The 54362-nt window shown below is 66.5% G+C and carries 54 protein-coding genes (2 of these 54 only partly in view); 30 read left to right on the forward strand and 24 right to left on the reverse strand.

Annotated features, from left to right (window positions below; genetic code table 11):
- The 4 genes from ACOAPY_RS03990 to ACOAPY_RS04005 form a co-directional block, all read right to left on the reverse strand.
- A protein-coding gene (locus tag ACOAPY_RS03990) for a PepSY domain-containing protein (protein ID WP_465155098.1) crosses the window boundary here: on the reverse strand, positions 1-366 show its 5' end (the start). It extends 1815 nt beyond the left edge of the window; the window shows 366 of its 2181 coding nt (coding positions 1-366); the start codon lies at positions 364-366; its stop codon lies off the left edge, out of view.
- A 15-nt stretch (positions 367-381) separates the two neighbouring features.
- Complete coding sequence (locus ACOAPY_RS03995; RefSeq protein ID WP_465155100.1) at positions 382-852, reverse strand: DUF2271 domain-containing protein; 471 nt, start codon at positions 850-852, stop codon at positions 382-384.
- Positions 853-941: 89 nt separating this feature from the next.
- The gene (locus ACOAPY_RS04000) at positions 942-2195 is read right to left on the reverse strand and encodes a TIGR03862 family flavoprotein (protein WP_465155102.1); all 1254 of its coding nucleotides are present in this window, start codon (positions 2193-2195) and stop codon (positions 942-944) included.
- Between the two features lie 34 nt (positions 2196-2229).
- Positions 2230-3144, reverse strand: a complete 915-nt coding sequence (locus ACOAPY_RS04005; protein ID WP_465156704.1) for a histone deacetylase family protein — start codon at positions 3142-3144, stop codon at positions 2230-2232.
- Between the two features lie 44 nt (positions 3145-3188).
- On the opposite strand from ACOAPY_RS04005, the gene ACOAPY_RS04010 reads away from it, so the two are divergent.
- The 5 genes from ACOAPY_RS04010 to ACOAPY_RS04030 all read left to right on the forward strand — a co-directional run bounded on the left by ACOAPY_RS04010 (position 3189) and on the right by ACOAPY_RS04030 (position 7386).
- Complete coding sequence (locus tag ACOAPY_RS04010; protein ID WP_465155104.1) at positions 3189-3743, forward strand: GNAT family N-acetyltransferase; 555 nt, start codon at positions 3189-3191, stop codon at positions 3741-3743.
- Positions 3733-5346: a SagB/ThcOx family dehydrogenase gene (locus ACOAPY_RS04015; protein ID WP_465155106.1), complete on the forward strand. Its 1614-nt coding sequence runs from the start codon at positions 3733-3735 to the stop codon at positions 5344-5346. Before ACOAPY_RS04010 ends, ACOAPY_RS04015 begins: the two co-directional genes overlap by 11 nt.
- Positions 5343-6212 (forward strand): acyl-CoA thioesterase II, encoded by an 870-nt coding sequence (gene tesB / locus ACOAPY_RS04020; protein WP_021701065.1) that lies wholly within the window; start codon positions 5343-5345, stop codon positions 6210-6212. Before ACOAPY_RS04015 ends, tesB begins: the two co-directional genes overlap by 4 nt.
- Positions 6209-6817, forward strand: coding sequence for an HAD family hydrolase (locus ACOAPY_RS04025; RefSeq protein WP_465155108.1), 609 nt, complete (start codon positions 6209-6211; stop codon positions 6815-6817). The genes tesB and ACOAPY_RS04025 overlap by 4 nt, the downstream gene beginning before the upstream one ends.
- Positions 6818-6984: 167 nt before the next feature.
- Positions 6985-7386: an endonuclease domain-containing protein gene (locus ACOAPY_RS04030; protein ID WP_465155111.1), complete on the forward strand. Its 402-nt coding sequence runs from the start codon at positions 6985-6987 to the stop codon at positions 7384-7386.
- Between the two features lie 72 nt (positions 7387-7458).
- On the opposite strand, the gene ACOAPY_RS04035 is transcribed toward ACOAPY_RS04030, so the two are convergent.
- The gene (locus tag ACOAPY_RS04035; protein WP_465155113.1) at positions 7459-9288 is read right to left on the reverse strand and encodes a long-chain-acyl-CoA synthetase; all 1830 of its coding nucleotides are present in this window, start codon (positions 9286-9288) and stop codon (positions 7459-7461) included.
- Between the two features lie 146 nt (positions 9289-9434).
- Here ACOAPY_RS04035 and ACOAPY_RS04040 point away from each other — a divergent pair, with 146 nt between their 5' ends.
- Entirely contained in the window at positions 9435-10448 is a 1014-nt protein-coding gene (locus tag ACOAPY_RS04040) for an AraC family transcriptional regulator (RefSeq protein WP_465155115.1), read from the forward strand.
- Between the two features lie 34 nt (positions 10449-10482).
- Here ACOAPY_RS04040 and ypfJ read toward each other — a convergent pair whose 3' ends face one another.
- Positions 10483-11346 carry a KPN_02809 family neutral zinc metallopeptidase gene (gene ypfJ / locus ACOAPY_RS04045; RefSeq protein WP_465155118.1) on the reverse strand — a complete coding sequence of 288 codons (864 nt, stop codon included), beginning with the start codon at positions 11344-11346 and terminating at the stop codon, positions 10483-10485.
- A 69-nt stretch (positions 11347-11415) separates the two neighbouring features.
- Positions 11416-11847, reverse strand: coding sequence for a DUF411 domain-containing protein (locus tag ACOAPY_RS04050; protein WP_465155120.1), 432 nt, complete (start codon positions 11845-11847; stop codon positions 11416-11418).
- A gap of 127 nt (positions 11848-11974) precedes the next feature.
- Here ACOAPY_RS04050 and ACOAPY_RS04055 point away from each other — a divergent pair, with 127 nt between their 5' ends.
- On the forward strand, positions 11975-12361 hold the full coding sequence (locus tag ACOAPY_RS04055) for a DUF4345 domain-containing protein (RefSeq protein WP_465155122.1): 387 nt from the start codon (positions 11975-11977) through the stop codon (positions 12359-12361).
- A gap of 16 nt (positions 12362-12377) precedes the next feature.
- Here the strand turns inward: ACOAPY_RS04055 and trmA are convergent, their stop codons facing one another.
- Both trmA and ACOAPY_RS04065 read right to left on the reverse strand, forming a co-directional pair.
- Positions 12378-13463 (reverse strand): tRNA (uridine(54)-C5)-methyltransferase TrmA, encoded by a 1086-nt coding sequence (trmA, locus tag ACOAPY_RS04060; RefSeq protein WP_465155125.1) that lies wholly within the window; start codon positions 13461-13463, stop codon positions 12378-12380.
- Entirely contained in the window at positions 13460-14758 is a 1299-nt protein-coding gene (locus ACOAPY_RS04065) for an NCS2 family permease (RefSeq protein ID WP_465155127.1), read from the reverse strand. The genes trmA and ACOAPY_RS04065 overlap by 4 nt, the downstream gene beginning before the upstream one ends.
- A 199-nt stretch (positions 14759-14957) precedes the next feature.
- On the opposite strand from ACOAPY_RS04065, the gene ACOAPY_RS04070 reads away from it, so the two are divergent.
- Entirely contained in the window at positions 14958-15515 is a 558-nt protein-coding gene (locus ACOAPY_RS04070) for a DJ-1 family glyoxalase III (protein ID WP_465155129.1), read from the forward strand.
- Positions 15512-15961, forward strand: coding sequence for a SecDF P1 head subdomain-containing protein (locus tag ACOAPY_RS04075; protein WP_286947693.1), 450 nt, complete (start codon positions 15512-15514; stop codon positions 15959-15961). The genes ACOAPY_RS04070 and ACOAPY_RS04075 overlap by 4 nt, the downstream gene beginning before the upstream one ends.
- A gap of 61 nt (positions 15962-16022) precedes the next feature.
- Here ACOAPY_RS04075 and ACOAPY_RS04080 read toward each other — a convergent pair whose 3' ends face one another.
- Positions 16023-16433 carry a MerR family DNA-binding protein gene (locus ACOAPY_RS04080; protein WP_286947691.1) on the reverse strand — a complete coding sequence of 137 codons (411 nt, stop codon included), beginning with the start codon at positions 16431-16433 and terminating at the stop codon, positions 16023-16025.
- Positions 16434-16494: 61 nt separating this feature from the next.
- Between ACOAPY_RS04080 and ACOAPY_RS04085 the strand changes: the two genes are divergently transcribed.
- Positions 16495-17124: a cation efflux transmembrane domain-containing protein gene (locus ACOAPY_RS04085; protein ID WP_465155131.1), complete on the forward strand. Its 630-nt coding sequence runs from the start codon at positions 16495-16497 to the stop codon at positions 17122-17124.
- The gene (locus tag ACOAPY_RS04090; protein WP_465155133.1) at positions 17114-17449 is read left to right on the forward strand and encodes a DUF3703 domain-containing protein; all 336 of its coding nucleotides are present in this window, start codon (positions 17114-17116) and stop codon (positions 17447-17449) included. Before ACOAPY_RS04085 ends, ACOAPY_RS04090 begins: the two co-directional genes overlap by 11 nt.
- A 94-nt stretch (positions 17450-17543) precedes the next feature.
- Here the strand turns inward: ACOAPY_RS04090 and ACOAPY_RS04095 are convergent, their stop codons facing one another.
- The 4 genes from ACOAPY_RS04095 to ACOAPY_RS04110 form a co-directional block, all read right to left on the reverse strand.
- Positions 17544-17666, reverse strand: a complete 123-nt coding sequence (locus ACOAPY_RS04095) for a membrane protein (RefSeq protein ID WP_043216580.1) — start codon at positions 17664-17666, stop codon at positions 17544-17546.
- Positions 17666-18670, reverse strand: coding sequence for a cytochrome d ubiquinol oxidase subunit II (gene cydB, locus ACOAPY_RS04100; RefSeq protein WP_237046388.1), 1005 nt, complete (start codon positions 18668-18670; stop codon positions 17666-17668). The genes ACOAPY_RS04095 and cydB overlap by 1 nt, the downstream gene beginning before the upstream one ends.
- Positions 18667-20097 (reverse strand): cytochrome ubiquinol oxidase subunit I, encoded by a 1431-nt coding sequence (locus ACOAPY_RS04105; RefSeq protein ID WP_465155135.1) that lies wholly within the window; start codon positions 20095-20097, stop codon positions 18667-18669. Before ACOAPY_RS04105 ends, cydB begins: the two co-directional genes overlap by 4 nt.
- A gap of 228 nt (positions 20098-20325) precedes the next feature.
- On the reverse strand, positions 20326-21450 hold the full coding sequence (locus ACOAPY_RS04110) for a methyltransferase (protein WP_465155137.1): 1125 nt from the start codon (positions 21448-21450) through the stop codon (positions 20326-20328).
- 284 nt (positions 21451-21734) lie between these two features.
- Here ACOAPY_RS04110 and ACOAPY_RS04115 point away from each other — a divergent pair, with 284 nt between their 5' ends.
- The 3 genes from ACOAPY_RS04115 to ACOAPY_RS04125 all read left to right on the forward strand — a co-directional run bounded on the left by ACOAPY_RS04115 (position 21735) and on the right by ACOAPY_RS04125 (position 25356).
- A complete protein-coding gene (locus ACOAPY_RS04115; RefSeq protein ID WP_465155139.1) occupies positions 21735-22718 on the forward strand; it encodes a DctP family TRAP transporter solute-binding subunit in 984 nt (327 codons plus the stop codon).
- A 70-nt stretch (positions 22719-22788) separates the two neighbouring features.
- Positions 22789-23565, forward strand: a complete 777-nt coding sequence (locus ACOAPY_RS04120; protein WP_465155141.1) for a ferredoxin--NADP reductase — start codon at positions 22789-22791, stop codon at positions 23563-23565.
- A gap of 240 nt (positions 23566-23805) precedes the next feature.
- Positions 23806-25356, forward strand: coding sequence for a TerC family protein (locus ACOAPY_RS04125; protein ID WP_465156706.1), 1551 nt, complete (start codon positions 23806-23808; stop codon positions 25354-25356).
- A 53-nt stretch (positions 25357-25409) separates the two neighbouring features.
- Here ACOAPY_RS04125 and mscL read toward each other — a convergent pair whose 3' ends face one another.
- A complete protein-coding gene (gene mscL, locus ACOAPY_RS04130) occupies positions 25410-25820 on the reverse strand; it encodes a large-conductance mechanosensitive channel protein MscL (protein ID WP_465155143.1) in 411 nt (136 codons plus the stop codon).
- A 42-nt stretch (positions 25821-25862) separates the two neighbouring features.
- A complete protein-coding gene (locus tag ACOAPY_RS04135; protein WP_465155145.1) occupies positions 25863-26609 on the reverse strand; it encodes an EAL domain-containing protein in 747 nt (248 codons plus the stop codon).
- A gap of 263 nt (positions 26610-26872) precedes the next feature.
- Here ACOAPY_RS04135 and ACOAPY_RS04140 point away from each other — a divergent pair, with 263 nt between their 5' ends.
- Positions 26873-27151 (forward strand): YdcH family protein, encoded by a 279-nt coding sequence (locus ACOAPY_RS04140; RefSeq protein WP_076580249.1) that lies wholly within the window; start codon positions 26873-26875, stop codon positions 27149-27151.
- A 114-nt stretch (positions 27152-27265) separates the two neighbouring features.
- Here the strand turns inward: ACOAPY_RS04140 and ACOAPY_RS04145 are convergent, their stop codons facing one another.
- Positions 27266-27757 (reverse strand): GNAT family N-acetyltransferase, encoded by a 492-nt coding sequence (locus ACOAPY_RS04145; RefSeq protein WP_465155147.1) that lies wholly within the window; start codon positions 27755-27757, stop codon positions 27266-27268.
- A gap of 63 nt (positions 27758-27820) precedes the next feature.
- Here ACOAPY_RS04145 and ACOAPY_RS04150 point away from each other — a divergent pair, with 63 nt between their 5' ends.
- From ACOAPY_RS04150 to ACOAPY_RS04160, 3 genes are all read left to right on the forward strand, one after another.
- The gene (locus ACOAPY_RS04150) at positions 27821-29302 is read left to right on the forward strand and encodes an MltF family protein (protein ID WP_465155149.1); all 1482 of its coding nucleotides are present in this window, start codon (positions 27821-27823) and stop codon (positions 29300-29302) included.
- Positions 29303-29348: 46 nt separating this feature from the next.
- Positions 29349-30713 (forward strand): DNA repair protein RadA, encoded by a 1365-nt coding sequence (gene radA / locus ACOAPY_RS04155; protein WP_169921665.1) that lies wholly within the window; start codon positions 29349-29351, stop codon positions 30711-30713.
- A gap of 111 nt (positions 30714-30824) precedes the next feature.
- The gene (locus tag ACOAPY_RS04160) at positions 30825-30974 is read left to right on the forward strand and encodes a hypothetical protein (protein ID WP_175613955.1); all 150 of its coding nucleotides are present in this window, start codon (positions 30825-30827) and stop codon (positions 30972-30974) included.
- A 65-nt stretch (positions 30975-31039) separates the two neighbouring features.
- On the opposite strand, the gene ACOAPY_RS04165 is transcribed toward ACOAPY_RS04160, so the two are convergent.
- Genes ACOAPY_RS04165 through ACOAPY_RS04175 form a run of 3 tightly spaced genes read right to left on the reverse strand, consistent with a single transcriptional unit; the run spans position 31040 to position 34758 of the window.
- Complete coding sequence (locus ACOAPY_RS04165; RefSeq protein WP_076580256.1) at positions 31040-31414, reverse strand: PilZ domain-containing protein; 375 nt, start codon at positions 31412-31414, stop codon at positions 31040-31042.
- Complete coding sequence (locus tag ACOAPY_RS04170; RefSeq protein ID WP_465155151.1) at positions 31407-33590, reverse strand: hypothetical protein; 2184 nt, start codon at positions 33588-33590, stop codon at positions 31407-31409. Before ACOAPY_RS04170 ends, ACOAPY_RS04165 begins: the two co-directional genes overlap by 8 nt.
- Positions 33577-34758, reverse strand: coding sequence for a DUF3142 domain-containing protein (locus tag ACOAPY_RS04175; protein ID WP_465155153.1), 1182 nt, complete (start codon positions 34756-34758; stop codon positions 33577-33579). Before ACOAPY_RS04175 ends, ACOAPY_RS04170 begins: the two co-directional genes overlap by 14 nt.
- A 153-nt stretch (positions 34759-34911) precedes the next feature.
- On the opposite strand from ACOAPY_RS04175, the gene ACOAPY_RS04180 reads away from it, so the two are divergent.
- The 3 genes from ACOAPY_RS04180 to yjiA all read left to right on the forward strand — a co-directional run bounded on the left by ACOAPY_RS04180 (position 34912) and on the right by yjiA (position 38247).
- Positions 34912-36978 (forward strand): carbon starvation CstA family protein, encoded by a 2067-nt coding sequence (locus ACOAPY_RS04180; RefSeq protein WP_465155155.1) that lies wholly within the window; start codon positions 34912-34914, stop codon positions 36976-36978.
- A gap of 1 nt (position 36979) precedes the next feature.
- Positions 36980-37183: a YbdD/YjiX family protein gene (locus tag ACOAPY_RS04185; RefSeq protein ID WP_021701100.1), complete on the forward strand. Its 204-nt coding sequence runs from the start codon at positions 36980-36982 to the stop codon at positions 37181-37183.
- Positions 37184-37245: 62 nt separating this feature from the next.
- Positions 37246-38247: a GTPase gene (gene yjiA, locus ACOAPY_RS04190; RefSeq protein ID WP_465155157.1), complete on the forward strand. Its 1002-nt coding sequence runs from the start codon at positions 37246-37248 to the stop codon at positions 38245-38247.
- Positions 38248-38380: 133 nt separating this feature from the next.
- On the opposite strand, the gene glyA is transcribed toward yjiA, so the two are convergent.
- Together glyA and ACOAPY_RS04200 are read right to left on the reverse strand one after the other, a co-directional pair.
- Positions 38381-39634, reverse strand: coding sequence for a serine hydroxymethyltransferase (glyA, locus tag ACOAPY_RS04195; protein ID WP_061905412.1), 1254 nt, complete (start codon positions 39632-39634; stop codon positions 38381-38383).
- 181 nt (positions 39635-39815) lie between these two features.
- A complete protein-coding gene (locus ACOAPY_RS04200; RefSeq protein WP_465156708.1) occupies positions 39816-43892 on the reverse strand; it encodes a sensor domain-containing protein in 4077 nt (1358 codons plus the stop codon).
- A 356-nt stretch (positions 43893-44248) separates the two neighbouring features.
- Between ACOAPY_RS04200 and ettA the strand changes: the two genes are divergently transcribed.
- From ettA to ACOAPY_RS04245, 9 genes are all read left to right on the forward strand, one after another.
- Complete coding sequence (gene ettA, locus ACOAPY_RS04205) at positions 44249-45916, forward strand: energy-dependent translational throttle protein EttA (RefSeq protein WP_465155159.1); 1668 nt, start codon at positions 44249-44251, stop codon at positions 45914-45916.
- A 157-nt stretch (positions 45917-46073) separates the two neighbouring features.
- Positions 46074-46400: a TraR/DksA family transcriptional regulator gene (locus ACOAPY_RS04210; protein ID WP_465155161.1), complete on the forward strand. Its 327-nt coding sequence runs from the start codon at positions 46074-46076 to the stop codon at positions 46398-46400.
- A gap of 79 nt (positions 46401-46479) precedes the next feature.
- Positions 46480-48939: a Lon protease family protein gene (locus ACOAPY_RS04215; RefSeq protein ID WP_021701108.1), complete on the forward strand. Its 2460-nt coding sequence runs from the start codon at positions 46480-46482 to the stop codon at positions 48937-48939.
- 177 nt (positions 48940-49116) lie between these two features.
- Positions 49117-49458, forward strand: coding sequence for a PA4575 family protein (locus ACOAPY_RS04220; protein WP_076580268.1), 342 nt, complete (start codon positions 49117-49119; stop codon positions 49456-49458).
- 183 nt (positions 49459-49641) lie between these two features.
- Positions 49642-50136, forward strand: a complete 495-nt coding sequence (locus ACOAPY_RS04225; RefSeq protein ID WP_076426881.1) for a TIGR00645 family protein — start codon at positions 49642-49644, stop codon at positions 50134-50136.
- A gap of 136 nt (positions 50137-50272) precedes the next feature.
- Positions 50273-50578 (forward strand): DUF6482 family protein, encoded by a 306-nt coding sequence (locus tag ACOAPY_RS04230; RefSeq protein ID WP_076580269.1) that lies wholly within the window; start codon positions 50273-50275, stop codon positions 50576-50578.
- Positions 50575-52110 (forward strand): cryptochrome/photolyase family protein, encoded by a 1536-nt coding sequence (locus ACOAPY_RS04235; RefSeq protein WP_465155163.1) that lies wholly within the window; start codon positions 50575-50577, stop codon positions 52108-52110. The genes ACOAPY_RS04230 and ACOAPY_RS04235 overlap by 4 nt, the downstream gene beginning before the upstream one ends.
- Complete coding sequence (locus tag ACOAPY_RS04240) at positions 52107-52256, forward strand: DUF2256 domain-containing protein (protein ID WP_374324771.1); 150 nt, start codon at positions 52107-52109, stop codon at positions 52254-52256. Before ACOAPY_RS04235 ends, ACOAPY_RS04240 begins: the two co-directional genes overlap by 4 nt.
- A gap of 52 nt (positions 52257-52308) precedes the next feature.
- The gene (locus ACOAPY_RS04245) at positions 52309-52926 is read left to right on the forward strand and encodes an FKBP-type peptidyl-prolyl cis-trans isomerase (protein WP_465155165.1); all 618 of its coding nucleotides are present in this window, start codon (positions 52309-52311) and stop codon (positions 52924-52926) included.
- A 151-nt stretch (positions 52927-53077) separates the two neighbouring features.
- Here the strand turns inward: ACOAPY_RS04245 and ACOAPY_RS04250 are convergent, their stop codons facing one another.
- Both ACOAPY_RS04250 and ACOAPY_RS04255 read right to left on the reverse strand, forming a co-directional pair.
- On the reverse strand, positions 53078-53320 hold the full coding sequence (locus ACOAPY_RS04250; protein ID WP_021702940.1) for a PA4570 family protein: 243 nt from the start codon (positions 53318-53320) through the stop codon (positions 53078-53080).
- A 136-nt stretch (positions 53321-53456) separates the two neighbouring features.
- Positions 53457-54362, reverse strand: partial view of a polyprenyl synthetase family protein gene (locus ACOAPY_RS04255; RefSeq protein WP_465155167.1) — the 3' portion only. 63 nt of this gene lie beyond the right edge of the window; only the last 906 of its 969 coding nucleotides appear in the window; its start codon lies off the right edge, out of view; its stop codon occupies positions 53457-53459.

Raw genomic sequence — 54362 nt, forward strand, 5'->3', positions numbered from 1 at the left:
TAGCCAGCGCCCGGCGGAACCCAGCAACAGCTCGCGATGCAGGTCACGGACCCAGCTCAGGGTTGCCGAAGGCTGGTACGGGCCGATGACCGCTGCCGTGAGCGGGTCGACCCTTACCTGATCGCTGCCCTCTGCCGTAGCGAGGGTGGCCCGCAGTTCACCGTCGGGCGCCCGTTCCAGGCGCTCGATGTTCGGCAACTGTTGCACCAGGCGCTCGGCGACCTGACCGACCGACTGCATCTCGCTCGCGGGAGCCTGCAGGTGCCCGTTCAGCACGCTGGCGGACAGCACCAGGCCGCTGGCCGCCGAGAGCATGAGGAGGAGACCGAGGGCCAGGCTGAGATACAGATGGATGCGCTGCGACATGGGGGGGCTCCGGGGTCAGAACGTATAGCCGAAGCTGTCGATGTAGCCCTGCCCGCCACCCTTGACGCTGGTCGCCTGGCTGGACAGCGGTACCTGGATTTCGCCACGGTTGTCGCGCTTGTCTTCCACGGCGGTGTCGATGCGGATCTGGTAGCCGGCATCGATCAGGGCGTCTTCCAGTTCGACGGCGACCTCCAGGGTTTCGCCGCTGCCGACGCTGGCGCCGGTCAGGCCGTCGAACTCCGCCGGCCGGTTGCCGCCGCCCTGGGCCCAGTCACGCAGATGCCGGTAGTACTTGGCCTTCTTGCCGGCTACCCACAGCGTGCGCTGGTAGACGCCCTGGGCATCGGTGACATAGATCGCCAGGTAGGCTTCGTTGCCGCGGTATTCCTGCAGGGTGGTGGTCAGGTTGATTTCGCGGGCCTGGCTGATGGCCGGCAATGCCGAGATGCCCGCCAGGGCGAAAGAGAGTGCGGTCTTGTTCATTTCAAGGTCCTCCAGAAGTGCTGGAGACAACCTTATCGGGCTTCACTTAAGCGAAGCTGAACCCCTCTAGGACGGGCCTTAAGGAGATCTTAAGACTGTTCTGATCCTGCGCCCCGCAGCCACGCCAGCGCGCCCAGCCCGGCCGCGCGGCCACTGGCGAAACAGGCGGTGAGCAGGTAGCCGCCGGTCGGTGCCTCCCAGTCGAGCATCTCGCCGGCGCAGAAGGTGCCGGGCAGGGCGCGCAGCATCAGGTTCTGCTCCAGCGCCTCGAAGGTCACGCCACCGGCGCTGGAGATGGCTTCGTCCAGCGGGCGGGTGCGCAGCAGCTCGATCGGCAGCGCCTTGATCGCGCGGGCCAGGCGGTTCATATCGGCGAAATCCGCAGGCGGGGTCAGCTCGCGCAGCAGGGCGGCCTTGGCACCGTCCAGGCCGAGCTGGCGGTGCAGGTGCTTGGCCATGGACGCGGAGCCGCGCGGCTTGCTCAGCAGCGCAGTGACCTTCTCCAGCGAGCGCTCCGGCTGCAGATCCAGATACACCTGTGCGCTGCCGTGCTGCTCGAGGCACTGGCGGATGGCAGCGGACAGCGCGTAGACCAGGCTGCCCTCGATGCCGTGCTCGGTGAGGACGAACTCGCCACGCCGTGGCGCCTCGCCGTCCAGCGCCAGGGTGACGTTCTTCAGCGGCGCGCCGGCGAACTTGCCGCGCAGGTGCTCGCTCCAGCCGGCCACCTCGAAGCCGCTGTTGGCCGGACGCAGCGGCGACACCTCGACTCCGCGCTGCTCCAGCAACTGCACCCAGGCGCCGTCCGAACCGAGGCGCGCCCAGCTGCCGCCGCCCAGGGCCAGCACGCAGGCATCGGCTGTAACCAGGCGCTCACCCTCGGGCGTGGCGATGCGCAGCGCGCCGGCCTCGTCCCAGCCCAGCCAGCGGCTGCGCGTGTGGATGGCCACACCGGACTCGCGCAGGCGCTTGAGCCAGGCGCGCAGCAGCGGCGCAGCCTTCATGTCGGTGGGGAACACCCGACCGGAGGTGCCGACGAAGGTGTCGATGCCGAGATCATGAATCCAGGCGCGCAGGGCTTCGGCATCGAAGTCCGCCAGCAGCGCGGCGATTTCGCCCTCGCGCTCGCGGTAGCGGGCGAGGAAGGGCGCCTTGGCTTCGGAGTGGGTGATGTTCATGCCGCCGACCCCGGCCAGGAGGAACTTGCGCCCGACCGAAGGCATGGCGTCGAACAGCTCGACCCGCACGCCGGCGTTGGCCAGCACTTCGGCGGCCATCAGCCCGGCAGGGCCGCCGCCGATGATGGCAACCAGGGGAGCGGAGGACGGGCTGTCGGTGGGCATGGCGATTCGCGGCTAAGGGGAGCGGGCCGGCATTCTAGCGCAGCTGCGCCAACACCCGCGCCGCACTGTGATGAAGGATGCCGTGGCGGCGGGCGAGGACGGCACGATCCTTGTCGTAGCCGCCGCCGATCAGGCCGACCACCGGGATGTCGCGCTCCAGGCAGTGGCGGAACACCGCCTCGTCGCGGGCGGCGATGCCGGCATCGCTCAGTTGCAGATAGCCGAGGGCGTCGTCCTTGTGCACGTCGACGCCGCCGTCGTAGAGCACGATGTCCGGCTGGTACAGGGCCAGCAGGTAGCCGAGGCTGTCATGCACCACCTTGAGGTAGTCGGCGTCGCCCATGCCGATCGGCAGGCCGATGTCCCAGTCACTTCTGGCCTTGCGCGTCGGGAAGTTCTTCTCGCAGTGCAGGGATACGGTGATGGCGTCCGGTATGTTTTCCAGCAGGCGCGCGGTGCCATCGCCCTGGTGCACGTCGCAGTCGTAGATCAGCACCCGGCCGGCGCGCCCGCTCTCCAGCAGGTAGCGGGCGACCACCGCCAGGTCGTTGAAGATGCAGAAGCCGGAGGCCTCGTCGAAATGCGCGTGGTGGGTGCCGCCGGCCAGGTGGCAGGCCACTCCATGCTTGAGCGCCAGCTCGGCGGCCAGCAGCGAGCCGCCGACCGCACGCACGGTACGCCGGGCCAGCGGCTCGCTCCAGGGCAGGCCGAGACGGCGCTGTTCCTGATGGGTCAGCTCGCCGCTGGCGAAGCGCTCGATATAGGCCGGGCAATGGGCCAGGGCGAGCACGTCCGGCGGGCAGATCTCGGGGCGATGCAGCTCGCCGTCGCGCACCAGGCCGCTGTCCACCAGGTGGTCGCGCAGCAGGCGGAACTTCTCCATGGGGAAACGATGGTTGGCCGGGAAGGGCGGGCTGTAGTCGTCGTGGTAGACCAGCGGCAGCATAATGAACAACTCTCGCAGCCATTTGAAAAACGAGGCGAGCCCAGTATATGAGCACAACCCTGAGCAGCGAACGCCTGATCCTGCGGCCCTGGCGCGAGGACGATCTCGATGCCCTGGCGCCGCTGTGCGCTGACCCCGAGGTAATGGCGCATTTCCCCGCGCCCCTGGACCGCGCCGGCAGCGCCGCGCTGCTCGGCAAGCTGATGGCGCACCAGGCCGAGCATGGCTTCACCTTCTGGGCGCTGCAGCGGCGCGAGGACGCGGCCTTTGTCGGCTTTACCGGCCTGGCGCGGGTCGGCTTCGAAGTGCCCTTCGTGCCGGCGGTGGAAATTGGCTGGCGCCTGGCCCCGCCCTACTGGGGCCAAGGCTATGCGCTGGAGGCGGCGCGGCGTGCGCTGCAGTTCGCCTTCGAGGATTTACAGCTGGATGAAGTGGTGGCCTTTACCGTACCCGCCAACCAGCGTTCCTGGGGCCTGATGCAGCGTCTGGGCATGCGCCGCGATGCGGCCGGCGACTTCGAGCATCCTCACCTGCCGGTCGGCCACCCGTTGCGTCCGCACTGGCTCTATCGCATCAGCCGGGAGGCCTGGCATGGACGCTGAACGACAGGTGCGCGCCTATCACGCGCTGAGCAAGCATGCGCCCAACGCCTATGCGCCGGGGCCCGGTTACCTGGACTGGGCGACCCAGCCTGCGCCGTTCCGCCGCTATGCCGGGGCTCGCCTGATCGAACTGTGGCAGCGCCCGCTGGAGGAGACGCCGGGCTATGACGCGCCCTTCGCCGGCCCCATCGGCACGCCGCAGCCGCTCAACCGCGCCAGCCTTTCGCAGCTGCTGTACGACAGCCTGGCCTTGTCGGCCTGGAAGGAAGCCGACGGCAATCGCTGGGCGCTGCGGGTCAATCCATCGTCCGGCAACCTGCACCCGACCGAGGCGTATCTGCTGTTGCCGCCGGGCAGCCTCGAGGAGACAGGGTTGCTGGCGCACTACGCAGCGGATGCGCACGGCCTGGAGGTGCGCGCCGAGCTGCCGGCGGCACTGGGCGAGCAGTTGGCGGCGGCGCTGCCGGCCGGCGGCTTCCTGCTCGGCCTGGCCAGCATTCCCTGGCGCGAGGCCTGGAAGTACGGCGAGCGTGCCTATCGCTATTGCCAGCATGACCTCGGTCACGCCCTGGCCTGTGTGGGCATCGCCGCGGCGATTCAGGGCTGGCAGGTGCGCCTGCTGCGCGGCGTCGCCGAGGTGCGCCTGGATGGCCTGCTGGGGCTGGAGCGCGATGGGTTCCATGAAGCCGAGCATGGCGACTGCCTGCTGTGGGTTGGCCCTGCACAGACGGACGAGTTTGTTCTATCCGAGGGGCTGCTGCGCGGGCTGGTGGCGCTGGCGCTGGATGGCAGGCCCAATCGCCTGTCGCGGCATTACCGCAAGTGGCCGGAACTAATGCGGGTGCATGCGCTATGCCGGGCACCGGCTTTGCCGGCGCCGAACTGGCAGGCGCCGAGGGGGCACAGTAGCAGCGATAATCCCGGCCTGCCGTTGCGGCCGATCCTGCATCGGCGGCGCAGCGCTCAGGCCTTCGATGGCCGCTCTGGCATCCAGGCCGAGCTGCTGTTCGCCTGGCTGCGACGTTTGCTGCCCGCCAACTCGCCGGTGCCATTCGCGTTGAGCGGCGAGCCGGCGCAGGTCGATCTGCTGCTGTTCGTCCATCGCGTGCAGGGTCTGGCCCCCGGGCTTTACTGGCTGGCCCGTTGCGACGGTCAGCCGCAGCCGCAAGGGTTGCGTGGCGACTTCAGCTGGCAACGCGTCCATGAGTCGCTGCCGCTGTACCGCCTGCTCGAAGGCGACGCGCGTGGCCTGGCCGGCTTCCTCTCCTGCGGGCAGGACATCGCCAGCGACGGCTGCCTGGCCCTGGCCATGCTGGCGCGGTTTGACGCCGCACTGGCTGCGGGGCCGTGGAGCTACCCGCGGCTGTACTGGGAGTGCGGGCAGATCGGTCAGCTGCTCTATCTGGAGGCCGAGGCGGCGGGGTTGTCTGGCACCGGCATCGGCTGTTTCTTCGACGATCAGGTACACGAATTGCTGGAACTGGCCGACAGCCGCTGGCAAAGCCTTTACCATTTCACTATCGGCCGCGCGGTGTGGGACGCACGCCTCACCAGCGCGCCGGCCTATGACGAATTGCGTGTGCCGCCGAGGAGCGATGTATGAGCCAAGTGCTGGATGATCTGGTGTCCCTGCTGAGCATGGAGCAGATCGAGGAGAACCTGTTCCGTGGGCGCAGCCAGGACCTGGGCTTCCGCCAGCTGTTCGGCGGCCAGGTGCTCGGCCAGTGCGTCTCCGCCGCCAACCAGACGGTCGAGCCGGCGCGCCACGTGCACTCGCTGCACGGCTACTTCCTGCGCCCCGGCGACGCCGGCCTGCCGGTGGTGTACAGCGTTGACCGCGTGCGCGACGGCGGCAGCTTCAGCACCCGGCGCGTCACGGCGATCCAGAAGGGCCAGCCGATCTTCACCTGCGCCGCCTCCTTCCAGGCCGACGAGGAGGGCTTCCACCACCAACTGGCGATGCCCGAGGTGCCCGGCCCCGAGGGCCTGCCCTCGGAAACCGAGCTGGCGCGCCAGGTGGCGCACCTGATTCCCGAGCGCATGCGCGAGCGCATGACCAGCGACAAGCCGATCGAGATTCGTCCGGTCACGCGTATCAACCCTTTCGCCCCGCAGCCCTGCGAGCCGGTCAAGTACGTGTGGTTCCGCGCCGCCGGCGAGCTGCCCGCCGAGCCGCAGCTGCACAAGCTGCTGCTGGCTTACGCCAGCGACTTCAACCTGCTCACCACCTCGATGCAACCGCACGGTGTGTCGGTGTTCCAGAAGTTCATGCAGGTGGCCAGCCTCGACCACTCGCTGTGGTTCCACGGCGACCTGCGCATGGACGACTGGCTGCTGTACGCCATGGACAGCCCCTGGTCGGGCAATGCCCGCGGCTTCTCCCGCGCCAGCATCTTCGACCGCAGCGGCCGCCTGGTGGCCTCGTCGGCGCAGGAGGGGCTCACTCGTCTGCGCGAGGACTGGAAATGACGACGAGGGTTTCCCCGGCCCTGCAGAGCTGCCGCCACTGGGTGTTCGACATGGACGGCACCCTAACGGTGGCCGTGCATGACTTTCCGGCGATCAAGCGCGCGCTGGGCATTCCCCAGGAAGATGACATCCTCCATCACCTCGCCGCGTTACCGGCGGACGAGGCTGCGGCCAAGCATGCCTGGCTGCTGGAGCACGAACGCGAGCTGGCGCTTGGCTCGGTGGCTGCTCCCGGTGCCGTCGAGCTGGTGCGCCATCTGCATGGGCGCGGCTGCCGCCTCGGCATCCTCACCCGCAACGCCCACGAACTGGCCTTGCTGACTCTGGAGGCCATCGGTCTGGGTCAATGTTTCGAGACGCGCGATGTGATCGGCCGCGACGAGGCGCCGCCCAAACCTCACCCGGGCGGCCTTCTGCACCTGGCGGCGCGCTGGCAGGTGCAGCCCAGTGCGCTGGTGATGGTCGGCGACTACCGCTTCGACCTCGACTGCGCTCGCGCCGCTGGCGCCCAGGGCGTACTGGTCAACCTGCCGGAGAATCCCTGGCCGGAGCTGACTGATCTGCATGCGGTGGATTGTGGAAAGTTGCTAGGGCTGTTGGGGTAACGGGGCTGCCCGACTCCCTCACCCCCGCCCCTCTCCCGGAAGGAGAGGGGAGGCGTGTCAGGGCGCTTTGGGGTAGACCACCCTCTCCCTCTGGGAGAGGGGCGGGGCGGCCCGCGTAGGGTGAGGGACTGCCAGGCTGCACGGACCATCAGGAAAGGATTCCTGCCATGCCCCGTCGCAAATCCCCGCTCGAACCCGGCTCGCTCGAATTTGCCCGCCAGCTCAGGCGCGAAGGTACTGATGCCGAGAGTCTGCTCTGGCGCCATCTGCGTGGTCGTCAGTTGGCTGGGCACAAGTTTCGCCGCCAGCATCCGTTGCCACCCTATGTCTTGGATTTCTATTGCGAGGCGCTGCGTCTCGGCATCGAGCTGGATGGTGGGCAGCACTATGCGGATGAAGGTCAGCAGTACGATCGGCGACGGTCCGAATATCTGCTGTGTCAGGGGATTCGCGTGCTGCGTTTCAGCAATCGGGAAGTGCTGCTGGAGCTACCAGCCGTGTTGGAGCGAATCTACCAGGCGGTCGCAGCGCCCTCACCCCTAGCCCCTCTCCCGGAGGGAGAGGGGTAACGTGGCAGGTGGCGCTGGGTGATAGTCACCCCTCTCCCCACAGGATGAGGGACGCTCAGGCCCCTCCACCCTTCAATAGCGGTACTCACCACCCTGAATCGCCGCATGCAGCCGTGCATCCACCGGCACATAGCGCTCGTCGCCGGGCAGCCAGGCATACAGCGGGTCGGCGCAGCGCGTCGGGTCGAAGCCCTGGTCCTTGAGGGGCGCCTTCTTGTGCTTGAAGGTGCCGGTGGTCTCCATCTTCTCGCTCAGGCGCAGGAATAGCGGCACCGCATAGTGAGGCAATTCGCGGCGTAGCTCGGCGAGCAGGCCCTGGAAGTCGAAATCGGCCGGATCGCGGTCCAGACGGATACAGGCCATGCCGGCGCGGCCGTTGGTGCCGGCGATCTCGACGCCGTAGACCACTGCCTCGCCGACCCCCTCGATGCCATTGAGCACCGCCTCCACCTCGGTGGTGGAGACGTTCTCGCCCTTCCAGCGGAAGGTGTCGCCGAGGCGGTCGACGAACTGGGCGTGGCGCCAGCCCTGGTGCAGCATCAGGTCGCCGGTGTTGAACCAGGCGTCGCCCGGCTTGAACACGTCGCGCAGGATGCAGCTCTCGGTCTTGGCCGGGTCGGTGTAGCCGTGGAATGGCGTCTTCGCCGTGATCTCGCCGATCAGCAGACCGGGTTCACCGGGCTTTACCCGTTGCAGGCGGCCCTGGGCATCACGCAGCGGCGCCTCGCTTTCACGGTCGTAGCGGACGATGGCGTAGGGGTAGGGGGTGAAACCCACCGTGTTGTCCAGGTTGAGCAGGTTGGTGAAGCCGATATTGCCCTCGCTGGAGGCGTAGAACTCGACCACCCGCTGGATGCCGAAACGCTGCTTGAAGCTGCCCCAGATGGCTGGGCGCATGCCGTTGCCGACCATGATGCGCAGCGGGTTGTCGGCGTCGTCCGGGCGCGCCGGGCGGTCCAGCAGGTAGCGGCACAGCTCGCCGACATAGCCGAAGGCGGTGGCGCCGTGGCGGCGCACTTCGTCGAGGAAGCGGCTGGCGCTGAACTTGCGCACCATGATCAGGGCTGCGCCGGCGGACAGCACCGAGCCCCAGCACACCACCATGGCGGTGGCATGGTAGAAGGGCAGGCTGCAGTACAGGCGTTCGTCGCGGCCCAGGCGCACGGCACCGAAGCCGAAGATGCCGTAGCCCTTGAGGAAGCGTCCGTGGTTGAACACCACGGCCTTGGGCAGGCCGGTGGTGCCGGAGGTGTAGATGTAGAAGCAGGGATCCTCGGCCTGCACCGGGCGCGCCAGCGGGGGCGGCGTATCCGGCTGCGCGGTCAGCTCGGCCGCCGGGTGCTGCCAGCCGGCCGGGGCCTGGCCGGGATCACGCCATGTCGGGCGGTCGGCAAAGTAGTAGCGGCCGTCGGTCGGCAGCTGCAGTTGCCCCTCGACTTCCTCGAAGGCGGCCAGCAGTTCCTCGCCGACCAGGGCGACGCGTGGTTTCACCAGGTTGATGCTGTGCGCCAGCACCTGGCCGCGCTGGCTGCTGTTGAGCAGTGCGGCGACGGCACCGAGCTTGGCGCAGGCGATGACGCAGGCCAGCAGCTCCAGACGATTCTCCAGCAGCAGCACGGCGCAGTCGCCCTGGGCCAGACCGCCGGCGCGCAGGCGATGGGCCAGGCGATTGGCCCACTGGTCCAGCTCGGCGTAGCGGATGCGCTCGTCGCCCTGGATCAAGGCAATGCCCTGCGGGTTACTGCGGGCGGCGCGCTCCACGCAGTCGGCCAGGCCGCCGACGGCGCTGCCGCGTGCTCGGCTGGCCAGGCGCAGGCCTCGGAGGATGCCGGGCAGTCCGGCGAGCAGGTAGGGCACGCGGGACAACAGGCGTGGCAAGGTGAGAACGGCGGCACGGTTCATGGCGGGGCCTGCGATGTTGTTGTTATTCGGCGCAATCTACGCAAGGCCGGCACGAGCGGTTGATAGCCTAACGTCGCAACGGACTGGCATTTCGTCTCACGGGGGCTGCACAATCGGCCATCTCGTCGGTGAAAGGATTTACCGTCATGCTGCACACCGTACCCAGCGCCACCGCCTCGCTGCTCCTCGATCTGTACCAGAGCCTGCGACGCCTGCAGCTGGCTGAGCCGGCCGATCTTGTCGCGCTGGGTCTGGCACCGAACACGCCGCTGGATCTGGAGGCGCGCATCCCGGTGGCCTGGCTGTTGCGCCTGTGGCAGCTGGCGGCCGAGCGCGGCGCGCCGGCCGATCTCGGCCTGCAGTTGGGCCAGCAACGAGGCCTGCACAGTCGTGGTCCGGTAGCCAATCTGGCGTCGATGAGTGCCACCCTCGGCGAGGCGCTGGAACTGTTTCGCCGGCACAGTCCGGTGATGAGCGAGTGCGAGAACCTGCGGGTCGAGCAGGGTGCTGATCGCGTGCGTATCCACTTTCTGTTCACCGCCCCTTTGGCAGGCCATCCGCCTGCCTGCGAGTACAGCCTCAGCTCGGCGCTGTGCTGGGGCCGGCAGATGAGCGGCACGCGCCTGGTTCCGCTGCAGGTGGGCTTTCGCCATAGGCCGCTGGCCGGCTCCGCCAGCTATCGGCAGATTCTCGGTTGCCCGGTGCGCTTCGGCGAGCCGCTGGACTATATCGAGATGGCTGCGGCGGACATGCGCTTGCCACTGCTCGGCGGCAACGATTACATCAAGGGCCTGCTGCTGCAGCGGGTCAGTGACATGCAGGCGCAACTACCCAGCCGGCAAAGCCTGCGTCAGCAGGTGCAGCAGTTGATCGAACTGGGATTGATCGACGGTGCGCTGTCGGTGGAGGAGGTCGCGCGGCGTTTGCATACCAGCCGGCAGACCCTGCACCGCCACCTGCGTGAGGAAGGCTGCAGCTTTTCCGAACTGCTCGCCAAGGTGCGCCGCGAGCACGCGCTGCGGCGTCTGCGCCAGCTCGACTGTCGCATCGAGCAAATCAGCCGCGAGCTGGGCTTTGCCGAACCGAGTGCCTTCTACAAGGCGTTCAAGGGCTGGTTCGGCGTATCGCCCAAGGCCTATCAGGCGCAGCAGGGCGGGTGAATCCCGTACCTTTCCGGTCCGGTTTGTCGCGGGTCTACAGCCTGGCCGCCTTGAAGGTATCGCAGCGGCCCGGCTCGCCATTGTCGAAGCCTGTGCGGAACCAGCGCACGCGCTGCGCCGAGGTGCCGTGGGTGAAGGAGTCCGGCATCACGGTGCCGCGGCTCTGCTTCTGCAGACGGTCGTCGCCGATGGCGTTGGCGGCATTCAGTGCCTCCTCCAGGTCGCCTGGCTCCAGCCAGTCGAGGCGCTGCTGGGCATGGTGTGCCCACACGCCGGCCAGGCAGTCGGCCTGCAGCTCCTGGCGCACCAGCAGGCCGTTGTCGCCTTCCACCCGCTCGCCGCGCTGACGTGCCGCGTTGACCCTGGCCGAGACGCCGAGCAGGGTCTGCACATGGTGGCCGACCTCGTGGGCGATCACATAGGCCTGGGCGAAGTCGCCGGCGGCGGCGAAGCGGGTTTCCATCTCGCGGAAAAAGCTCAGGTCGAGATACACCTGCTGGTCGCCGGGACAATAGAAGGGGCCGACGGCGGCATCGGCGAAGCCGCAGGCCGAGCGCACGCTGCCGCTGAAGAGGATAAGTTTCGGGTCCTGGTACTGCTTGCCTGAGGCCTGGAAGATGGCGCGCCAGGTGTCCTCGGTATCGCCGAGCACGGCCCTGACGAATTCGCGCTGCGGATCGTCGGCGGCCGGCGCACGCTGTTCCGGCGCCGGCGCGCCCTGCTGCAGGCCCTGGTTGACCACGCTGCCGAGGATGGTCAGCGGGTCCTGGCCCATCAGCAGGCCGATCACCACGATCACGGCGATACCGCCCAGGCTCAGGCCCTTGCCGCCCAGGCGCCTGCCGCCACCGCGCGCATCCACCACGTTGTCGCTGCGTCTGCCGCGTTCCCAGCGCATGACCGCGCTCCTTTTCTCCGTCCGGGGCTGACAGTGTCGTCCCCGCACGGGCGGCGCGCCAGCGGGGCGTTACTCGGCCGGATAGTCGGCCAGCACGCTTTCCTGGCCGTTCTTGTCCAGGCCGATCACCTGGTAGGCATCCACGCGACCGGTTTCCATGCCCGGCGAGCCGTGCGGCATGCCCGGCACTGCGGCGCCGAGCAGGTCGGGGCGGCCCTGCAGGGCAAGCACATCACGGGCCGGCACATGACCTTCGACGAACTTGCCGTCGATCACCCCGGTGTGGCACGAGGCCAGACGCGGCGGCACGCCCAGGCGCTGTTTGACGGCGTTCATATCGGTCTCGACCAGGTCGTTGACCCGGATGCCATTGGCTTCCAGGTGGCTGATCCAGTCTTTGCAGCAGCCACAGTTGGCGTCGCGATGCACGTCCATGGTGATGGGCTCGGCAGCTTGCGCGGTGGCGGCAAAAAGCAGGGCGGCGAGAGGCAGCAGGCGCATGGGGGTGTCCTCGAACGTCAAAAGAAAAAGCGTAAACCCGTGGTTGCCGGTGTCCCAGCTTGCAACTGTTTCCGATTAAGTCGCCAGCGCCTATGCTCGCTGCCTGCCACCACGCTGGAGAGTGTCGATGCTGCCTGTCCGCCTTTTCCTGATCGTCCAGAGCCTGATCCTCGCCGGCTTCGGCCTGGCCTATTTCGTCCGTCCGCACGAACTGGCGAACCTCAGTGGCATGCTGCTGATGGCGCCGGCGGCGATCACCGATGTCCGGGCGTACTATGGCGGTCTGCAGCTTGGCCTGGCGGCTTGGCTGGGATTGGCGCTGCTGCGCAGTGAGTTGTTGCGCCCGGTGCTGATGCTGCTGGTGCTGCTCTACAGCGCATTGTTCCTCGCCCGCCTGGGCGGGATGTGGCTGGACGGCGGCGCGCAGCAGACCTTCAATCTCTACGCCATGCTGTTCGAGGGCGTCTCGGCAGGGCTGGCGTTCTGGTGCCTGCGCGCCCTGCCTTCGCGGTAGAGGTACCCGGGCGCGACTATCGCCGCACCAGCAGCACGCCTGCTTCCATGTGGTGGGTCCAGGGAAACTGGTCGAACAGGGCGCAGCGCTCGATACGATGGGTATCGTTCAGCTGGGCAATGTTGGCGGCCAGGGTCTCCGGGTTGCAGGAGATATACAGGATGTTGTCGAAGCGCCGGGTCAGCTCGCAGGTGTCCGGGTCCATGCCGGCGCGTGGCGGGTCAACGAACACCGCGCCGAAGTCGTATGACTTCAGATCGATACCGGCCAGGCGACGGAACGGACGCACTTCGTTGAGGGCCTGGGTCAGCTCCTCGGCGCTCAGGCGCACCAGCTCGATGGTGTCGATACCGTTGTCGGCCAGGTTGGCCAGGGCGGCATTGACCGAGGTCTTGCTGATCTCGGTGGCCAGCACCTTGCGTACCCGGGTGGACAGCGGCAGGGTGAAGTTGCCGTTGCCGCAGTACAGCTCCAGCAGGTCGTCGTCGCGCTCGCCGAGGGCGTCATAGGCCCACTGCAGCATCTTCTGGCAGACCGTGCCGTTGGGCTGGGTGAAGGCACCCTCCGGCTGGCGGTAGCGGAAGGTGCGCCCGGCCACGGTCATTTCTTCTTCGACGTAATCGCGGCCGATCACCAGGCGCTGGCCGCGCGAACGGCCTACCAGGCTGACACCCAGCCTGGCGGCAAGCTGCTCGGCCTCGGCCTGCCACTCGGCATCCAGCGGGCGGTGGTAGCACAGGGTGATCAGCGCATCACCGGCCAGGGTGGTGAGGAACTCGACCTGGAACAGCTTGAATGACAGCACCCGACTACCCTGCCAGGCGGCCTTGAGCTGCGGCATCAGCGCGTTGATGCGCTGGCTGGCGATGGGGAACTGGTCGATCAGGATCGGCGTGTGCTTGTCGCCGGCCTCGAACATCGCGTAGTGGCGTTCCTCCTGCTCGCGCCACAGGCGGAACTCGGCGCGCAGGCGATAGTGCCCGGCCGGCGAGTCGAACACCGCCGGCTCGGGCGCCGCGAAGGGCGCCAGCAGCTCGCGCAGGCGAGCGACCTTGGCGTCCAGCTGGGCGGTATAGGCCGCCGCGTCGCGTACCTGGGTCATGCGTTGACGCCAAAGGCGAACTTGGCGATGAAGATCGCAGCCAGAATCACCAGCGCCGGGTTCAGCTCCTTGATGCGACCGGCCAGGGCCTTGATCAGGACCCAGGCGATGAAGCCAAAGGCGATACCATTGGCGATCGAGAAGGTCAGCGGCATGGCCAGGGCTGTGATCACCACCGGCGCGGCGACGGTGATGTCGTCCCATTCGATTTCGGCCAGGCCGGAGGTCATCAGCACGGCAACGAACAGCAGCGCCGGAGCGGTGGCAAACGCCGGCACGGTGCCGGCCAGCGGCGCGAAGAACAGCGCCAGCAGGAACAGCCCGGCGACCACGATGGCAGTCAAACCGGTGCGGCCGCCAGCGGCCACGCCCGAGGCGGATTCGATGTAGCTGGTGGTGGTGCTGGTGCCCAGCAGCGAACCGCCCATGGCGGCTGTGCTGTCAGCGATCAGGGCGCGGCCCATTTTCGGCAGGTGGCCATCCTTGCTCATCAGGCCGGCGCGCTTGGCCACGCCGATCAGGGTGCCGGTGTTGTCGAACAGGTCGACGAACAGGAAGGCGAAGATCACGCTGATCATGCCCACGTCCAGCGCGCCCATGATGTCCAGTTCGAGGAAGGTCGGCGCCAGCGAGGGCGGCATGGAGACGATGCCGCCGAACGGGGTCACACCCAGGCCGATGGCGATGGCGGTGACCACCAGGATGCCGATCATCACCGCGCCGGTGACGCGACGGGCTTCCAGGGCGACGATCAGGAAGAACCCGAGGATCGCCAGCAGCGGGCCCGGGCTATGCAGATCACCGAGGCCGACCAGGGTGGCCGGGTTGTCCACCACCAGTCCGGCTTCCTTGAGCGCGATCAGCGCCAGAAACAGGCCGATGCCGGCGGCAATGGCTGAGCGCAGCGGCAGCGGGATGCTGTTCACGATCCATTCGCGGATGCGGAAAATCGACAGCAGGAAGAACAGGGTGGCGGAGATGAACACCGCGCCCAGCGCCACCTGCCAGGTGTGGCCCATGTGCAGCACTACGGTGTAGGTGAAGAAGGCGTTGAGGCCCATGCCGGGCGCCAGGGCGATCGGATAGTTGGCGATCAGCCCCATCAGCGCCGAGCCGATGGCAGCGGCCAGGCAGGTGGCGACGAAGATCGCCCCCTTGTCCATGCCCGTTTCTCCCAGGATCGCCGGGTTGACGAAGAGGATGTAGGCCATGGTCAGGAAGGTCGTGACACCGGCGAGGATCTCGGTACGCACGTTGGTGTTGTGCGCCTTGAGTTGGAACAGCTTTTCCAGCATGGTGGGGCTCCCGTTGGGCTGGTGCGGCATGGGTTGTGGACTGCGCCAAAGCAAAGCACAAAGGCTGCCAGCTCGATGGAAAACGAGGGCGAATTCGAGGCAGATCCGGAAAAGCCGCGCACTATACCAGCTCACCCCCGAGCGGTGAATTTATGACCGGACGGACAGCATCAGTTTCCGTCGGGCAAGGAGAACCAGCATGACAACCCGTGCCCTGATCGCTGTCGCCGATGGCGTCGAAGACATCGAGACCGTGACCCTGATCGATGTGTTGCGCCGCGCCGAGGTGGAGGTGGTGGTGGCCAGCATCGAGAATCGCCGTATGTTCACCTGCGCCCGCGGCACCCGTGTCACCGCCGACACCATGCTGGTCGACGTGCTGGCCCAGGACTTCGACCTGATCGTGCTACCCGGCGGCATGCCCGGCGCCCAGGCTCTGGCGGACCACGCGCCGCTGGCCGCCAAGGTGCGCGAGCAGGCCGCGGCTGGCCGGCTGTTCGCCGCCATCTGTGCGGCACCGGCCCTGGCCTTGCAGAGCTACGGCGTGCTCAAGCAGCGGCGCATGACCTGCTACCCGGCATTCAGTGAGCGCCTGTCCGGCTGCACCTTCGTCGATCAGCCGGTGGTGGTCGATGGCAACTGCATCACCAGCCAGGGGCCGGCCACCGCCTTGTTGTTCGCCCTGACCCTGGTCGAACAACTGGTGGGCAAGGCGCTGCGCAAGTCCGTGGCCGAGGCCATGCTGGTGCCGGCATGAGGGCGCTGCTGGCGGTGCTCGCCCTGACTCTGTTGGCCGGCTGCGCCCGCGAGGCGCACCTGCCCAGCGCCGTGCATCAGCTCGGCATCCATCCCGCACGTACGGCCAGCGCCGAGGGGCTGCAGGCCATGCGCGATCGCCACAGCGGCGTGCGCCTGTGGGTGGCGCCGCAGGCGGCGCTGACCGAGGCGGACGTACAGCAGGCGGAAATGGCCTTTACCCCGGCCGGCGAGCCGGCGGTGGTGCTGACCCTGAACGATGCCGGGCGCGCCACCCTGGCCGAACTGACCCGTCGCCATCTGGGGCAGCCGCTAGCCTTTGTGGTCGATGGCGAACTGCGCCTGGCGCCCATCGTCGAGGAGCCGGTGCTCGACGGCCGCGTCGCCCTGACCGGTTTCGATTCGCTGCAGGAAGCGCAGGATCTGGTGCGCGACTGGAGCCACTGAGCCCAGTCGCATGGGCAGCTGTGGCCTGTGTTCCTCATGGCATCCGGGCCGCGGGCTGGCTTCAGTGGCAGCAGTCGCGATCGTCCAGTGCTTCCAGCAGCCGACAATGCTCGGCATGGCCGCTGTGGCAGCCGGCCAGTTTGCTCAGCTCGGCACGCATGTTCTGCAGGTCGCGGATGCGCGTTTCGATGGCGTCCAGGTGCTCGCGCACCATCTGGTCGGCACTGGCGCAGGGGCTCTCGGGGTGGGCGGCGAGATCGAGCAGGCTGCGGATTTCCTCCAGACTGAAGCCCAGTTCGCGACCGCGCCGAATAAAACGCAGTCGGCGTATGTCCTGTTCCTGATAGTGGCGATAGCCGGCGGGACTGCGCTGTGGCGCCGGCATCAAGCCGCTGCGTTCGTAGAAGCGGATGGTTTCCAGGTTCACGCCGCTGTCACGCGCCAGCACGCCGATGGTGAGTGGCTTGCTCATGTTGACTCCGTAGCAACTACAGGGTTTAGCCTAGTTTGCATCCCCAACAAGGAGATGCCAAATGGGCGCTAACTGCTGCAATCACGACTCCGCTCCGCGCCACGACGATGGCCGTTACCGGCGCATCCTGTGGATTGCGCTGCTGGTCAACCTGGCGATGTTTCTGGTCGAGATTGGCGCCGGCCTCAAGGCTGGCTCGGTGTCGCTGCTGGCCGACTCGCTGGACTTCCTCGGCGATGCCGCCAACTACGGCATCAGCCTCTGGGTATTGGGCATGGCGTTGACCTGGCGCGCCCGCGCCGCCCAGTTCAAGGCTGCCAGCATGCTGGTGTTCGGTCTCGGCGTGCTCGGCGCGGCGTTGTGGCAGGCCTGGCAGGGTGGTGTGCCCAGCGCGCCGACCATGGGCCTGGTGGGCAGCCTGGCGTTGTTGGCCAATGTCGGCGTGGCGGTGTTGTTGTACGCGTACCGCGAGGGCGACAGCAACATGCGCAGCGTCTGGCTGTGCACCCGCAACGATGCGCTCGGCAACCTGGCCGTGCTGGCCGCGGCGCTGGGGGTGTTCGGCACCGGCAGTGCCTGGCCGGACCTGATCGTGGCCGGCATCATGGCCAGCCTGGCCGTGCATTCGGCGATCGCGGTGCTGCGTCATGCCGATGGCGAACTCAATGGCGGGCACGGGCATGCGCACTGAACTGCAGCAGGCGCTGGCACAGGCGTTCGCCGAAGGGCGCCGGGCACTGGAGCGCAACGACACGGACGCGGCCTACGCCTGGCTGGAGCGCGCCCACATCCTCAGCCAGCGCATGCCGCTGCGCCACGCCGGGTCGCACTGGCTGATGCTGCGCGCCGGCTGGCAGGCGCGCGACTGGCGCGAGGTGGCCGGGCAGCTGCCGCGCATCCTGGCGGCGCTGCTCTTCTCTCGAATCTGGGTGCCGTTGGGCAACACAGGGCGGGCGCAGGTCAGTGCATTCCAGCCGATGCCGCTGAGCGACGAGCTGAAGCGGTTGTTGGAATAGGTAGTTACGGTGGAAAACGCTGCGCGGTTTTCCAGCCTACGCACAGGCCCGCTTTTGTAGGGTGGATGGCCGCAGCCATCCACCCGTTGCCAGCTCAGGTCAGCCCCATGCCCCACTTGATGGCGTAGGCGAGCAGGCCGACGGCCGCCACGCCGCCCAGCCAGAGCAGTACGAACCAGGCCAGGCGCTTGGCCAGTGGCTGTTTGACCTCGTGCATCAGTGATACCCCTCGCCGACCTTGACCTTGCCGCGGAACACCCAGTAGCTGTAGGCGGTGTAGATCAGGATGATCGGCACCATGAACACCACGCCGACCAGGGCGAAGGCCTGGCTGCTGGCGGGTGCCGAGGCCTCCCAGATGCTCACCGCCGGCGGGATGATGTTCGGCCACAGGCTGATGGCCAGACCCGTGTAGGCCAGGGCGATCAGCGCCAGGGTCAGCACGAAGGGCTGCCAGTCGATCTTCAGGTGCACGGCGCGGACGATACCGAGGATGGTCACCGCCACCAGGGTCGGCACCGGGATGAAGTAGAACAGGTTGGGCAGGGTGAACCAGCGCTGGGCGATGCTCTCGTGGGCCAGCGGCGTCCAGATGCTGACCACGGCGATGAACAGCAGCAACAGGCTGGTCAACGGCAGCATCAGCTTGTACATCTTGTGGCGCAGCTTGCCCTCGGTCTTCATCAGCAGCCAGGCGCAGCCGAGCATGGCGTAACCGGCCACTAGGCCCGCGCCGCAGAACAGCGGGAAGGGCGCCAGCCAGTCGAAGGCACCCCCGGCGAACTGCCGATTCTCCACCTTGATCCCTTCGATAAAGGCACCGAGCACCACGCCCTGGGCGAAGGTGGCGACGATCGAGCCCCAGATGAAGGCGGCGTCCCACACATGGCGGGTGCGCTTGGCCTTGAAGCGGAACTCGAAGGCCACACCGCGGAAAATCAGCGCGATCAGCATGATCAGCAGCGGCAGGTAGAGCGCCGTGAGCACCACCGAGTAGGCCAGCGGGAAGGCGGCGAACAGCCCGGCACCGCCCAGTACCAGCCAGGTCTCGTTGCCGTCCCAGATCGGCGCCACGGTGTTCATCATGGCGTCACGCTCGTCCTTGTCACGGAAGAAGGGGTAGAGGATGCCGATACCCAGATCGAAGCCATCCATCACCACGTACATGAAGATGCCGAAGGCGATCACCCCGGCCCAGATCAGCGGCAGGTCGATGCTCATGGGCGTTGCTCCTGTTCGTCTTCAACACTGTCCTCGGCGGCCGACAGCGGGCGCGAAGGTGTACGCGAGTGGCCCGGGCCACCGGCCTCGCTGGGCGCGTGGGCATGCAGCAGGCCCAGCACCGGGCCCTTGCGCATCATGCGCAGCAGGTAGGTGATGCCGACGCCGAACACGGCGAGGTACACCACCACGAAGATGCTCAGCGATATGCCCATCTGCGTGGCGCTGTGGTTGGACACCGCGTCCGAGGTGCGCAGCAGGCCGTAGATCACCCAGGGCTGGCGGCCGACCTCGGTGGTCACCCAGCCGGCGAGGATGGCGATCAGCCCGGACGGGCCCATCAACAGCATCAGGCGCTGGAAGCCGCGCGCCTCGTACAGCCGGCCGCCACGGCGCAGCCACAGGCCGATGACGCCGCAAAGGATCATCGCCAGGCCCAGGCCGACCATCACGCGGAAGCTCCAGAACACGATCGGTACATTGGGCCGGTCTTCGGGCGCCCATTCCTTGAGGCCCTTGATCTCGCCGTCGAGGTCATGGGTGAGGATCAGGCTGGCCAGGCGCGGGATGCCGATGGCGTAGTGGGTGGTTTCCGCCTGCATGTCGGGGATGCCGAACAGCAGCAGCGGCACGCCGCGGGAGGTTTCCCAGTGGCCTTCCATCGCCGCCACCTTGGCCGGCTGGTATTTCAGGGTGTTGAGGCCGTGCAGGTCGCCGATGAAGGCCTGCACCGGCGCCACCAGCAGCGCCATCCACAGCGCCATGGAGAACATCATGCGGGTGGCCTCGTCGCGCTTGCCCTTGAGCAGGTGCCAGGCCGCCGTGGCGCCGACCACGAAGGCGGTGCTGAGGAAGGCCGCCACCGCCATGTGCGCCAGGCGGTAGGGGAAGGACGGGTTGAACACGATGTCCCACCAGCTTTCCGGGTAGAACACCCCGTCGACCAGGCTGTGGCCTTGCGGGGTCTGCATCCAGCTGTTCGAGGAGAGGATCCAGAAGGTCGAGATCAGCGTGCCGATGGCCACCATCAGGGTGGCGAAGAAGTGCAGGCCGCGGCCGACCTTGTTCATGCCGAACAGCATGATCCCGAGGAAGCCGGCTTCGAGGAAGAAGGCGGTGAGCACCTCGTAGGTCAGCAGCGGACCCATGATGCTGCCGGCGGCGGTGGACAGCCCGGCCCAGTTGGTGCCGAACTGGTAGCTCATCACCACACCGGAGACCACGCCCATGCCGAAGGTCACGGCGAAGATCTGCAGCCAGAAACGGTACAGGTCGTAGTAGACCTCGCGCTTGGTTTTCAGCCACAGACCTTCGAGCACGGCCAGGTAACTGGCCAGGCCGATACTGATGGCGGGGAAGATGATGTGGAAGGAGATGGTGAAGGCAAACTGCAGGCGCCCCAGCTCCAGTGCATCGAGGCCAAACATGATGGGCCACTCCAGAAATTGATCTGGATCAATACTCCGTCAAGCGGGACCTGCGTCGTAGTCGGCGGATTGTCGCATTGGGCAAATTGCCGCAGCCGTCCTTACCCCAGCCCTCTCCCGGAGGGAGAGGGAGTTGGTCGGTGCCGGGTTTGGGCACCGTGCCTGTCGATAACTCGGATTGCCCCCTTTCCCTCCGGGAGAGGGTGGGGGTGAGGGACTGCTGAGGGTCTACTTGGTGGCCCTGAGCACCACGAACTTGGGGTTGGCCGCTACCTGCTGCACGCCGCGGAACAGCCGGGCCAGCTTGGCGTGGTAGCCCAGGTGGCGGTTACCGACTATCCACAGCTCGCCGCCGGTGACCAGCGCCGCGCGGGCCTGCTGGAACATGCGCCAGGCGAGGAAGTCGCCGACCACCTGCTGCTGGTGGAATGGCGGGTTGCACAGCACCAGGTCCAGCGAGTCCCTGGGCTGGTCGGCCAGGCCGTCGGCGGCGCGGAAGGTCGCCGGGCGCTCACCGAGTGCCGCGCGCCAGTTCGCCTCGGCCGACTGCACGGCCATGTAGGACTCGTCCACCAGGGTCAGCTCGGCTTGCGGATTGGCCAGGGCGAAGGCGATGGCCAGCACGCCATTGCCGCAGCCGAGGTCGGCCACCCGCTGTGGCACCAGTGATTTCGGCAGGTGCGGCAGGAAGGCGCGGGTACCGATATCCAGGCCTTCGCGGCAGAACACATTGGCGTGGTTGAGCAGCTCGATGGCCGGTTTATCCAGCCGGTAGCGCGTGGGATAGGGCGACTCCGGCGCCGGCCGAGATTCGAGGGTGGCCGTCAGCAGGCGCGCCTTTTTCACCGCCAGCGAGGCCTGCACCGGGCCGATGTACTGCTCCAGCAGGTCGCCGGCGGCACGCGGCAGGTGCTTGATCATGGCGCCGGCGATCACCCGGGCACCGGGGGCGAGCTGGCCGTGCAGGCGAATCAGCTGCTCCTCCAGCAGGGCCAGGGTCTTGGGCACGCGCACCAGTACCCAGTCGAACGGGCCTTGCGCCGTCGCGCTGGCCGGTACGAAGTTCACCCGGTCGGCGGTCAGGCCGTTGCGCGCCAGATTCTTCTGCAGGGCCAGGTAGCCCAGGTGTGAATCACCGCTGCTGGTCACCCGGCAGTGCGGTGCCAGCGAGCAGGCCAGGGCGCCGAAGCCGTCGTTGAGCAGCAGCACCCGGCTGTCAGGCCCGAGGCCCTGCTCGTGCAGGTGGGCCAGCAGGTACTCGTCGGCGGCGTCGAAGGCCTGTAGCGGCTCGTTGGCCATCTCGGGCTGGCGGATCAGGTCGAGCTGGGCGAAGGGCGTGGCGAGAGTCGGCATGGCGGCAGAGTCAGGTGGGCAGAGCGGCTGCATTGTCCTAGATGCATAGGGAAATGTCTCGAAGTGAGAAGCAGGCGGCTTGTGACCACTGGGTGCAACCCGGAGAATATGCAGTCACTTGCCGCCGCCGAAGTTCCGCAATGGGTGGCATGTCCAACAACAAATCGGGTGGCCGCCGCCGGTACCTCCCGAACCCCACGGCCGCTGCGGCCGAACACATCAAAAACCGCCCTGCGCCCCGCATTTCTGTGGGGCGTCGCTATTGCATTGCCTCAAGGATGTCCATGAAGTACCTGTTTTCCGCCTGCCTTGCCCTTTCTCTGCTGTTCGGCGCTACGGCGCATGCCGAGCCAATCGTTATCAAGTTCTCCCATGTGGTCGCCGAGGACACTCCCAAGGGGCGTGGTGGCCTGCTGTTCCAGCGCCTGGTGGCCGAGCGCCTGGGGGGCGCGGTGAAGGTCGAGGTCTACCCCAACTCCAGCCTGTTCGGCGACGCCGACGAGATGGCCGCCCTGCAGCGCGGCGAGGTGCAGATGCTGGCGCCGTCGGTGTCCAAGTTCGAGGCCTATACCAAGCAGCTGCAGGTCTTCGACCTGCCGTTCTTGTTCGATGACCTGGAGGCGGTCAAGCGCTTCCAGCGCCGCGAGAAGAGCCGTGAGCTGCTGCGCTCCATGGCCGGGCAGAACATCTACGGCCTGGCGTTCTGGAACAACGGCATGAAGCAGCTTTCCGCCACCCGCGAGCTGCGGGCCCCGGCCGACGCCAAGGGCCTGGCCTTCCGCATCCAGTCGTCCAGCGTGCTGGAAGCCCAGTTCGCCGCGCTCGGTGCGCAGGCCAAGCGCATTCCCTTCGGTGAGTCGCTCAAGGCGCTGCAGGCCGGCACCGTGCAGGGCACCGAGAACGTCTGGTCGAACATGGCGGCGGCCGGCTTCGACCGCGCTCAGCCGTTCATCACCGAGACCAACCACGGTTCGCTCAACTACATGCTGATCAGCAGCTCGTCGTTCTGGCAGAGCATTCCCTACGCCACCCGCAGCGAGCTGGAGGCGATCGTCGAAGAGGTCACCGCCCAGGTCAACGAGGACGCCGAGGCGCTCAATCGTCGTGGTCGCGAGCAACTGCTGGCCGCCGGTCAGGCGCGCCTGCTCAGCCTCAGCCCGGCCGAGCGCGAGGCCTGGCGCAGCGCCATGCAGCCGCTGTGGAAACAGTACGAAGCGCAGATCGGTGCCGACGTGCTGCGTGCCGCGCAGATCGTCAATCGGCGCTAATCCCTGCTAACTGACGGTGTTTGTTCGCGGCGCTTTGCGCGAAACTGCAGACCAGCCAGAAGGGGGCCGCATGACCGTCAGCGAAGAGAAGTTCACCCGCCAGACCCTCACCGAGGTGCGCAGCTGGTCGCCCAGCCTGTTCAGCCTGCGTTGCACCCGCGACGCCGGATTTCGTTTCCGCGCCGGGCAGTTCGTCCGCCTTGGCGTGCGCAAGGCCGGCGGCGGCATCGTCTGGCGCGCCTACTCGGTGGTATCGGCGCCGCATGACGACTACCTGGAGTTCTTCTCCATCGTGGTGCCCGGCGGCGAGTTCACCAGCGAACTGAGCCGCCTGCGTGCCGGCGACGAGCTGCTGGTGGAGAAGCAGGCTACCGGGTTTCTCACCCTCGACCGCTTCCCCGATGGCCGCGATCTGTGGCTGATCGGTACCGGCACGGGCCTGGCGCCCTTCCTGTCGATCCTCCAGGACCTGGAAGCCTGGCAGCGTTTCGAGCGCATCGTGCTGGTCTACAGCGCCCGCGACCGTGGCGAGCTGGCCTACCAGGAGCTGATTGCCGAGCTGCCGCAGCGCGAGTGGCTGGAGGGGGCCGGGCACAAGTTGCAGTACATCCCGCTGGTGACCCGCGAGCAGGTGTCCGGCGCGCTGCACGCGCGCGTCACCACGCTGATCGAGAACGGCGAGCTGGAGCGTGCCGCCGGCCTGGCGCTGGAACCCGAGCACTCGCGCATCATGCTTTGCGGCAACCCGCAGATGATCGAGGACACCCGTGCCGTGCTCAAGGCGCGCAACCTCAATCTGGCGCTGACCCGCAGGCCCGGCCAGGTGGCCGTGGAGAACTACTGGTAGGGCGGCTGTAAAAGAATTGGTAACTTTTTCTGGTTTGGCTTGCGCGGGCAAGCCGGTAGGATGTTCGGCCCTTTTGAATCCAACGGACCTCATGGACAGCGATTGTTGCCAGCCGCCCCAAAGCGGCCACCTCTTCTCCGGTGCCCTCGTGCACCCCTCCCCGAACGCCTTCGATAGCCACGCCCTGCGCCGCCATGTCCGCGCCCGCGCAGCGTCTATAGCTGCCCGGAGGCGCGCATGATGTTCGAATGGATAGCCGACCCCACCGCCTGGCTCGGCCTGCTGACACTGATCGTCTTGGAAATCGTCCTGGGCATCGACAACCTGGTGTTCATCGCCATCCTCGCCGACAAGCTGCCGCCGCACCTGCGTGACCGCGCGCGGCTGATCGGCCTGAGTCTGGCCCTGCTGATGCGCCTGGGCCTGCTGGCCAGCATTTCCTGGCTGGTGACCCTGACCGAGCCGCTGATCGAGGTGTTCGGCAAGAGTTTCTCCGGGCGTGACCTGATCATGCTGTTCGGTGGTGTCTTCCTCTTGTTCAAGGCCACCATGGAGTTGCACGAACGCCTCGAGGGGCGCAGCCATCAACCCGGCGGCAGCCGCACCTATGCCCGATTCTGGCCGGTTGTGGCGCAGATCGTGGTGCTCGACGCGGTGTTTTCGCTGGACGCGGTGATCACCGCCGTGGGCATGGTCGAACACCTAGAGGTGATGATGATCGCGGTGATCATCTCCATCGGTCTGATGATCGTTGCCAGCAAGCCGCTGACCGCCTTCGTCAACGCCCACCCCACGGTGATCATGCTGTGTCTGGGCTTCTTGATGATGATCGGCTTCAGCCTCACTGCCGAGGGCCTGGGCTTCCATATTCCCAAGGGCTATCTGTATGCGGCCATCGGCTTCTCCATCCTCATCGAGCTGGCCAACCAGCTGGTGCGACACAAGCGCAAGCGTCAGCTGCAGAACGGCCGTGGTATGCGTGAGCGCACCGCGCATGCCGTGCTGCGCCTGCTCGGTGGCAAGATCGAGGCTGATGAGGTGGGCGAAGAGATCGCCGACATGCTTGAGGGCGGTGCCGGTGAGGCCGCGCTGTTCGACCGCCGCGAGCGCGTGATGATCCGCGGCGTGCTGGGCCTGGCCGAGCAGTCGATCAAGACGGTGATGACTGACCGCGTGCAGGTCGACCACATCGACCTGGCCCATGAGCCCGAGCAGATCCGCCAGGCCCTGCTGGCCTCGCCGCACTCGCGCCTGCTGGTGATCAAGGATGGTCAGGTCGACGAGCCGCTGGGCTTCGTGCACAAGAAGGAGCTGCTCAAGGAGCTGCTGGAACAGCGTGAGCCGGATATCGAGGGCCTGCTGCGCCGGCCGCTGAACCTGCCGGACAGCTGTGCGGTGCTCGGTGCTCTGGAGCAGATGCGCCAGGCTTCGACCCACGTGGCCTTCGTGGTCAACGAGTTCGGTGGTTTCGAGGGTCTGCTGACCCTTACCGACATCCTCGAGGCCATCGCCGGCGAACTGCCGGACGCCAGCGAAGTGGATGGCCCGGACATCGAGCCGGACGGCGCGGGCTTCCGCGTCAGCGGTGCCCTCAATCTGGCCCTGCTGCGCGCGCGTATCGGCCTGCAGGCCCAGGCCACCGAGGACTACCAGACTCTCGCCGGGCTGGTGATGAGCCTGCTCGATCGCCTGCCGGTGGTGGGCGACGAGGTCGAGTTCGCGGGCTGGCGCATGCGCGTCGAAGAAGTGCACGAGCGGCGGGTAAACCGCTTGTTACTCGTGCAGGTTTAGCCTGGATCGACCCCCCGGTTATGCAAAACGGCGCCCTAGGGCGCCGTTTTTCTTTAGGGCTTCTGCTGGTTCTTCAGCAGGTCGCGGATTTCCGTGAGCAGTTCCTGCTCCTTGGTCGGCGCCGGCGGCTCGGCCGGGGCGGCGGCTTCCTCGCGCTTGAGGCGGTTGATCACCTTGACCCCCATGAAGATGGCGAAGGCGACGATGACGAAATCCAGCACAGTCTGGATGAACTTGCCGTAGCTCAGTACCACGGCAGGAATATCGCCTTCGGCGGCCTTGAGGGTGATGGCCAGGTCGCTGAAGTCGACCCCGCCGATCAGCAGGCCGATCGGTGGCATCACCACGTCGCCGACGAAGGAGCTGACGATTTTGCCGAAGGCGGCGCCGATGATGATCCCGACGGCCATGTCGACCACGTTGCCCTTGACCGCGAAAGCCTTGAATTCGCTGAGGATGCTCATGTTTCACTCCCTGGTTTCTGATGGTGTCGCGCAGTGTAAGGGCTATTCGGGGTAATGCACGTCCGGCAGGCTCTCAAAGCCGGGCTTGGCCAGCAGGTAGCCCTGGAACAGCTCCACCCCCATCTGGCTCAGGCACTGCAGTTCGGCGCCGGTCTCGATGCCTTCGGCGATGACGCGGATGCCGAGTTTGCGGCACATCTCCAGGGTTGTTTCGACCAGTACCTGACGTACCCGGTCGCCATCCACGCCACGGATCAGTTGCATGTCCAGCTTGATCAGATCGGGCTGGAAGTCGGCCAGCAGGTTGAGCCCGGCATAGCCGGCGCCGAAGTCGTCGATGGCGGTCATGAAGCCCTGCTTGCGGTAGGCGCGCAGAATGCCGGTCAGGTGTTCGATGTCGAGCACCTGTTCCTGCTCGGTGACCTCGAAGATGATCCGGTCGAGCGGGAAGTTACAGCGTGCGGCCGCCTCCAGGGTGGCGCGGATGCAGGTTTCCGCGCGGTATACGGCATTGGGCATGAAGTTGATCGAGACCATGGCCGGCACCTGCAGACGCGCCGCCCACTCCACGGCCTTGATCCGGCAGCTCTGGTCGAAGGCATAGCGGTTGTCGTTGTCGACGCGTGCCAGCAGGCTGCCGGCCGATTCGCCGGCACTGCCGCGTACGAGGGCCTCGTGCGCGAAGACCTGGCGGCGTGGCAGGTCGACAATGGGCTGGAAAGCCATGCTGATGGGGAAGTCCAGTCCCTTGCCGTCACGGCAAGCGGAACATCCTGGTTTTGCGCTCATGGAACGATTCTCATGGGGTTTGCGCCAAGCTAAGCAAAAAACGCCCGGGCTGTCTCGTTCGATGCCGTCGCGACACGCAGGTTTGTTGAGTGGCGCGGCTCGATAGCTGCGGGGACGCGTGTGCCGTCCTGCCGACGGATTCGGCAGGGCGTCCGGTGCTGTCGAGCGCAGGTGAGCTACAGCGCATCCACTTGATCGGAGTCAATGGTTATGCCGGGGCTTCCGGATAGTGTCGAGACATCAACCCCACCAGGAAGCACACCATGCATGTCGATCACCATCCGCTGATTCAGGATTTCCCCGAGCTCCGCGCCGAGCTGCATCGTCTGCGTCAGGAAGACAATCATTTCGCCAAGCAAGCGGAGGCCTATGAGGCTCTGGACAAGCGCATCTGTCGCGTCGAGGACGGCATCGAGACTCTCGACGGTGATGCCCTGAGCCAGCTCAAGCAGGAGCGCGTGGTACTCAAGGATGACCTGGCGCGTCAGCTCAAGCGTGCTGCTGGGCAGTGCTGTGGTTGCGGTAATGGCTGTGCCAGCTAGTACGCTGCAGCGGGTCAGCGGATAACGCGAGTCCGCTGTGCCGCCGCGATCCATGATCGTCGCGCCGCACCAGGCGCTGAATGCCTTGCGCCGTGCGCTGCACCGTCCGTCGGGTTAGTGCAGTGGCGGGTTGATCAGGTAGCTCAACAGTTCCGCTTCATCGTCCGGCCAGATTTGCCGCCAGCCTGGCGGCAGGTCGGCCAGGATTTCCCGCCAGAAAGCCGTTGCCTGCTCGTCCTGGCTGTAGAACCGCACCAGCCAGCTGCCACCGTTGCCCAGCACCTCACGAGCCAGGGCACGGCCGATGCCAAGGCGGCGGTACTTCTTCAGGATGAATAGATCGGCCAGCTCCAGGGCATCGATGCCGGGCAGTTCGCTGCGCTCGATCAGCAGGAAGCCGGCAATGAAGCCGTCCGCCAGGATGAGCTGGGCGCTCCAGTCCGGTTCGCTCCAGTAGCGTCTCAGATGAGGTTCGTGCAGGTAGAAACGCCCATCCGTCTCGACATCCTCCTGTTCCCAGTCGGAGCTCTCGTACGCGTAAAACTGGTAGAGGTTGGCGATCAGCGATAGCTGGTCGATGCTGGTAGGCAGTAACTCGATGTGCAATGCGCGGCCCTCGCTCAGGTAGGGTCATTATCGCCCGCCGTGGCTACCCGAGGGAGAGTCGTGATGAAGAGGTCTGTGTTTGCGCTGTTGTGCCTGCTGGCCTGGCCGGTGCTTGCGCAGAATGCCGTCGACAGCCTGCCGCCCGCGCAGCTGAGCGCTGCCGAGAAGTCCGAGGTGGATGCCATGGTGCTGCCAGTGCCGGGGGCCTGGATCGGTGATCTGGAGGGCATGCGCGCCAGTCGCACCGTGCGCATTCTGGTGCCGTTCAGCAAGACGTTCTATCAGGTGGATCGGGGCCACCAGAAAGGCGTGGTCTACGAATACGGCAAGGCTTTCGAGAAGTGGCTTAACCAGCATCATCCGCTGGGCCGGAAGTCGCAGCGCTGGCAGGTCATGTTTATTCCGACCGCCCGCAACGAGCTGTTGCCCAGATTGTTGTCCGGGCATGGTGACATTGCCGCCGGCGGGCTGACCCGGACCGAAGTGCGCCTGCAGACGGTGGATTTCAGCGACCCGACCTACGGCGACGTGCATGAGGTCTTCGTCACCGGCCCGGGGGCTCCCAAGCTCGAGCGTATCGAGGACCTGGCCGGCCAGGAGGTTTACGCGCGGCCTTCAAGCAGTTACTTCGAGCATCTGCTGGCCCTCAATCGGCGCTTCCGCGAGCAGGGGCTCGAACCGATCAAGGTGATGCCGGCCAGCGAGAACCTGGAAACCGAGGACCTGCTGCAGATGGTTAATGCCGGATTGTTCGGCATTACCGTTGCGGATCGCTACATCGCCCGGCTATGGCAACCGCTGTACAGCGACCTGAAGATTCATGAGGGGTTCTACCTGCACACCGGTGGCCAGCTGGGCTGGGCGCTGCGCAAGAACAGTCCGCAGCTGAAGGCGGCGCTGAATGCCTTCAACAAGGAGCACAAGATCGGCAGCGAGTTCGGCAACATCATGCTGCGGCGCTACTTCAAGGACAGCAAGCGCATCCTCAATGCCACCTCCGAAGGGGAGATGCGCAAGTTCAATGCGCTGGTGGGGCTGTTCGAGAAGCATGCCGACACCTATGCATTCGACCACCTGCTGCTGATGGCCCAGGGCTTTCAGGAGTCGCAGCTGGATCAGGCGGCGCGCAGCCGCGCGGGAGCGGTTGGGGTGATGCAGCTGCTGCCGAGCACGGCCAAGGAGTTGGGCATCCAGGGGGTCGAGGCCAGTGCCGACCGCAATATCGAGGCCGGCAGCAAGTACCTGCGGCTGATCGCCGACACCTACCTGGATGACGAGGAAATCACCCCGGTCAACCGCCTGTTACTCAGTTTCGCGGCTTACAACGCCGGCCCCGGCAACCTGATGAAGTTTCGCCGCCTGGCGGAGAAGTCCGGGCTGGACCCGAATATCTGGTTCGGCAATGTCGAGCAGGCTGCCGCGCGCATCGTCGGGCGCGAGACGGTGGATTACGTGGGCAACATCTACAAGTACTACGTGGTGTACAAGCTGGCCGCGCACAAGCTGCGCGAGCGCAAGGCCGCCGCCCCGGCCGAGCGCGGCTGAGCGTCGCGCGCTATGATCGGCGCTTTTCCAGCGGGCGGAGAGTTCCATGGCCAAGGCCAAGCGCATGTATGGCTGCACCGAGTGCGGCGCCACCTTTCCCAAGTGGGCCGGGCAGTGCGGTGAGTGCGGTGCCTGGAACACCCTGACCGAGACCATGCTCGAAGCCGGCGCCGCCACCCCCAGCGGGCGCGGCGGCTGGGCCGGGCAGCAGGCGCAGATCAAGACCCTCGCCGAGGTCAGCGTCGAGGAAGTGCCGCGCTTCTCCACCGTTTCCGGTGAGCTGGACCGGGTACTCGGCGGCGGTCTGGTGGACGGCTCGGTGGTGCTGATCGGCGGCGACCCCGGCATCGGCAAGTCGACCATCCTGCTGCAGACCCTGTGCAACATTGCCCAGCGTCTGCCGGCCCTGTATGTCACCGGCGAAGAATCGCAGCAGCAGGTGGCCATGCGTGCCCGGCGCCTGGAGCTGCCGCAGGACAAACTCAAGGTGATGACCGAGACCTGCATCGAGTCGATCATCGAGGTGGCGCGCCGCGAGCAACCCAAGGTGATGGTCATCGACTCGATCCAGACCATCTTCACCGAGCAGCTGCAGTCCGCCCCCGGCGGCGTGGCCCAGGTGCGCGAGAGCGCGGCGCTCTTGGTGCGCTTCGCCAAGCAGAGCGGCACGGCGATCTTCCTGGTCGGTCACGTCACCAAGGAGGGCGCCCTGGCCGGCCCGCGCGTGCTGGAGCACATGGTCGACACCGTGCTGTATTTCGAGGGCGAGTCCGATGGTCGCCTGCGCCTGCTGCGCGCGGTGAAGAACCGCTTCGGCGCTGTCAACGAGCTGGGCGTGTTCGGCATGACCGACAAGGGCCTCAAGGAGGTCACCAACCCCTCGGCGATCTTCCTCACTCGTGCCCAGGAGGCGGTGCCCGGCAGCGTGGTGATGGCCACCTGGGAGGGCACCCGGCCAATGCTGGTGGAGGTGCAGGCGCTGGTCGACACCAGCCATCTGGCCAACCCCAAGCGCGTCACCCTGGGGCTGGACCAGAACCGCCTGGCCATGCTGCTGGCCGTGTTGCACCGCCACGGCGGCATCCCCACCTACGACCAGGATGTATTCCTCAACGTGGTCGGCGGGGTGAAGGTGCTGGAGACGGCGTCGGACCTGGCGCTGATGGCGGCGGTGATCTCCAGCCTGCGCAACAAGCCGCTACCGCATGACCTGCTGGTGTTCGGCGAGATCGGCCTGTCTGGCGAGATCCGCCCGGTGCCGAGCGGTCAGGAGCGCCTCAAGGAGGCGGCCAAGCACGGCTTCAAGCGCGCCATCGTGCCGAAGGGCAACGCGCCCAAGGAGTCGCCGAAAGGCCTGCAGGTGATCGCCGTGACGCGTCTGGAACAGGCGCTGGACGCACTGTTCGAGTGACCCCTGCGGCGCTCTGCCGCTGGGTGGGGCCTGCACGGCTTGCCGCAGATCAATCTTTTGCCGGGCGCGCGGGAGGAGCATTGGGCCCAGTCCATAAATGGAGATGGCCTCATGTTCCTGTTCTTCGATTTCTTCGCCAGAACCCTCAACTACGAACCGGGTCGCCCGCGCGACCTTGCCGAGGAGCGCCGCGAGGCGAGCATGGGCGCACGGCGCGTACAGGCGCGCCAGCGTCAGGCGGAGAAGGCGCGTAAGCGCTGAATCACCAGGCGGGGGCGCGTTGCGCTCCCGCACAGAGCGAGGGCGCCGTGCGGCGCCCTGCGGGATCAATCTTCTTCTTCGCCGAGGGCGGCCAGTTCGCGCTCCAGCAGGCTTTCGTCGCCGAGGTTGAGTTCGACCAGGCGGCGCAGGTGGCTGATGGAATCCAGGTCGATATGCCGGCAGACGAAGCCGAGCAGTTCGTTGCGTGTGCGGGTCAGCACCACTTCCATCTGCAGGCGGGTGCCGTCATCCAGGCTGATGGTGGCGGTGAAGGACTGGTCAGGGTCGCCGTTCCAGTCGCGTGGGCGCTTGACCAGCAGGCCTTTGAGCGAAACATCGTGCAGCGCAACCGTCCAGCTCCGCTCGCCCTGGGCAAGCTCGGTGGCGGCGTCGAAGGCGATGCGCTGGAAGCGCCGACGCTCGGTGGTCGTATCACTCATGACGGGTTTCCTCTGCGGTTTTGTCCACTATAGCCAAGGTACGCCGCCGGCGCTGCCAGTAGATGCCTGAGGCGATCAGCGCCAGCAGGACCAGCGGCAAAGCATGTTTGAATGGACGCAACGCCTGGCGTACGGCCTGCTCGCGTTGTTCCCAGGCCAGCTCGCGGGCGCGCGCGAAGTCCGGCTCCTGGCAGTCGAAGCCGAAGTTGCCGGCCCATTCCACATAGGGCCCCTGTTTCACGTAGCGCTGGTAATAGCGCCGGGCGCCGTCGAGGTCGCGGTAGTTGATCCAGCCACTGGCCTTGCACAGGACGGCGGCGAAGGCCTGGCTGCGCGGTGGCAGCAGGTCGGCGGCGTGGTTGGCCAGGTCGGCGGCGACCCAACGATAGTGATAGCGGCGGTTTGGCTGGGCGGCGCTGGCATTCTGCAGCCGCGCTTCTTCGGCGGTGAGCAGACCCGCGGCCTGCACCGGTTTTTCGAACTCGCCGCCGTAGTTGCCACCGCTCCAGGCCTGGTCCGGGCCCAGCTCGTAACCGAGCAGCTCCATGCCCTGGGTGCGCGCCAGGCGGGCCGCCTGGTAATAGCCCTCGGCACGGCCGATGGCGGTCCAGGCGTCCTCGGCCTGTTTGCGGGCCGCGCCGTATTCGCGCGCCGCCTGTTGCAGCTCCGCGCTGATGAAGTAGGGCACGGCCTCGGCATAGCGGCCTTCGCGCAGCAGGCGCCGGCCGAGCAGCTCGCGCAGGCGCGTGGCGGGCGGACGCTCCCACAGGTACTGGGTCTCATCCGGTTTTAGGGGCGCAGGGGCCGGGACCTCGGCATCCACGTAGCCCTTCAGTTCGTCCAGGCTCAGCACCCGCTCGGCGACTTCTGCGGCGTCCTGCCAGTAGATGTCGCCACTGCGGTAGAGCTGGTCGAAGGCCTCCCGATAGTCGCCGCGTTCCAGCGCGAGGATGGCCATTTCGCCCTCGATGCGGCAGCGCGGCTTGAGTGTCTCGTAGTCCCAGTTCTCGGTGCGGCGCAGGCCCCAGTGTTCCTCGGCGGGGAATGCCTTGGCCGCCCTGGCGTAGGCGCTGGCGGCGGCCGCCTGGTCGCCGGCCTGCAGGGCCAGCTTGGCCCGTAGCCACCAGGCCAGGCCGCTGTCGCCTGCACGCTCGAGAAAGGCGCGGGTACTGGCGTAGTCGCCGCGCTGGTAGCTCAGCGCGGCCAGGCGGTCGGCGATCTCGGCGTGCACCGGGGCCTGACGCAGCATGTCGAGCAGGCGCGGGCTGTCCTTGTCGTGGACGTCCAGGCGGCTGAACAGCTGGGCCACCAGCAGTTGCTGGACAGCCGGGGCCGCCAGCAAGGGACGCAGCTGTTCGTCGTTCATGCGCGCCAGTGTCCAGGTCAGCTGACGCAACGAGCTGTAGCCGGTGGGGGAGGCCTGGCTGGCCTGGCTGGCGTAGAGCGTGATGGCGCTGTTCCAGTCGCCCTCCTCAAGGGCCAGGCGCGCCTCTTCGCCGAGGCTGGCCACGCCCAGGTCCAATGGATCATCGAGGCCGGCGATGCTGAGTTCGCGGGCCTGCTGGAATGCTGCGCGCGCCTGCTGGCGCAGCTCGTGCTGGCGCTGCACGGCGGCATCGTCGCTGAGTGCCTGCTCCGGCGCACTCACCGCCAGCACGGCGAGGGCGCGTCCGAGCGAATAGGCGGCCCAGGTGCTGCGTCGCGCCCGCTCGGTGGCTGGCAGGGCCAGCACGCGGCGGAAGTACTCGGCGGCGAGGCCCATGTCGGACTGGGCGAAGGCCACGGCGCCGGCGGTGTACAGGCGCAGTTCTGTCGGCAGGGGCGCACCCTCTGCCTCGGCCTGGCGGGCATCGACGAGGCTGCGCAGGTGGCTGACCAGGGCGTGTTCTTCGGCGCTCAGCTGTTCCTTTTCGACGCCGACGCGGGCATCCAGGTAGCGCTGGTTGTCCTCGTCCCAGTAGGGCTCCAGGGTTGCTTCGCCAGCCAGGGCGAGGCCCTCGATGGGTTTGCCGATGCGGGTAACCTCGAAACCGAAGTTGCCCTCTGGCAGTTCGCCGAGTGCCCCGGCGCGGTCGCTGAGCAGGCGGTAGGGGAATTCCGGACCGCAAGCCTGGGCCGTACCCAGAGGTAGCAGGCCGGCGATGGCCAGGGCCAGCAGGGTTCTAGAACTGCACATGCATGCCTCCTTGGTCGATCTGTGCACAGCGCGCCCAGCCCAGGGCGCGGCGTTCGCCGGCATCAAGCCGGCCTTCGTGGCGGCGAATGAACAGCAGGCGATCCGCCTGGCGTTCGAGGCGATAGTCGCCGACGGCATCGGCCGCCTCGCAGGCTTGTGCCGGTAGCTCGATGCGCCGGGGTAGCGGGCTGGCCAGGGTGCCTTCATTGAACAGCTGCAACTGGCTGAAGCCATCGCGCGGCTGGCGCTGCAGGCCCAGAGCCGGTGTCAGCGCCTGGCCGCGCGCCACAGCCAGCAGGGTGTTCATCGGCCAGACGCGGCGGTCGCCAGCCAGGGGCAGGCGGAACCAGATGATGCCGGCGAGACGCGCCGGCGCTGCGTCCTGCAGTTCTTCCAGCAGCGCGGCGACCTGCTGTGGTTCGGCGCGCAGTTCGTGGCGCGGGCCACCCTGGCGCAAGGTCACTTCGCTCTCCACCTGGCCGCTGGCGGTGAGCGCCACGCCGTAGGCTGGCAGAGCCAGGTGGAAGGGTTTGCGGCTGAGCTCGCCGTAGTGCTGCGCCCAGTCCAGCGCCTGCTCGGGATCGAACAGGCCTTGTTGTGGATCGCTCACCGCGTGCACCTGCAGCACCGAGCTGTCGACGCTGGCCAGCAGCTCCTCCAGCGCCGGGCTGGCCAGCCAGGTGGGCAGGGCGGTGATGCTCAGGCGCAACTCGGCAGGCAGTTGCCGGCGTACCTCGCGCAGCAGTTCGGTGTAGGCGGGCAGGCGTGAGGTGGCGCAGTCGTGGTCGATTTCCAGGCCGGTCAGGCGCAGGCCGGCGGCTTGCCAGTCGCGCACCAGCGCCGTCAGCTGTTGGCCGATCTCGGCCGGGTCCAGTTGCGGCAACTGGCCATCCAGGCGCACCACGGCAATGAGCGGTCGAGCGTCGCGGCGCAGCAGTTCGGCATCGATCCGCGCGCGACTCCAGCCGGCTTGCGGCTGAGCCTGCAGGGCCAGCACGCGCAGGGTGGAGAAGTCGGCGCGGCTCTGCGCCAGCGCCTCGGCGTGTGCCGGGCGCCACTGGCGCTGCCAGACATACAGCTGTTGATCCAGCGGTGCGGGCTCCTCGGCACAGCCGAGCAGGCTGATCAGGAGCAGGGAGATCAGGGGGCGATAAGCACGTAGCAACATGCGGCGTAGCATCCTGGCGGTCGCCGAAAAGTCCGCCAGTGTAACCCCGGAAGCGGCTCTGGACTGCGTACTAGACCAAGGTCGAATAATGGCGTCGTGATTCCCGGTCTAAGCTGGGGCGGCAGCTTATCTGTCCACTGCTTAGGAGTGAGCATGAACAATAACAACAGCCCGTTGCGCCACCTGCCGTGGGCAGTGCTGGCAGTGGTGGGCGCCTGTGCCTTGGGTGTCGTGGCCCTGCGTCGCGGCGAAGCCATCAACGCGTTGTGGATAGTGGTGGCAGCCGTTGCCCTCTATCTGGTCGCCTACCGCTATTACAGCCTGTTCATCGCCACCAAGGTGATGCAGCTGGACCCCAACCGCGCCACCCCGGCGCTGCTCAACAATGACGGTCTGGACTATGTGCCGACCAACAAGCACATCCTCTTCGGTCACCACTTCGCCGCCATCGCCGGTGCCGGTCCGCTGGTGGGGCCGGTGCTCGCCGCGCAGATGGGCTACCTGCCCGGCACGCTCTGGCTGATTGCCGGCGTGGTACTGGCCGGCGCTGTGCAGGACTTCATGGTGCTGTTCATCTCCACCCGTCGCAACGGCCGCTCCCTCGGCGAGCTGGTGCGCGAGGAAATGGGCCAGGTACCGGGCACCATCGCCCTGTTCGGCGCCTTCCTGATCATGATCATCATCCTCGCGGTGCTCTCGCTGATCGTGGTCAAGGCCCTGGCCGAGAGCCCTTGGGGCATGTTCACGGTGATGGCGACCATTCCCATCGCGGTGTTCATGGGCGTGTACATGCGCTACATCCGCCCCGGCCGTATCGGCGAGATCTCGGTGATCGGCGTGGTCCTGCTGCTGGCGTCGATCTGGCTGGGTGGCCAGGTGGCGGCCGATCCGGTGTGGGGGCCGGCCTTCACCTTCACCGGCGTGCAGATCACCTGGATGCTGATCGGCTACGGTTTCGTCGCCGCCGTGCTGCCGGTGTGGCTGATCCTCGCCCCGCGTGACTACCTGTCGACTTTCCTCAAGATCGGCACCATCGTCGGCCTGGCCATCGGCATCCTGATCACCATGCCGGAACTGAAGATGCCGGCGCTGACCCAGTTCACCGACGGCACCGGCCCGGTGTGGAAGGGCACCCTGTTTCCCTTCCTGTTCATCACCATCGCCTGTGGCGCCGTATCCGGCTTCCATGCGCTGATCAGCTCGGGTACCACGCCCAAGCTGCTGGCCAACGAGTCGCACGCCCGCTACATCGGCTACGGCGGCATGCTGATGGAGTCGTTCGTCGCCATCATGGCCATGGTCGCGGCCTCGGTGATCGAGCCGGGCGTGTACTTCGCCATGAACAGCCCGGCTGCGGTGGCCGGTGCCGACGTTCATGCCGTGGCCGCCACCGTCAGCAGCTGGGGCTTCCTGATCACCCCCGAGCAGCTGGAAGCAGTGGCCCGCGATATTGGCGAGCACAGCATCCTGGCCCGCGCCGGCGGTGCGCCGACCCTGGCCGTGGGCATCGCGCAGATCCTGCACCAGGTGCTGCCGGGTGAGAACACCATGGCCTTCTGGTATCACTTCGCCATCCTGTTCGAGGCGCTGTTTATCCTGACTGCCGTGGATGCAGGAACGCGCGCGGGGCGTTTCATGCTGCAGGACCTGTTGGGCAACTTCGTCCCGGCCCTGAAGAAGACCGAGTCCTGGGGTGCCAACGTGATCGCCACCGCTGGCTGCGTGGCGCTGTGGGGCTGGCTGCTGTATCAGGGCGTGATCGATCCGCTGGGCGGCATCAACACCCTGTGGCCGCTGTTCGGCATCTCCAACCAGATGCTTGCCGGCATCGCCCTGATGCTCGGCAGCGTGGTGCTGATCAAGATGAAGCGTCAGCGTTACGTGTGGGTGACGCTGCTGCCGGCCGCCTGGCTGCTGATCTGCACCACCACTGCCGGCCTGATCAAGCTGCTCGACCCCAACCCGGCGGTCGGCTTCCTGGCCCTGGCCAAGAAGTACAGCGATGCCCAGGCTGCCGGGCAGATCCTCGCCCCGGCCAAGGATGCGGTGCAGATGAACCACGTGATCTTCAACGCGTATACCAACGCGACGCTGACCGTGCTGTTCCTTTGCGTGGTGCTCAGCGTGCTGTTCTACGCGCTCAAGGTCGGCCGCGCCGCCTGGGTCAAGCCGGAACGCACGGACAAGGAAACCCCCTTCCAACCGATCCCGGACGCCTGACATGTTCAACGACCTGAGTCGCATGGGTAAGTACCTCGGGCAGGCCGCCCGCATGCTGGTCGGCATGCCCGATTACGACACCTATGTGGAGCACATGCAGAAGAAGCACCCGGACCAGCCGGTGATGAGCTACGAGGCGTTCTTCCGTGAACGCCAGGAGGCTCGTTATGGCGGTGGCAAGGGGCGGCCTATCCGCTGCTGTTGATAGACTCCCCGCACCACCACGCGCCACGCCTAGTCGTGGCGCGTGTCATTCTGGAGAGAACGATGCATCCCGAACCCATTCCCGTCACCGTGCTCACCGGCTTCCTCGGGGCCGGCAAGACCACCCTGCTGCGCCATATGCTGCAGGCCGAGCACGGCCTGAAGCTGGCGGTGATCGAGAACGAATTCAGCGAGACGCCGATCGACGGCCAGCTGCTCGGCGACAAGCCGGCCGAACTGCTGACCCTGGCCAATGGCTGTGTCTGCTGCTCCATTCATGTCGAACTGGAAAAGGCGCTGTTCCTGCTGCTGGACAAGCTGGACGCCGGCGAGCTGGCTTTCGACCGCCTGGTGATCGAGTGCACCGGCCTGGCCGACCCGGCGCCGGTGGCGCAGACCTTCTTCGCCGATGAGGAGCTGGCGCAGCGCTATGTGCTCGACGGTATCGTCACCCTGGTCGATGCGGTGAACGCCGAGCGTCACCTGGAAGAGGCTATCGCCCAGGCCCAGGTCGGCTTCGCCGATCGCATCCTGCTGAGCAAGACCGACCTGGCCGAACCCGAGCAGGTCGAGGCGCTGCGCCAGCGCCTGGCGCGGATCAACCGCCGTGCGCCGCTGCGCGTGGTCGAGCATGGCCGTATCGAGCTGGCCGAACTGCTGGACATCCGCGGCTTCAACCTCAATGCCGATATCGCCCCGGCACCGCTGCTGCGTCCGCTGGCGCCGCTCGGCTTGCCAGCGGATCGCATTGGCACCCTGGTGCTGAGCAGTGACCAGCCGCTGGACATGGCGCGCCTGAGCGCCTTCATGGAAGACCTGTTGGAGCGCCACGGTAACGCGCTGCTGCGCTACAAGGGCGTGCTCGACGTGGCCGGCGAGGAGCGCCGTCTGGTGTTCCAGGGCGTGCTGCGCCTGTACGGTTTCGACTGGGACGAGCCCTGGGGCGAGGGCGAAGCGCGGCAGAGCGTGCTGGTATTCATCGGCGACAACCTGCCGGAGGACGAGATTCGTGCCGGATTCGCTGCGCTTGCTCCCCTCTCCCTCCGGGAGAGGGGGCGGGGGTGAGGGGCTTCCAGGCGACTGCGAGTTGCCTATGACACCCTCACCCTACGCGGGCCGCCCCAGCCCTCTCCCGGAGGGAGAGGGAGAAAAACAAAAAGCCCGGCGAGTGCCGGGCTTTTTCATGCAGCGCTGACGCTTACTTGCCGTATACCGGCAGCTTGGCGCAGATGGCCTTGACCTTCTCGCGCACGGCGTCGACCACGGACTCGTCGCCCATGTTCTGCAGGATGTCGCAGATCCAGCCGGCCAGCTCGCGGCATTCGGCTTCGCCGAAACCACGGGTGGTGACGGCAGGGGTGCCGATGCGCAGACCGGAGGTGACGAACGGCGAACGCGGGTCGTTCGGCACGCTGTTCTTGTTCACGGTGATGTAGGCGCGACCCAGGGCGGCGTCGGCGTCCTTACCGGTGATGTCCTGCTTGATCAGCGACAGCAGGAACAGGTGGTTCTGGGTGCCACCGGAAACCACGTCGAAACCGCGCTCGATGAACACGGCGGCCATGGCCTGGGCGTTCTTCACCACCTGCTGCTGGTAAGCCTTGAACTCAGGCTGCAGAGCCTCCTTGAAGCAGATGGCCTTGGCGGCGATCACGTGCTCCAGCGGGCCACCCTGGCCGCCCGGGAAAACGGCGGAGTTGAGCTTCTTCTCGATCTCCTCGTTGGCGCGGGCCAGGATCAGGCCGCCGCGCGGGCCGCGCAGGGTCTTGTGGGTGGTGGTGGTGACCACGTCGGCGAACGGCACCGGGTTCGGGTACACGCCGGCGGCGACCAGGCCGGCCACGTGGGCCATGTCGACGAACAGGTAGGCACCGACCTTGTCGGCGATGGCGCGGAAGCGCGGGAAGTCGAGGATCTGCGAGTAGGCGCTGAAGCCGGCGATGATCATCTTCGGCTTGTGCTCGACGGCCAGGCGCTCGACTTCGTCGTAGTCGATCAGGCCGGCGTCGGTGATGCCGTACTGCACGGCGTTGTAGATCTTGCCGGAGAAGTTGACGGTGGCGCCGTGAGTCAGGTGGCCGCCGTGAGCCAGGCTCATGCCCAGTACGGTGTCGCCCGGCTTGACCAGCGCCTGGAACACGGCGGCGTTGGCCTGGGAGCCAGCGTGCGGCTGGACGTTGGCGTAGTCGGCACCGAACAGCTGCTTGGCGCGGTCGATGGCCAGCTGCTCGACGATGTCAACGTACTCGCAACCACCGTAGTAACGCTTGCCCGGATAGCCTTCGGCGTACTTGTTGGTCAGCACGCTGCCCTGGGCTTCCATCACCGCCGGGCTGGTGTAGTTCTCGGAGGCGATCAGCTCGATGTGGTGCTCCTGGCGCTGAGCTTCCTGCTCCATGGCGGCAAAGAGTTCGGCGTCGTAGCGGGCAATGGTCAATTCACGGCTGAACATGGTGGTCACCTGATCTATCAGCGGGCGGTAGTAAGAGTCTGTCTAACGACACAGGACCGACGCGCGGCAGATCGTCAACAGGTTCTAAGGAAGGCGCGCATTCTAACCGATGTCCCGCGCCCTGGCACATGAAAGGCGGTCAAGTGCCGGACAAGCGGGCCTCAAGCGGCCCGCGCCCCGTCTAGTTCAGGACAAACAGGGCGTTGCCGCCGAACAGGGCCTCGAACTGTTCGGCCGGCATCGGCTTGCCGAACAGGTAGCCCTGCACCTGATCGCAGTCGTGCTCGCGCAGGAAGTCGAGCTGCGCCTGGGTCTCCACGCCCTCAGCAATCACCGCCAGGCTCAGGCTGTGGGCCATGGCGATGATGGCGCGGGCGATCTGCGCATCCTGCTCGCCGCCGGGTACGCCGTCGACGAAGCTGCGGTCGATCTTCAGCACGTCGATGGGGAACTGCTTGAGGTAGTTGAGCGAGGAGTAGCCGGTGCCGAAGTCATCCACCGCGATGCACAGGCCGAGCCTCTTCAGGCTGTTGAGCATCTGCAGGGTCTCGCCGACATCGCGCATCAGGATCGATTCGGTCAGCTCCAGCTCCAGGCTGGCCGGCGGTACGCCGCTGTCGTTGAGGATGCGCGAGATGCGCATGCCCAGCTGGCCGTCGCCGAACTGGCGGGCGGACAGGTTGACCGAGACCTTGGGCACGCGCACATCGGCCTCGTGCCAGGCCTTGAGCTGGCGGCAGGCCTCGGCGATCACCCAGTCGCCGACCTGGACGATCAGGCCCAGTTCCTCCAGCACCGGGATGAACTCCGAAGGTGCCACCAGGCCACGACGCGGATGCTTCCAGCGCAGCAGCGCCTCGGCGCCGGTCAGGCGCTTGCCGTCGCCGCTGAACTGCGGCTGGTAATAGAGGAGGAACTGACCCTGCTCCAGGGCATGGCGCAAATCGCTCTCCAGCTCCAGGCGCTGCAGGGCGGTGGCGTTCATCTCCGCCTGGTAGAACTGGAAGTTGTTCTTGCCACGCTCCTTGGCGTGGTACATGGCGGTGTCGGCGTTCTTCATCAGTTGGCTCAGCTCGTCGCCATCCTGCGGCGCCAACGCGATGCCGATGGAGGCGGTGACGAAGAATTCACGCCCCTGCAGGATGAATGGCTGTGCCAGGCTGGCGAGGATCTGTTCGGCCACGTGGATGGCGCGGTTGAGCGCGCCGGCGCGGGTGTTGCGCGCTTGCAGCAGCAGGGTGAACTCGTCGCCGCCCATGCGCGCCACCGTGTCGTCCTCGCCGACGCAGGCGGCCAGGCGCACGGCCACATCCTTGAGCATGCGGTCGCCGGCGGCATGGCCGAGGGAGTCGTTAATCGGCTTGAAGCGATCGAGGTCGAGGAACATCAGCACCACCCACTCCTCGTGCCTTTCGGCGTGCTGCAGGGCGGTGTGCAGGCGGTCCTGGAACAGCGTGCGGTTGGGCAGCAGGGTCAGGGCGTCGTAGTAGGCCAGGCGGTGAATGCGCTGCTCGCTGGCCTTGCGTTCACTGATGTCGTTGAAGAAACACACGTAGCTGGCCAGGTCGCCGTCATCATCGTGCACCGCCGTGATGCCGACCCAGGCGGGGAACTGCTCGCCATCACGGCGCCTGAGCCACAGCTCGCCCTCCCAACTGCCGTGCTGGTTCAGCCGGTTGACGATGTAGTTGAGCTGGGCAGCCTGCTGACGGTCGGCGGTGAGCATGCCGGGCAACTGGTCCAGCACTTCCTTGCCGGCGTAACCGGTGATGCGCTGGAAGGTTTCGTTGATGCGCACGATGTAGCCGGCCGGATCGGTCACCAGGATGGCCGCCGTGGAGTGCTCGAATACCGTCGCGGCCATACGCAGGTCGCGCTCGGCACGGCGTTGCTGGGTGATGTCGCGGCCGATGCCGAGTACGCCTTCAAAGTGCTCCTGCTCGTCCCACATCAGGGTCAGGCGCACCTCCACCGTGATCTTGCGGCCGTCCGCGCGCAGGCTGTCGAAGACGAAGGTGCGCCCGGTCAACGCCTCCTGCAACCGAGTCAGCTTCTCGGTCTGGTTACGCGAATCGCGCACCTGTTCGACCAGCTGCAGCAGGCCGGCCAGCTGGCGCGGGTTGGTCACGGTGCCGAGCAGGCCATTCTCCAGCAGCCAGTCCGGGCTATAGCCGAAGAAGGCCTGCGCGGAGGGGCTGACATAGTTCAGTTGCAGTTCACTGTTGGTCGAGAGAATCACGTCGCTGATGCTTTCGGCCAGCAGGCGGTAGCGTCGTTCGCTGTCGCGCAGGCTGGCCTGGGCGGCGATCTCTCCGGTGATGTCCTTGGCTACACCGATCAGGCGGCTGACCCGTCCATGGCGGTCGCGGCTCAGGGCGTGCTCGCGGATGTCGAACCAGTGCCAGCTGCCGTTGCGATGGCGCCAGCGCAGCTGGCAATGCAGCAGCTGCCCGTCGCCCACCACCTTCTGCAGATTACGCACGCGCTGGTACAGCTCGACGTCGTCGGGGTGGAGGATCTTCTCCCACAGGCGTTCGCCGAACTGGCGCAACTCGTCCTTGCTGTAGCCCAGATCAGGGCCCAGGCGGTTGTTGCTGAACATCACCCGCATGGTGTTCATGTCATGCACATACAGGGTGTCCGGCACCGAGCGCAGCACATCCGACCAGAAGCGCTCGCGCTCGACCAGCGACAGCTCCACGCGCTTGCGGCTGGTGATGTCGTGCATGCTGAGGGTCACCGCACGCAGTTCCTCGGCGCGACGCGGCAGCTGCAGGGTCAGCCAGAGGTAGCGCTCATGACCCTGCGGCGTCTTGATACGGCTCTCGACCATCATGTCGCGCTCGCCGTCGAGCAGGGCGGTGATCAGGGTCAGGCGGGCCCCGCCGGAGCGCAGCGGCGAGCTGCCGATCAGGTGCTGCCAGACTTCCTGAGGGGTGTCCAGGCCGAGCAGTTGCAGGGCAACCCGGTTGACTTCGCTGACGCGGATCTGCCGCATCAGCTCGGCATGTCGATGATTGTCCTGCGCCAGCCAGGGGCCCAGCTGCGAGCTGTGGCGCAGGCCACGGGCGTCCAGGTACTGGCGTAGTTCGAACAGGTCGAGTACGCACAGGGCCACGCCGCTGCCTTCGAAGATGTCCTGGTAGCGCCGGCGGGTATCCTGCAGCACGCGCAGGTTCTGGCGGTGTTCGGTCACGTCGCGCAGGACCCAGGCCCGGCTCGGCTCATCACTGTCGGTGTAGAGCGCGTGACAGGCGGTTTCGAACAGGCGTGGGCGACCGTCCTGCAGCAGTTCGATCGGCTCGCTTTGTTCATGCAGGGCATTTTCCAGCCAGGGCCTGAGCGCGGGCAGCAGTTCCAGCACATGCATCTGGCTGGCGCCCGCCAGATCCAGGCCGAACATGCGTTCGGCACGCGGGTTGAGATAGCTGAGGCGGCCGTCGGGGCGCGTGACCAGTACGCACTCGTCAATGGCGCCGAGGGCGCCGATGGCGTCCTCCATGGCCTGGCGTGACAGTGCATGGTAGGCGCGCAGACTGCGCTGCTCGCGCAGCAGGCCGAACAGGGCGAGCAGGGCCAGCGCCGCGCAGAGAATGAACAGCAGCAGCTTGCCAGCCTGCAGTGGCAGCATTTCGCTGCGTAGGCTGGCGGCGTCGAACAGGGCCTGAACGTGCCAGTCGCTGTAGCTCAGGGGCAGCGTGGCGATGCTCTGCAGCTGGCTGGCCTGCCCCGCCGACGTAGCCGCCAGCGGCGGCCGCAGCATGGTCTGACCGCTGCTGTCCTGCAGCTGCCAGGGCAGGTTGAAGCTTTGCTGGGGCAGCCAGTTGTTCAGCGCTGCGGGGCGCAGGCGCACCAGCCAATGGCCGTGCTCCTGTGGGTGCCTGATGAATAGCAGGATCAGCCCACCATCGGTTGTCAAATAGCTGTAGTGGAAGTGCTCGCCCTGAGGCAGGGGCTTGGGTTGTGGCATGCCGGGGGCGGTATCGAGCAGCTGCCGGCCCTGCGGGTCGTACCAGGCCAGGCTGTGCAGCGCCGGGTAGATGCCATGCAGGCGGCGTGACAAGTCAGGCAGCTGGGCGCTGTCGGGCGGGATTTCGGCGTGGGTTGCCAGAAAGGCGCGTCCGGTTTCAGCCTTCAGGCGCAGCACCAGGCTAAGGTAGTTGGCCAGTTGGCTGGCATGCTCCTGGCTGCGCATGCGCTGCGCGTTCTCCAGCTGGCGGGTCTCCTGATGCAGCTGCCACAGCAGCAGGCCGAGCATCAGCGCCACCAGCAGGGCCAGTGCGCCCTTCAGCGAGCCGCGTGCGGGGCTGGCGAGCGGGTCGCGGGGCTTGCCGGGAGCTGGAGGTCGGGAGAGTGCCAAGCGTATATACCCTGCTGATAAGGCTGCCGAGACGGGATGGCAATGAGCGGGCTGCAAAGCCGACTAGAATGCCCGGAAATGCGGCCAAGTGCCATTACTGCTCATCGACTGGTTTGCCCCTGGACCGCCATTCCGGTAGCTTTGCCGCACGCGCGCGGGCGCAAGGGCTATCATGCCCATTCGACCGGCGATCATCCCTGTCGTGCGCCGCCTCCCTGCGAATTCATATCTCCACGCGGAACCAAGGTCATTCCATGGCTCAATACGTCTATACCATGCATCGGCTCAGCAAGGTTGTGCCGCCGAAGCGGGAAATCCTCAAGAACATCTCCCTGTCGTTCTTCCCGGGCGCCAAGATCGGCGTTCTCGGTCTCAACGGCGCCGGTAAATCCACCCTGCTGCGCATCATGGCCGGCGTCGACACCGAGTTCGACGGCGAAGCCCGCCCCATGCCGGGCATCAATGTTGGCTACCTGCCGCAGGAGCCGCAGCTCGACCCTAGCAAGACCGTGCGCGAAGTAGTGGAAGAGGCCGTCAGCCAGATCAAGGATGCCCAGGCGCGCCTGGACCAGGTCTACGCTGCCTATGCCGAGCCGGATGCCGACTTCGATGCCCTGGCCGCCGAGCAGGCCAAGCTGGAGGCCATCCTGCAGGCCTCTGACGGCCACAACCTGGAGCGCCAGCTGGAAGTCGCCGCCGACGCCCTGCGCCTGCCGCCGTGGGACGCCAAGGTCGAGCACCTGTCCGGTGGCGAGAAGCGCCGCGTGGCACTGTGCCGCCTGCTGCTGTCGGCTCCCGATATGCTCCTGCTGGACGAACCGACCAACCACCTGGACGCCGACTCGGTGGCCTGGCTGGAGCGTTTCCTCCACGACTTCCCGGGCACCGTGGTGGCCATCACCCACGACCGCTACTTCCTCGACAACGTCGCCGGCTGGATTCTCGAACTCGACCGCGGCGCCGGCATTCCTTACGAGGGCAACTATTCCGGCTGGCTGGAAGCCAAGTCCGAGCGCCTGGCGCAGGAATCCAAGCAGCAGTCGGCCCACGAGAAGGCCATGAAGGAAGAGCTGGAGTGGGTGCGCAAGGGCGCCAAGGCCCGCCAGGCCAAGTCCAAGGCCCGCCTGCAGCGCTTCGAGGAGATGCAGTCGCAGGAGTTCCAGAAACGCGCCGAGACCAATGAGATCTACATCCCGGCTGGTCCGCGCCTGGGCGACAAGGTCATCGAGTTCAAGAACGTCACCAAGGGCTATGGTGATCGCGTGCTGATCGACAACCTCAGCTTCAGCATGCCCAAGGGCGCCATCGTCGGCGTGATCGGCGGTAACGGCGCCGGTAAGTCGACCCTGTTCCGCATGATCATGGGCAAGGAAATCCCGGATTCCGGCAGCATCGAGATCGGCGATACCGTGCAGCTGGCCTGCGTGGACCAGAGCCGCGACGACCTGGACGGCAGCAAGACCGTGTGGGAAGCGGTGTCCGACGGCCTCGACATGATCAAGATCGGCAACTACGAGGTGCCGTCGCGTGGCTACGTTGGCCGCTTCAACTTCAAGGGCGGCGACCAGCAGAAGTTCGTCAAGGACCTCTCCGGTGGTGAGCGTGGCCGTCTGCACCTGGCCCTGACCCTGAAGCAGGGCGCCAACGTGCTGCTGCTCGACGAACCGTCCAACGACCTCGACGTGGAAACCCTGCGCTCCCTCGAAGAGGCCATGCTGGACTTCCCCGGCGCCGCCATCGTGATCTCCCACGATCGCTGGTTCCTCGACCGCGTGGCCACCCACATCCTCTCCTACGAGGATGACGGCAGCGTGGTGTTCTTCGAGGGTAACTACACCGAGTACGAAGCCGACCGCAAGAAGCGCCTCGGCGATGCGGCCAGCCAGCCGCACCGGGTGCGCTACAAGAAGCTGGCGCAGTAAGCGCCATGCAGCAAAAGAAAACGGGGCCTGCGGGCCCCGTTTCTTTTTCCATCAGCCACGTTCAGCCGGACCGCGCGCCGCTGCAAAGTTTGATCGTGGTCAGTGTGTGGCGGCCAATTGCGGCCAAACTGTCTGCATCGTCTTCAGGAGCCTCGCCATGAGCCACGTTGATCCCCGTTCTGCGCTGGATACGCTTTACGACGAATACAGCCGCCGCGCCACGGCCATCCGCCGCGACCTCGGCCTGCAGCGCAATGCCGACTTCGCCGAGCAGGCCGTCGAGCGGCAGAATGATGAGGTGCTGGAGGCCCTGCTGGCCGAGGCGGAAGCGGGCATGCGGCAGATCGGCATGGCGCGCCTGCGCCTGGCCGATGGCTGTTACGGGGTGTGCCAGCGCTGCGGCGAGGCGATCGAGCCGGCGCGCCTGCAGGCATTGCCGGCGGCCGAGTTCTGCCTGAGCTGTGCCGACCGCGCGGGCGTCTGATTGGCGCCTTGCCAGCGGCGGCGGGGCGGCGCCATTATGGTCCCATCTTGCGGCTTGCCCGCTCTGACAAGGACTTCCGATGCCCGAATCCTTCGCTGCCAGCCTGCGCCTGGCGCCCGATGCCCTGACCCGTCCCTGCGCTCCCGATCAGTTCAACTTCGCCACCACTGACGACCTCGAGCCGTTTCGCGGCGTGCTCGGCCAGGAGCGCGCGGTGGAGGCGCTGCAATTCGGTGTGGCGATGCCGCGCCCCGGCTACAACGTCTACGTGATGGGCGAGCCGGGCACCGGCCGCTTCTCCTTCGTGCAGCGCTACCTCAAGGCCGAGGCCAAGCGCCAGGCCACCCCGGTGGACCGGGTCTACGTCAATCATTTCGATGAGCCGCGCGAGCCGCGCGCGCTGGAGCTACCGCCAGGTACGGCGGCCGCCTTCATCGCCGATATCGGCCACCTGATCGACAACCTGCTGGCGACTTTCCCGGCGGTGTTCGAGACGCCGACCTACCAGCAGAAGAAGGGCGCCATCGACCGCGTGTTCAACCAGCGTTACGACAAGGCCCTGGACCTGATCGAGAAGCTGGCGCTGGAGAAGGACGTGGCCTTGTACCGCGACAGCGCCAACATCGCCTTCACCCCGATGAAGGACGGCAAGGCGCTGGACGAAGCCGACTTCGCCCAGCTGCCGGAAGCCGAGCGCGAGCGTTTCCATGACGACATCGCCGCGCTGGAGGAGCGCCTCAACGAGGAGCTGGCCAGCCTGCCGCAGTGGAAGCGCGAAAGCAGCAACCAGCTGCGCCAGCTCAACGAGGAGACCATCAGCCTGGCGCTGCAGCCGCTGCTGTCGCCGCTGTCGGAAAAGTATGCGGAGAACGCTGGCGTGTGCGCCTACCTGCAGGCGGTGCAGGTCAACCTGTTGCGCACCGTGGTCGACCAGCTGCTCGACGACAAGCCGGACCTGCAGCGCCGCGAGATGCTCGAGGAGCAGTACAGCCCCAGCCTGGTGGTCGGCCACCACGGCGATGGCGGTGCGCCGGTGGTGTTCGAGCCACACCCGACCTACGACAACCTGTTCGGCCGCATCGAGTACAGCACCGATCAGGGCGCGCTCTACACCAGTTATCGGCAGCTGCGCCCCGGCGCGCTGCACCGGGCCAACGGCGGCTACCTGATCGTCGAAGCGGAAAAGCTGCTCAGCGAGCCCTTCGTCTGGGATGCGCTCAAGCGCGCCCTGCATTCGCGTCAGCTGAAGATGGAGTCGCCGCTCGGCGATCTCGGCCGCATTGCCACCGTGACCCTCAACCCGCAGGTCATTCCGCTGCAGCTCAAGGTCATCATCATCGGCTCGCGCCAGCTTTACTACACGCTGCAGGACCTGGATTCCGACTTCCAGGAGATGTTCCGCGTGCTGGTGGACTTCGATGAGGAGATCGCCGTCGGCGACGACAGCCTCGAGCAGTTCGCCCAGCTGCTCAAGACGCGTACCTCGGAGGAGGGCATGGCGCCGCTCACGGCGGCCGCCGTGGCACGCCTGGCCACCTACAGCGCGCGCCTGGCCGAGCACCAGGGGCGCCTGTCGGCGCGCATCGGCGACTTGTTCCAGCTGGTCAGCGAGGCCGACTTCGTGCGCCAGCTGGCCGGTGATGCGATCACCGACGTCGGCCATATCGAGCGCGCGCTCAAGGCCAAGGCCGACCGCACCGGGCGGGTGTCGGCGCGGATCATCGATGACATGCTGGCCGGCATCATCCTCATCGACACGGCTGGCGAGGCCATCGGCAAGTGCAACGGCCTGACCGTGCTGGAGGTCGGCGACTCGGCCTTCGGCGTGCCGGCGCGCATCTCCGCCACCGTTTATCCGGGCGGCAGCGGCATCGTCGACATCGAGCGCGAGGTCAGCCTGGGCCAGCCGATCCACTCCAAGGGGGTGATGATCCTCACCGGCTTCCTCGGCAGCCGCTACGCTCAGGAATTCCCCCTGGAAATCTCCGCCAGCATCGCCCTCGAACAGTCCTACGGTTATGTGGATGGCGACAGCGCCTCGCTTGGCGAGGTCTGCACGCTGATATCCGCGCTGTCGCGCACGCCGCTCAAGCAGTGCTTCGCCATCACCGGCTCGATCAACCAGTTTGGCGAGGTGCAGGCAGTCGGGGGCGTCAACGAGAAGATCGAGGGCTTCTTCCGCCTGTGCCAGGCGCGCGGCCTGACCGGCGAGCAGGGCGTGATCATTCCGCACTCCAACGTCAGCAACCTGATGCTCGATGAGCGCGTGTTGCAGGCGGTGCGTGCCGGGCAGTTCCATGTGTACGCCGTGCGCCATGTCGACGAGGCCCTCGGCCTGCTGCTCGGCGAGCCGGCCGGCGCGCCGGATGCCAAGGGCCAGTTCCCCAAGGGCAGCGTCAACGCGCGGGTGGTCGAGCGTCTGCGCAGCATCGCCGAGCTGGGCATGGAGGAAGAGGAGAAGGACAAGGAGGCCGCCAAGGACAAGCCCAAGGAGAGCAAGCCGCGCGCCAAGCCGGCACCGAAAGCGGCCAAGGAGTAACGGCGGCAACTGGTCAGTCACTGCGCATTCCGGTGGCGCCCGCGGCGGGCGTCGCCGCAGGGTGGTTTCCCCCGTTCCTTCCACAGAGTTATCCACAGCGGGCGGGGATAACTTTTACCTTCCGCAGTGCGGTGCCCGGGTGTAGGCTGAAGGTCAGACCTCGCGAGGACCGCCGTCATGCCGCGCAGCCTCTGTCTTACCCGTCAGTGCCTGGGCCTGACTACCCGCATCGAGTGCGAGATCCGTCCGCTGGCCGGTCAGCAGGGCTTGTGGACGCTGCTCTGCGCCGCTGGCATGTCCGCTGCCCAGCCTTCGGCAATTAGGGCGCAAGGCCCATTCCACGGGCCTCTGGTAGCCGAGGAAATTCTCGCTTCGATCGCCCGCTGCCTGGCCGACCAGGGCTACGCGCCCTGTGCCGAACCGCCAATCTGGCGCCTGCATCTGCAGGCCGAACTGCGCCGGCTCAATGGAGTGTGTTGCCGTCCGCGTGGCGATTGTCAGTCCCGTCCGGAAAACTGAACGCTTTTTGCCCAACCTGAGGGAGCTTCCCGTGGGCAGGGGAGTACAGCCATCCTTCCCGGGCCTGCCCACAAGGTTATCCACAGTAAGCGGGGATAAAAATCCGCCGGCGCTTGTCACCTTGCCCGCCGGGCACGGCTGGGTATACTCGCGACCAGTTTTCTATCCACTCGGCGAGATCACATGGAACGCTTTATCGAAAATGCTATGTACGCCTCGCGCTGGTTGCTGGCGCCCATCTACTTCGGTCTGTCCCTGGCGCTGCTGGCGCTGGCGCTGAAGTTCTTCCAGGAGGTTTTTCATATCCTCCCGAACGTGTTCAACATGGCTGAGGCCGACCTGATTCTGGTGCTGCTGTCGCTGATCGACATGGCGTTGGTGGGTGGGTTGCTGGTGATGGTGATGATCTCCGGCTACGAGAACTTCGTGTCCCAGCTGGATATTGACGAGGGCCAGGAGAAGCTCAGCTGGCTGGGCAAGATGGACTCCGGTTCGCTGAAGATGAAAGTGGCGGCCTCCATCGTGGCGATTTCCTCCATCCATCTGCTCAAGGTGTTCATGGATGCCAAGAACATCGAGCCGGTGTACCTGAAGTGGTACGTGATCATCCACATGACGTTCGTTATCTCCGCGTTCGCCATGGGCTACCTGGACAAGCTGACCAAGCACGATCACTGATTCCCGCGCTCCGTTCTTGCGTTACCAGGCCGCCCGTCCGCTGTTTAGCGGACGGGCGGTTTCATTTCTGCCTTGCGATAATTAAATTTGTACAACATTATCTATTTGTACAGTTTTTAACGGCGAGGTGAGCGACATGAAGCTGCAAGAGCTGTTGGTCCGGGCGCAGGCGGGGCAGGTTGATTCGCTTGAGCTGATTTCCCTCGAGGGCGGCACTTATGTCCTCGAGGCGGTGACGGGTGGCCACCGCATGTCGGTGAAGGATGCCAATGGCGTAGTCCTGCACCTGCGCTCCGTGGAGCATGCACGTGACCTGTTGCAGGGCATGCCGGTGCTGCCTTTCCATCTGGTGCATGCCGAAGTGCATGACGAGATGTGCGGTATGCCGCCCGCCGCCAATGAGCCGCTGCGCGTACCGATTTCCATGCGCTCTGCCTGGTGAGTTCGTCCCGCCTGGCGCTGGTCCTGGGCGACCAGTTGAGTTTCGAGCTGGCCTCACTGCGTGAGCTGAACCCCGACCGTGATGCGATCCTGATGGCCGAGGTGGTCGACGAGGCCACCTATGTGCCCCATCACCCGCAGAAGATCGCGCTGATCTTCAGTGCCATGCGCCACTTCGCCGAGGCCCTGCGCCAGCGTGGTTGGCGTGTCCTTTATTCGCGCCTGGATGATCCGCACAACAGCGGCTCCATCGTCGGCGAGTTGCGGCGTGGGCTGGAGCAGCTGGGAGCCAGCGAGATTCATCTCACCGAGTGTGGCGAGTGGCGCCTGCAGCAGGCGCTGCGCGACAGCGGTCTGCCGCTGGTCTGGCATGCCGACCGGCGTTTCTTCTGTTCGCGCGAGTGGTTTGCCGGCTGGGCGCATGGCAAGCGTCAGCTGCGCATGGAATTCTTTTACCGGGAGATGCGGCGCAAGCATGGCGTGCTGATGAACGCTGACGGCACCCCGGTCGGTGGTGCCTGGAATTTCGATGCGGAGAACCGCAAGGCATTGCCCCGGCACACCAAGACGCCAGCTGTCGCGGGTTTCGCCGCCGATGCCATGACCCGCGAGGTACTGCAGCTGGTCGGCGAGCGCTTCTCCGCGCATTACGGTTCGCTGCACGGCTTTGACTATCCGGTGACCCACGCCGATGCCGAACAGCTCTGGCAGCACTTCCTCGACTTCGCCCTGCCGGCCTTCGGTGACTACCAGGATGCCATGGCCAGCGGCGAACCCTATCTGTTCCACGCGCGCATCAGTGCGGCGCTGAACATCGGTCTGCTCGACGTGCGCCGGCTGTGCGCCGACGTCGAGTCGGCCTACTGGGCTGGGCGGGTGCCGCTCAACGCGGCCGAGGGCTTCATCCGCCAATTGCTCGGCTGGCGCGAGTACGTGCGTGGCATCTACTGGCTGCACATGCCGGACTACGCCACGCGCAACGCTTTCGGCAATACCCGTGCGCTGCCCGAGTTCTACTGGACCGGGCAGACCCGCATGAACTGCATGCGCCAGGCCATCGGCCAGACCCTGGAGCTGGCCTACGCCCATCACATTCAGCGCTTGATGGTCACCGGCAACTTCGCCCTGCTGGCCGGCATCGTGCCGCAGCAGGTCTGCGACTGGTACCTGGCGGTGTACATGGATGCCTTCGACTGGGTCGAGTTGCCCAACACACTGGGCATGGTGATGCATGCCGACGGTGGCTACCTGGGGTCCAAGCCCTACTGCGCCAGCGGCCAGTACATCAAGCGCATGTCGGATTACTGCGGCGACTGCGCCTACAAGGTCAGCGAAAGCACCGGCGAGTCGGCCTGCCCGTTCAATGCGCTGTACTGGCACTTCCTCATGCGCCACCGCGACCAGCTGCGCGGCAACCAGCGTCTGGGCATGGTCTATCGCAACCTGGAGCGCATGCCGGAGGAACGCCAGCAGGCGCTCTGGCAGCGCGGCGAACTGCTGCTGGCGCGCCTGGATGCCGGGGAGATGCTGTGAGGAAGAAGGCCGACCTGCCCAGCAAGCCCTGTGCGACCTGCGGGCGGCCGCTGGTCTGGCGACGCAAGTGGGCGGCCTGCTGGGACGAGGTGCGCCACTGCTCCGAGCGCTGCCGGCGCAACCGCGCGCGTCCCGACGGGTCTTGAAGCGCCGCCTGTGCTAGTCTGGCCGGCCTTTTGACCCCTGTGGAGCCCGGCCATGTCCGAACTCGATCTTTCCACCGACCAAGCCCGCGTCAGCTATGGCATCGGCCGTCAGCTGGGCGACCAGCTGCGCGACAATCCGCCGCCCGGCGCCAGCCTGGAAGCCATCGTCGCCGGTCTGCGCGACGCTTTCCATGGTCAGCCCAGTCAGGTTGACCCAGAAGCGCTGAACGCCAGCTTCCGCGTGATCCGCGAAATCATGCAGGCCGAAGCCGCCGCCAAGGCCGAGAGGGCTGCCGCCGCCGGTCGCGACTACCTGGTGGAGAACGCCAAGCGCGAAGGCGTGACCGTGCTGGAGTCCGGTCTGCAGTACGAAGTGCTGGTGGCCGGCGAGGGCGCCAAGCCGTCACGCGAAGACCACGTTCGCACCCATTACCACGGCACCCTGATCGACGGCACCGTATTCGACAGCTCCTACGATCGCGGCCAGCCGGCCGAATTCCCGGTCGGCGGCGTGATCGCCGGCTGGGTCGAGGCCCTGCAGCTGATGAATACCGGCAGCAAGTGGCGCCTGCACGTGCCGAGCGAGCTGGCCTATGGTGGCCAGGCCGTCGGCAGCATCCCGCCGCACAGTGTGCTGGTGTTCGACGTCGAGCTGCTCGACATCCTGTAAGAAGCGATGCCCGGATCGCTCGTCCTGAACGATCCGGGCATCTGCAGAAGCGCCATTGCTTCTGCTCATGGGCCGTGCCCATGTCCCGGCGCCTCCCTGTGCCGGGGTGGATGCGCAGAGCGACCGCCGTTGGCCGCTTGCCTTGCAACGCTCAGTGCAGTTCGCCCTGCGGCCGCAGTGCCCGGGCATAGCAGAACAGGAACAGGCCGCGCACTAGCTCCTTCAGTACGCCAGGTTCACTGGAGCCGAAGTCGTGCAGATCCAGTTCACCCTGTTCACGCAGCTCGCTGAGGGCGTCCTCGTGCAGCATGGCGCAGACTTCGCCGGTTTCGCGGTTGAGGATACGCAGGTAGGGATGCGGGCGGTCCAGCCAGGCATCGATCAAATAGGTCATGGCTCATCTCCTTGTCGTCCAATCAGTTGGATATGAGAATAATTCCTATTATCAAAATAGCAAGCCTCAATCGTGCTTTTCGTCGGGCAATAAAAAGCCCGTCACAGGGACGGGCTCGGGTGCTGCTGGTCGTGCCTCAGTGGGTGCGGGCGACGGCGAACCGGCTGAGTTCGATCAGGGCATCACGGTAGGCACTGTCCGGCAGGGTGTCGAGGCAGGCGATGGCCTGGTCGGCGTGCTGGCGGGCGAGGCGGGCGGTGTAGTCCAGGGCGCCGCTGGTCTGCACGGCAGCGCGGATGCTCTCCAGGTCCTCGATGCCACCTTTCTGGATTGCGGTGCGCACCAGGGCGGCCTGTTCGGCACTGCCTTCGCGCATGGTGTAGATCAGCGGTAGGGTCGGCTTGCCCTCGGCCAGGTCGTCACCGACGTTCTTGCCCAGGGTGGCGGCATCGCCCTGGTAGTCGAGCAGGTCGTCGACCAGCTGGAAGGCGATGCCCAGGTGGTCGCCGAAGTGGCGCAGCGCCTCGCTCTGCGCCTCGGCGGCGCCAGCCAGCGCAGCGGCGCTGTGGGTCGAGGCCTCGAACAGCATCGCGGTCTTGCCGCGGATCACTTCCATGTATGTGTCTTCGGTGGTGCTGGCGTCACGTACCTTGGACAGCTGCAGCACCTCGCCTTCGGCGATCACCCGGGTGGCGCGCGAGAGGATGCGCATTACCGGCATGGAGCCGAGCTCGACCATCATTTCGAAGGAGCGGGAATACAGGAAGTCGCCGACCAGCACGCTCGGCGCGTTGCCCCACTGCGCGTTGGCGGTGGCACGGCCGCGGCGCATGCCGGACATGTCGACCACGTCGTCATGCAGCAGGGTGGCGGTGTGCAGGAACTCGATGGTCGCGGCCAGCAGGCGCAGGTCGTCGGCCTGGTAGCCCAGGGCCTTGCCGCTGAGCAGCACCAGCAGCGGACGCAGGCGCTTGCCGCCGGCGGAGATGATGTAGTCGCCGATCTTTTCCACCAGGGGGACGTGCGACTTCAGCTGCTGGCG

This window comes from Pseudomonas stagnisoli, from assembly GCF_048595745.1.
Classification (GTDB): domain Bacteria; phylum Pseudomonadota; class Gammaproteobacteria; order Pseudomonadales; family Pseudomonadaceae; genus Aquipseudomonas; species Aquipseudomonas alcaligenes_A.

Excerpts from the sequence above, each read along its gene's own strand:
- ACOAPY_RS04165 (WP_076580256.1), bottom strand. The coding sequence starts at position 31,414 with ATGAGTGATACGACCACCGAGCGTCGGCGCTTCCAGCGCATCGCCTTC.
- ACOAPY_RS04000 (WP_465155102.1), bottom strand. The coding sequence starts at position 2,195 with ATGCCCACCGACAGCCCGTCCTCCGCTCCCCTGGTTGCCATCATCGGC.
- glyA (WP_061905412.1), bottom strand. The coding sequence starts at position 39,634 with ATGTTCAGCCGTGAATTGACCATTGCCCGCTACGACGCCGAACTCTTT.
- ACOAPY_RS04110 (WP_465155137.1), bottom strand. The coding sequence starts at position 21,450 with ATGCCGACTCTCGCCACGCCCTTCGCCCAGCTCGACCTGATCCGCCAG.
- ACOAPY_RS04215 (WP_021701108.1), top strand. The coding sequence starts at position 46,480 with ATGCCCGAATCCTTCGCTGCCAGCCTGCGCCTGGCGCCCGATGCCCTG.
- ACOAPY_RS04090 (WP_465155133.1), top strand. The coding sequence starts at position 17,114 with ATGCGCACTGAACTGCAGCAGGCGCTGGCACAGGCGTTCGCCGAAGGG.
- ACOAPY_RS04245 (WP_465155165.1), top strand. The coding sequence starts at position 52,309 with ATGTCCGAACTCGATCTTTCCACCGACCAAGCCCGCGTCAGCTATGGC.
- ACOAPY_RS04185 (WP_021701100.1), top strand. The coding sequence starts at position 36,980 with ATGTTCAACGACCTGAGTCGCATGGGTAAGTACCTCGGGCAGGCCGCC.
- ACOAPY_RS04250 (WP_021702940.1), bottom strand. The coding sequence starts at position 53,320 with ATGACCTATTTGATCGATGCCTGGCTGGACCGCCCGCATCCCTACCTG.
- ACOAPY_RS04080 (WP_286947691.1), bottom strand. The coding sequence starts at position 16,433 with ATGAGCAAGCCACTCACCATCGGCGTGCTGGCGCGTGACAGCGGCGTG.
- ACOAPY_RS04180 (WP_465155155.1), top strand. The coding sequence starts at position 34,912 with ATGAACAATAACAACAGCCCGTTGCGCCACCTGCCGTGGGCAGTGCTG.
- ypfJ (WP_465155118.1), bottom strand. The coding sequence starts at position 11,346 with ATGCGCTGGGAACGCGGCAGACGCAGCGACAACGTGGTGGATGCGCGC.
- tesB (WP_021701065.1), top strand. The coding sequence starts at position 5,343 with ATGAGCCAAGTGCTGGATGATCTGGTGTCCCTGCTGAGCATGGAGCAG.
- ACOAPY_RS04160 (WP_175613955.1), top strand. The coding sequence starts at position 30,825 with ATGTTCCTGTTCTTCGATTTCTTCGCCAGAACCCTCAACTACGAACCG.
- ACOAPY_RS04075 (WP_286947693.1), top strand. The coding sequence starts at position 15,512 with ATGAGGGCGCTGCTGGCGGTGCTCGCCCTGACTCTGTTGGCCGGCTGC.
- ACOAPY_RS04150 (WP_465155149.1), top strand. The coding sequence starts at position 27,821 with ATGAAGAGGTCTGTGTTTGCGCTGTTGTGCCTGCTGGCCTGGCCGGTG.
- ACOAPY_RS04230 (WP_076580269.1), top strand. The coding sequence starts at position 50,273 with ATGAAGCTGCAAGAGCTGTTGGTCCGGGCGCAGGCGGGGCAGGTTGAT.
- ACOAPY_RS04125 (WP_465156706.1), top strand. The coding sequence starts at position 23,806 with ATGTTCGAATGGATAGCCGACCCCACCGCCTGGCTCGGCCTGCTGACA.
- trmA (WP_465155125.1), bottom strand. The coding sequence starts at position 13,463 with ATGACCCAGGTACGCGACGCGGCGGCCTATACCGCCCAGCTGGACGCC.
- ACOAPY_RS04095 (WP_043216580.1), bottom strand. The coding sequence starts at position 17,666 with ATGCACGAGGTCAAACAGCCACTGGCCAAGCGCCTGGCCTGGTTCGTA.
- ACOAPY_RS04035 (WP_465155113.1), bottom strand. The coding sequence starts at position 9,288 with ATGAACCGTGCCGCCGTTCTCACCTTGCCACGCCTGTTGTCCCGCGTG.
- mscL (WP_465155143.1), bottom strand. The coding sequence starts at position 25,820 with ATGAGCATCCTCAGCGAATTCAAGGCTTTCGCGGTCAAGGGCAACGTG.
- ACOAPY_RS04105 (WP_465155135.1), bottom strand. The coding sequence starts at position 20,097 with ATGTTTGGCCTCGATGCACTGGAGCTGGGGCGCCTGCAGTTTGCCTTC.
- ACOAPY_RS04050 (WP_465155120.1), bottom strand. The coding sequence starts at position 11,847 with ATGCGCCTGCTGCCTCTCGCCGCCCTGCTTTTTGCCGCCACCGCGCAA.
- ACOAPY_RS04070 (WP_465155129.1), top strand. The coding sequence starts at position 14,958 with ATGACAACCCGTGCCCTGATCGCTGTCGCCGATGGCGTCGAAGACATC.
- ACOAPY_RS04220 (WP_076580268.1), top strand. The coding sequence starts at position 49,117 with ATGCCGCGCAGCCTCTGTCTTACCCGTCAGTGCCTGGGCCTGACTACC.
- ettA (WP_465155159.1), top strand. The coding sequence starts at position 44,249 with ATGGCTCAATACGTCTATACCATGCATCGGCTCAGCAAGGTTGTGCCG.
- ACOAPY_RS04010 (WP_465155104.1), top strand. The coding sequence starts at position 3,189 with ATGAGCACAACCCTGAGCAGCGAACGCCTGATCCTGCGGCCCTGGCGC.
- ACOAPY_RS04015 (WP_465155106.1), top strand. The coding sequence starts at position 3,733 with ATGGACGCTGAACGACAGGTGCGCGCCTATCACGCGCTGAGCAAGCAT.
- ACOAPY_RS04030 (WP_465155111.1), top strand. The coding sequence starts at position 6,985 with ATGCCCCGTCGCAAATCCCCGCTCGAACCCGGCTCGCTCGAATTTGCC.
- ACOAPY_RS04115 (WP_465155139.1), top strand. The coding sequence starts at position 21,735 with ATGAAGTACCTGTTTTCCGCCTGCCTTGCCCTTTCTCTGCTGTTCGGC.
- yjiA (WP_465155157.1), top strand. The coding sequence starts at position 37,246 with ATGCATCCCGAACCCATTCCCGTCACCGTGCTCACCGGCTTCCTCGGG.
- ACOAPY_RS04120 (WP_465155141.1), top strand. The coding sequence starts at position 22,789 with ATGACCGTCAGCGAAGAGAAGTTCACCCGCCAGACCCTCACCGAGGTG.
- ACOAPY_RS04025 (WP_465155108.1), top strand. The coding sequence starts at position 6,209 with ATGACGACGAGGGTTTCCCCGGCCCTGCAGAGCTGCCGCCACTGGGTG.
- ACOAPY_RS04170 (WP_465155151.1), bottom strand. The coding sequence starts at position 33,590 with ATGTGCAGTTCTAGAACCCTGCTGGCCCTGGCCATCGCCGGCCTGCTA.
- ACOAPY_RS04085 (WP_465155131.1), top strand. The coding sequence starts at position 16,495 with ATGGGCGCTAACTGCTGCAATCACGACTCCGCTCCGCGCCACGACGAT.
- ACOAPY_RS03995 (WP_465155100.1), bottom strand. The coding sequence starts at position 852 with ATGAACAAGACCGCACTCTCTTTCGCCCTGGCGGGCATCTCGGCATTG.
- ACOAPY_RS04210 (WP_465155161.1), top strand. The coding sequence starts at position 46,074 with ATGAGCCACGTTGATCCCCGTTCTGCGCTGGATACGCTTTACGACGAA.
- ACOAPY_RS04140 (WP_076580249.1), top strand. The coding sequence starts at position 26,873 with ATGCATGTCGATCACCATCCGCTGATTCAGGATTTCCCCGAGCTCCGC.
- cydB (WP_237046388.1), bottom strand. The coding sequence starts at position 18,670 with ATGAGCATCGACCTGCCGCTGATCTGGGCCGGGGTGATCGCCTTCGGC.
- ACOAPY_RS04055 (WP_465155122.1), top strand. The coding sequence starts at position 11,975 with ATGCTGCCTGTCCGCCTTTTCCTGATCGTCCAGAGCCTGATCCTCGCC.
- ACOAPY_RS04040 (WP_465155115.1), top strand. The coding sequence starts at position 9,435 with ATGCTGCACACCGTACCCAGCGCCACCGCCTCGCTGCTCCTCGATCTG.
- ACOAPY_RS04225 (WP_076426881.1), top strand. The coding sequence starts at position 49,642 with ATGGAACGCTTTATCGAAAATGCTATGTACGCCTCGCGCTGGTTGCTG.
- ACOAPY_RS04065 (WP_465155127.1), bottom strand. The coding sequence starts at position 14,758 with ATGCTGGAAAAGCTGTTCCAACTCAAGGCGCACAACACCAACGTGCGT.
- radA (WP_169921665.1), top strand. The coding sequence starts at position 29,349 with ATGGCCAAGGCCAAGCGCATGTATGGCTGCACCGAGTGCGGCGCCACC.
- ACOAPY_RS04175 (WP_465155153.1), bottom strand. The coding sequence starts at position 34,758 with ATGTTGCTACGTGCTTATCGCCCCCTGATCTCCCTGCTCCTGATCAGC.
- ACOAPY_RS04135 (WP_465155145.1), bottom strand. The coding sequence starts at position 26,609 with ATGAGCGCAAAACCAGGATGTTCCGCTTGCCGTGACGGCAAGGGACTG.
- ACOAPY_RS04200 (WP_465156708.1), bottom strand. The coding sequence starts at position 43,892 with ATGCTCGGCCTGCTGCTGTGGCAGCTGCATCAGGAGACCCGCCAGCTG.